Source organism: Dietzia psychralcaliphila, from assembly GCF_003096095.1.
GTDB classification, from domain to species: Bacteria; Actinomycetota; Actinomycetes; order Mycobacteriales; family Mycobacteriaceae; genus Dietzia; species Dietzia psychralcaliphila.
Genome location: NZ_CP015453.1, coordinates 1,262,453 through 1,320,123 on the forward strand (window position 1 = coordinate 1,262,453; position 57,671 = coordinate 1,320,123).

Annotated in this window: 54 protein-coding genes and 1 pseudogene (2 of these 55 running past the window's edge); 40 read left to right on the forward strand and 15 right to left on the reverse strand. The window is 69.5% G+C overall.

From position 1 onward, the window contains the following. Nucleotides 1–89, reverse strand: the 5' end (the start) of a protein-coding gene (locus A6048_RS05675) for a Sir2 family NAD-dependent protein deacetylase (protein ID WP_107748174.1). 790 nt of this gene lie to the left of the window's left edge; 89 of the gene's 879 nt are visible here — the first part of the coding sequence; the start codon lies at nt 87–89; its stop codon lies beyond the left edge, outside the window. After that, entirely contained in the window at nt 86–868 is a 783-nt protein-coding gene (locus tag A6048_RS05680; protein ID WP_107748441.1) for an MBL fold metallo-hydrolase, read from the reverse strand. Before A6048_RS05680 ends, A6048_RS05675 begins: the two co-directional genes overlap by 4 nt. Nucleotides 869–891: 23 nt before the next feature. On the opposite strand from A6048_RS05680, the gene A6048_RS05685 reads away from it, so the two are divergent. After that, a complete protein-coding gene (locus A6048_RS05685; RefSeq protein ID WP_235027414.1) occupies nt 892–1,623 on the forward strand; it encodes an AAA family ATPase in 732 nt (243 codons plus the stop codon). Nucleotides 1,624–1,640: 17 nt separating this feature from the next. Next, entirely contained in the window at nt 1,641–3,461 is a 1,821-nt protein-coding gene (locus A6048_RS05690) for an FAD-binding dehydrogenase (protein WP_235027413.1), read from the forward strand. 24 nt (nt 3,462–3,485) lie between these two features. Here A6048_RS05690 and A6048_RS18205 read toward each other — a convergent pair whose 3' ends face one another. Further along, complete coding sequence (locus A6048_RS18205; RefSeq protein WP_146166361.1) at nt 3,486–4,154, reverse strand: hypothetical protein; 669 nt, start codon at nt 4,152–4,154, stop codon at nt 3,486–3,488. Then, complete coding sequence (locus A6048_RS05695) at nt 4,151–5,791, reverse strand: RNA-directed DNA polymerase (RefSeq protein WP_146166362.1); 1,641 nt, start codon at nt 5,789–5,791, stop codon at nt 4,151–4,153. Before A6048_RS05695 ends, A6048_RS18205 begins: the two co-directional genes overlap by 4 nt. A 52-nt stretch (nt 5,792–5,843) precedes the next feature. Between A6048_RS05695 and A6048_RS05700 the strand changes: the two genes are divergently transcribed. From A6048_RS05700 to A6048_RS05715, 4 genes are all read left to right on the forward strand, one after another. Further along, nucleotides 5,844–6,428 carry a hypothetical protein gene (locus tag A6048_RS05700; RefSeq protein ID WP_146166363.1) on the forward strand — a complete coding sequence of 195 codons (585 nt, stop codon included), beginning with the start codon at nt 5,844–5,846 and terminating at the stop codon, nt 6,426–6,428. A gap of 141 nt (nt 6,429–6,569) precedes the next feature. Beyond that, nucleotides 6,570–7,745 carry a cytochrome P450 gene (locus A6048_RS05705; protein WP_107748178.1) on the forward strand — a complete coding sequence of 392 codons (1,176 nt, stop codon included), beginning with the start codon at nt 6,570–6,572 and terminating at the stop codon, nt 7,743–7,745. 178 nt (nt 7,746–7,923) lie between these two features. Next, on the forward strand, nt 7,924–9,231 hold the full coding sequence (locus tag A6048_RS05710) for a TrkH family potassium uptake protein (protein ID WP_200837333.1): 1,308 nt from the start codon (nt 7,924–7,926) through the stop codon (nt 9,229–9,231). After that, nucleotides 9,224–9,889, forward strand: coding sequence for a potassium channel family protein (locus A6048_RS05715; protein WP_107748179.1), 666 nt, complete (start codon nt 9,224–9,226; stop codon nt 9,887–9,889). Before A6048_RS05710 ends, A6048_RS05715 begins: the two co-directional genes overlap by 8 nt. An 84-nt stretch (nt 9,890–9,973) precedes the next feature. On the opposite strand, the gene A6048_RS05720 is transcribed toward A6048_RS05715, so the two are convergent. Together A6048_RS05720 and A6048_RS05725 are read right to left on the reverse strand one after the other, a co-directional pair. Beyond that, nucleotides 9,974–11,179: a calcium/sodium antiporter gene (locus A6048_RS05720; RefSeq protein ID WP_107748180.1), complete on the reverse strand. Its 1,206-nt coding sequence runs from the start codon at nt 11,177–11,179 to the stop codon at nt 9,974–9,976. Nucleotides 11,180–11,302: 123 nt separating this feature from the next. Next, nucleotides 11,303–13,486: a RecQ family ATP-dependent DNA helicase gene (locus A6048_RS05725; protein ID WP_107748181.1), complete on the reverse strand. Its 2,184-nt coding sequence runs from the start codon at nt 13,484–13,486 to the stop codon at nt 11,303–11,305. 188 nt (nt 13,487–13,674) lie between these two features. Here A6048_RS05725 and A6048_RS05730 point away from each other — a divergent pair, with 188 nt between their 5' ends. Next, nucleotides 13,675–14,592, forward strand: a complete 918-nt coding sequence (locus A6048_RS05730; RefSeq protein WP_159110255.1) for a serine hydrolase domain-containing protein — start codon at nt 13,675–13,677, stop codon at nt 14,590–14,592. Nucleotides 14,593–14,660: 68 nt separating this feature from the next. Then, complete coding sequence (locus A6048_RS05735) at nt 14,661–15,272, forward strand: class I SAM-dependent DNA methyltransferase (RefSeq protein WP_107748444.1); 612 nt, start codon at nt 14,661–14,663, stop codon at nt 15,270–15,272. Nucleotides 15,273–15,314: 42 nt separating this feature from the next. Here A6048_RS05735 and gad read toward each other — a convergent pair whose 3' ends face one another. Then, the gene (gene gad, locus A6048_RS05740; RefSeq protein ID WP_107748183.1) at nt 15,315–16,727 is read right to left on the reverse strand and encodes a glutamate decarboxylase; all 1,413 of its coding nucleotides are present in this window, start codon (nt 16,725–16,727) and stop codon (nt 15,315–15,317) included. 174 nt (nt 16,728–16,901) lie between these two features. Between gad and A6048_RS05745 the strand changes: the two genes are divergently transcribed. The 11 genes from A6048_RS05745 to holA all read left to right on the forward strand — a co-directional run bounded on the left by A6048_RS05745 (nt 16,902) and on the right by holA (nt 27,838). Next, complete coding sequence (locus A6048_RS05745) at nt 16,902–17,786, forward strand: SDR family NAD(P)-dependent oxidoreductase (RefSeq protein WP_107748184.1); 885 nt, start codon at nt 16,902–16,904, stop codon at nt 17,784–17,786. Nucleotides 17,787–17,824: 38 nt separating this feature from the next. Beyond that, the gene (locus tag A6048_RS05750; protein ID WP_235027411.1) at nt 17,825–19,135 is read left to right on the forward strand and encodes a glutamate-5-semialdehyde dehydrogenase; all 1,311 of its coding nucleotides are present in this window, start codon (nt 17,825–17,827) and stop codon (nt 19,133–19,135) included. A 61-nt stretch (nt 19,136–19,196) separates the two neighbouring features. Next, nucleotides 19,197–20,078, forward strand: coding sequence for an AAA family ATPase (locus tag A6048_RS05755; protein WP_107748186.1), 882 nt, complete (start codon nt 19,197–19,199; stop codon nt 20,076–20,078). Nucleotides 20,079–20,105: 27 nt separating this feature from the next. Beyond that, nucleotides 20,106–21,536 (forward strand): vWA domain-containing protein, encoded by a 1,431-nt coding sequence (locus tag A6048_RS05760; protein WP_107748187.1) that lies wholly within the window; start codon nt 20,106–20,108, stop codon nt 21,534–21,536. 56 nt (nt 21,537–21,592) lie between these two features. Beyond that, complete coding sequence (gene nadD / locus A6048_RS05765; protein ID WP_182641283.1) at nt 21,593–22,309, forward strand: nicotinate-nucleotide adenylyltransferase; 717 nt, start codon at nt 21,593–21,595, stop codon at nt 22,307–22,309. Beyond that, the gene (gene rsfS, locus A6048_RS05770; RefSeq protein ID WP_107748188.1) at nt 22,306–22,749 is read left to right on the forward strand and encodes a ribosome silencing factor; all 444 of its coding nucleotides are present in this window, start codon (nt 22,306–22,308) and stop codon (nt 22,747–22,749) included. The genes nadD and rsfS overlap by 4 nt, the downstream gene beginning before the upstream one ends. A 7-nt stretch (nt 22,750–22,756) precedes the next feature. After that, complete coding sequence (locus A6048_RS05775; protein WP_107748189.1) at nt 22,757–23,458, forward strand: histidine phosphatase family protein; 702 nt, start codon at nt 22,757–22,759, stop codon at nt 23,456–23,458. Next, nucleotides 23,455–24,285 (forward strand): DegV family protein, encoded by an 831-nt coding sequence (locus A6048_RS05780; protein WP_107748190.1) that lies wholly within the window; start codon nt 23,455–23,457, stop codon nt 24,283–24,285. The genes A6048_RS05775 and A6048_RS05780 overlap by 4 nt, the downstream gene beginning before the upstream one ends. A 50-nt stretch (nt 24,286–24,335) precedes the next feature. Further along, nucleotides 24,336–25,271, forward strand: a complete 936-nt coding sequence (locus A6048_RS05785) for a ComEA family DNA-binding protein (protein ID WP_107748191.1) — start codon at nt 24,336–24,338, stop codon at nt 25,269–25,271. Beyond that, entirely contained in the window at nt 25,268–26,773 is a 1,506-nt protein-coding gene (locus tag A6048_RS05790) for a ComEC/Rec2 family competence protein (RefSeq protein WP_107748192.1), read from the forward strand. Before A6048_RS05785 ends, A6048_RS05790 begins: the two co-directional genes overlap by 4 nt. 87 nt (nt 26,774–26,860) lie before the next feature. Further along, on the forward strand, nt 26,861–27,838 hold the full coding sequence (gene holA / locus A6048_RS05795; protein WP_107748193.1) for a DNA polymerase III subunit delta: 978 nt from the start codon (nt 26,861–26,863) through the stop codon (nt 27,836–27,838). 115 nt (nt 27,839–27,953) lie between these two features. Here the strand turns inward: holA and rpsT are convergent, their stop codons facing one another. Continuing rightward, entirely contained in the window at nt 27,954–28,214 is a 261-nt protein-coding gene (rpsT, locus tag A6048_RS05800) for a 30S ribosomal protein S20 (RefSeq protein WP_107748194.1), read from the reverse strand. 206 nt (nt 28,215–28,420) lie between these two features. After that, nucleotides 28,421–28,969 carry a type II toxin-antitoxin system PemK/MazF family toxin gene (locus tag A6048_RS05805; protein WP_107748195.1) on the reverse strand — a complete coding sequence of 183 codons (549 nt, stop codon included), beginning with the start codon at nt 28,967–28,969 and terminating at the stop codon, nt 28,421–28,423. A gap of 35 nt (nt 28,970–29,004) precedes the next feature. Here A6048_RS05805 and A6048_RS05810 point away from each other — a divergent pair, with 35 nt between their 5' ends. Beyond that, a complete protein-coding gene (locus A6048_RS05810) occupies nt 29,005–29,727 on the forward strand; it encodes an EthD domain-containing protein (RefSeq protein ID WP_107748196.1) in 723 nt (240 codons plus the stop codon). 57 nt (nt 29,728–29,784) lie between these two features. After that, entirely contained in the window at nt 29,785–31,644 is a 1,860-nt protein-coding gene (lepA, locus tag A6048_RS05815; RefSeq protein ID WP_107748197.1) for a translation elongation factor 4, read from the forward strand. A 90-nt stretch (nt 31,645–31,734) separates the two neighbouring features. On the opposite strand, the gene A6048_RS05820 is transcribed toward lepA, so the two are convergent. Then, entirely contained in the window at nt 31,735–32,247 is a 513-nt protein-coding gene (locus A6048_RS05820) for a CGNR zinc finger domain-containing protein (RefSeq protein WP_107748198.1), read from the reverse strand. A 26-nt stretch (nt 32,248–32,273) separates the two neighbouring features. On the opposite strand from A6048_RS05820, the gene A6048_RS05825 reads away from it, so the two are divergent. The 14 genes and pseudogenes from A6048_RS05825 to A6048_RS05890 all read left to right on the forward strand — a co-directional run bounded on the left by A6048_RS05825 (nt 32,274) and on the right by A6048_RS05890 (nt 48,090). Then, nucleotides 32,274–33,095, forward strand: a complete 822-nt coding sequence (locus tag A6048_RS05825; RefSeq protein ID WP_107748199.1) for a TSUP family transporter — start codon at nt 32,274–32,276, stop codon at nt 33,093–33,095. Between the two features lie 33 nt (nt 33,096–33,128). Continuing rightward, entirely contained in the window at nt 33,129–35,237 is a 2,109-nt protein-coding gene (locus A6048_RS05830) for a M3 family metallopeptidase (protein WP_107748200.1), read from the forward strand. Nucleotides 35,238–35,246: 9 nt separating this feature from the next. After that, entirely contained in the window at nt 35,247–35,456 is a 210-nt protein-coding gene (locus tag A6048_RS05835) for a hypothetical protein (protein ID WP_107748201.1), read from the forward strand. 141 nt (nt 35,457–35,597) lie between these two features. Further along, nucleotides 35,598–36,959 (forward strand): annotated as a pseudogene (locus A6048_RS18850) (WS/DGAT/MGAT family O-acyltransferase); the annotation flags it as partial. 1,094 nt (nt 36,960–38,053) lie between these two features. After that, complete coding sequence (hemW, locus tag A6048_RS05845; protein ID WP_107748202.1) at nt 38,054–39,271, forward strand: radical SAM family heme chaperone HemW; 1,218 nt, start codon at nt 38,054–38,056, stop codon at nt 39,269–39,271. A gap of 50 nt (nt 39,272–39,321) precedes the next feature. After that, entirely contained in the window at nt 39,322–40,362 is a 1,041-nt protein-coding gene (hrcA, locus tag A6048_RS05850) for a heat-inducible transcriptional repressor HrcA (protein WP_107748203.1), read from the forward strand. A 65-nt stretch (nt 40,363–40,427) separates the two neighbouring features. Further along, nucleotides 40,428–41,591: a molecular chaperone DnaJ gene (gene dnaJ / locus A6048_RS05855; protein WP_107748204.1), complete on the forward strand. Its 1,164-nt coding sequence runs from the start codon at nt 40,428–40,430 to the stop codon at nt 41,589–41,591. Nucleotides 41,592–41,595: 4 nt separating this feature from the next. Continuing rightward, nucleotides 41,596–42,393: a 16S rRNA (uracil(1498)-N(3))-methyltransferase gene (locus tag A6048_RS05860; RefSeq protein WP_107748205.1), complete on the forward strand. Its 798-nt coding sequence runs from the start codon at nt 41,596–41,598 to the stop codon at nt 42,391–42,393. Between the two features lie 29 nt (nt 42,394–42,422). Beyond that, nucleotides 42,423–43,484, forward strand: a complete 1,062-nt coding sequence (locus A6048_RS05865) for a PhoH family protein (RefSeq protein ID WP_107748206.1) — start codon at nt 42,423–42,425, stop codon at nt 43,482–43,484. Then, the gene (gene ybeY / locus A6048_RS05870; RefSeq protein ID WP_107748207.1) at nt 43,481–43,975 is read left to right on the forward strand and encodes an rRNA maturation RNase YbeY; all 495 of its coding nucleotides are present in this window, start codon (nt 43,481–43,483) and stop codon (nt 43,973–43,975) included. The genes A6048_RS05865 and ybeY overlap by 4 nt, the downstream gene beginning before the upstream one ends. Before the next feature lie 3 nt (nt 43,976–43,978). Next, nucleotides 43,979–45,301: a hemolysin family protein gene (locus A6048_RS05875; protein ID WP_107748208.1), complete on the forward strand. Its 1,323-nt coding sequence runs from the start codon at nt 43,979–43,981 to the stop codon at nt 45,299–45,301. Continuing rightward, the gene (gene era, locus A6048_RS05880) at nt 45,298–46,206 is read left to right on the forward strand and encodes a GTPase Era (protein ID WP_107748209.1); all 909 of its coding nucleotides are present in this window, start codon (nt 45,298–45,300) and stop codon (nt 46,204–46,206) included. The genes A6048_RS05875 and era overlap by 4 nt, the downstream gene beginning before the upstream one ends. Before the next feature lie 206 nt (nt 46,207–46,412). Further along, a complete protein-coding gene (recO, locus tag A6048_RS05885; RefSeq protein ID WP_107748210.1) occupies nt 46,413–47,291 on the forward strand; it encodes a DNA repair protein RecO in 879 nt (292 codons plus the stop codon). Between the two features lie 31 nt (nt 47,292–47,322). Next, nucleotides 47,323–48,090, forward strand: coding sequence for an isoprenyl transferase (locus A6048_RS05890; RefSeq protein WP_107748211.1), 768 nt, complete (start codon nt 47,323–47,325; stop codon nt 48,088–48,090). Nucleotides 48,091–48,305: 215 nt separating this feature from the next. On the opposite strand, the gene A6048_RS05895 is transcribed toward A6048_RS05890, so the two are convergent. Next, complete coding sequence (locus A6048_RS05895) at nt 48,306–48,743, reverse strand: Fur family transcriptional regulator (RefSeq protein ID WP_107748212.1); 438 nt, start codon at nt 48,741–48,743, stop codon at nt 48,306–48,308. 4 nt (nt 48,744–48,747) lie between these two features. Further along, nucleotides 48,748–49,119, reverse strand: a complete 372-nt coding sequence (locus A6048_RS05900; protein WP_107748213.1) for an ArsR/SmtB family transcription factor — start codon at nt 49,117–49,119, stop codon at nt 48,748–48,750. Nucleotides 49,120–49,297: 178 nt separating this feature from the next. Between A6048_RS05900 and A6048_RS05905 the strand changes: the two genes are divergently transcribed. The 3 genes from A6048_RS05905 (at nt 49,298) to A6048_RS05915 (ending at nt 52,699) form a co-directional block, all read left to right on the forward strand. After that, the gene (locus A6048_RS05905) at nt 49,298–50,692 is read left to right on the forward strand and encodes a glycine--tRNA ligase (protein WP_107748446.1); all 1,395 of its coding nucleotides are present in this window, start codon (nt 49,298–49,300) and stop codon (nt 50,690–50,692) included. A gap of 53 nt (nt 50,693–50,745) precedes the next feature. Then, entirely contained in the window at nt 50,746–51,363 is a 618-nt protein-coding gene (locus A6048_RS05910) for a YdcF family protein (protein WP_107748214.1), read from the forward strand. Between the two features lie 73 nt (nt 51,364–51,436). Next, entirely contained in the window at nt 51,437–52,699 is a 1,263-nt protein-coding gene (locus A6048_RS05915; RefSeq protein ID WP_107748215.1) for a deoxyguanosinetriphosphate triphosphohydrolase, read from the forward strand. Nucleotides 52,700–52,819: 120 nt separating this feature from the next. Here A6048_RS05915 and A6048_RS05920 read toward each other — a convergent pair whose 3' ends face one another. After that, entirely contained in the window at nt 52,820–53,233 is a 414-nt protein-coding gene (locus A6048_RS05920) for a MerR family DNA-binding transcriptional regulator (RefSeq protein WP_107748216.1), read from the reverse strand. A gap of 66 nt (nt 53,234–53,299) precedes the next feature. Between A6048_RS05920 and A6048_RS05925 the strand changes: the two genes are divergently transcribed. Both A6048_RS05925 and A6048_RS05930 read left to right on the forward strand, forming a co-directional pair. Beyond that, nucleotides 53,300–53,914 carry an NADPH-dependent FMN reductase gene (locus A6048_RS05925; protein ID WP_107748217.1) on the forward strand — a complete coding sequence of 205 codons (615 nt, stop codon included), beginning with the start codon at nt 53,300–53,302 and terminating at the stop codon, nt 53,912–53,914. Between the two features lie 49 nt (nt 53,915–53,963). Then, entirely contained in the window at nt 53,964–54,305 is a 342-nt protein-coding gene (locus tag A6048_RS05930) for a putative quinol monooxygenase (protein WP_107748218.1), read from the forward strand. Nucleotides 54,306–54,381: 76 nt separating this feature from the next. On the opposite strand, the gene A6048_RS05935 is transcribed toward A6048_RS05930, so the two are convergent. After that, nucleotides 54,382–55,725, reverse strand: coding sequence for a serine hydrolase domain-containing protein (locus tag A6048_RS05935; RefSeq protein ID WP_107748219.1), 1,344 nt, complete (start codon nt 55,723–55,725; stop codon nt 54,382–54,384). A gap of 5 nt (nt 55,726–55,730) precedes the next feature. Beyond that, nucleotides 55,731–57,671, reverse strand: partial view of a TPM domain-containing protein gene (locus A6048_RS18770; RefSeq protein ID WP_107748220.1) — the 3' portion only. It continues 120 nt past the right edge of the window; the window shows 1,941 of its 2,061 coding nt (coding positions 121–2,061); its start codon lies off the right edge, out of view; it ends in the stop codon at nt 55,731–55,733.

A 57,671-nucleotide genomic window follows, 5' to 3' on the forward strand; every position in this document is an offset into this window, starting at 1 on the left:
AGGTCGGCCAACGCGGCCGCCCGGGCGGGCAGGTCCGGGTCCGGGTCGGTGCGGGCGGCGGGCGTCCAGGCGGTGTCCCGGATCCTCATCCCGGGACGCCTCCCGGGCCCGTCGGGTCGTGGGCGCACACCACCCGGAGGTCCCCGCGGCGGCGCTCGGCCAGCGCCGCGAGGCGGGCGTGGGTCAGTTCCACAGCCGACGGGACCAGTGACAGGACGCGTTCCACGACCCCGATCGCCCTCGGGTGGCCGACCGACGGGTCGATCTGGCCGCGCAGGTAGAACGCGTCCCCGGCGTGCAGGACGTCTGTCTCGTCGGGATCCCCGGGGTCCCCCGGGACCAGGACCCCGGCATGCCCCACGGTGTGGCCGGGCAGATCCACCAGTGCCATCCCCTCGACCACGTGGTCCAGGGGATGCACCCGGAAGCCCTCCCACCTGTCGGTTCCGTACACGTACTCGGTGAACTCCGGTCCGTGCGACCACTGGGCGCGCCGGTAGCGACGCCGCTCGATCCAGCGCGGGGTGCGCACCGCCCACGTGAGTGCCTCGGCGGCCACGTGTACCTCCGCCCCGGGGAAGTCGGCGAGCCCGCCGATGTGGTCGAAGTCCATGTGGGTGAGCACGATGTGGCGCACCTCGCGGGGGTCGAACCCCATGGCCTCGATGCGCCGGTACGCGGTCTCGGAGGGGTCCAGGCGCGGGCGCATCGCGTGCCGCAACGGGCCCAGCCGGGCGGCGGGGTCGGCGATGTCCCGGAGCCCGATGCCGGTGTCCACCAGCACCAGCCCGGCCGGGGCCTCCACCAGCAGCACTCGGGTGGGGAGGCGTCCGGCGAACGTCCCGCAGTTCATCTGGTGGATCCGCATGTCGGCCACGGTACCGTGGCCGCGTGAGTCGAGATGGAGTGCTGGACCCGCGACCACTGGTTCGTGTCGCGGTGGACCCGGGCCTCGCCGGGGCCGCCGATACCTGGCCGTACTCGGTGCCCGCGGTGGGCGATCTGGTGCGCGACGGGTTCGAGCTGGACGACCTCACCGTCCTGGTGGGGGAGAACGGCTCCGGCAAGTCCACGATCGTCGAGGCCGTGGCCATGGCGTTCGGGTTGAACGCCGAGGGCGGGTCCACGGGCGCCCGGAACGCGACGTGGGCGTCGGAGTCCCCGTTGCACGAGGCGCTGCGCCTGGTGCGCGGGGGTGGGGCGCCGCGGTGGGGCTACTTCGTGCGGGCCGAGACCATGCACGGCCTGTTCACCTACCTGCAGTCCTCCGGGCCGGGGCAGAACTTCCACGCGCGCAGTCACGGCGAGGCGTTCTGGGACCTGGTGGACTCCTCCCGGTTCTCCGGCGGCGGGCTGTTCGTGTTGGACGAGCCCGAGGCGGGACTGTCCTTCGACGCCCAGCTCCGTCTGGTCGCGCTGCTGCTCGAGCTGGCCGATCGCCGGGGTGCGCAGGTCCTCATGGCCACCCACTCGCCGATCCTGGCCTCCGTGCCGGGGGCTGTGGTGTACGAGCTGTCGGACGACGGGATGCACCGCAGCCGCTGGGAGAATCTGGCGATGGTGGACCACCACCGCCGGTATCTCGCGGCCCCCGAGCTGTATCTGCGCCATCTGCTGGAGTGACCCGGCACACTGGACCCATGACCGATTCCGCGTCCCGTTCCGCCCGCACGTCCGGGGAGGCCCGGCCCGTCCACCCCGACTACCCGTCGTACGCCCCGCCGTCCACCTCGACCGCGGCCAATGCCGGGCCGCTCCCGGCACCCGAGCCCGGGTTCACGCCCGACGTCATCGTGGTGGGCCACGGCCTCGCGGGGCTGGTCGCCACCTACGAGGCGAGCCGGGCGGGCAAGAAGGTCCTGGTGGTGGACCAGGAGAACGAGAAGAACCTCGGCGGTCAGGCCTATTGGTCGCTCGGCGGCCTGTTCATGGTGGACACCCCCGAGCAGCGGCGCATCGGCGTCCATGACTCGCTGGACCTGGCGTGGCGGGACTGGCTCGGTTCGGCTGCGTTCGACCGACCCGAGGACCACTGGCCCCGGCGGTGGGCGCGGGCCTACGTGGAGTTCGCGGCGGGGGAGAAGCGCACGTATCTCAACGGGCTCGGGCTGAAGATCATCCCCACCGTCGGCTGGGCGGAGCGTGGCGGTGGGGACGTGGAGGGCCACGGCAACTCGGTCCCGCGGTTCCACGTCACGTGGGGCACCGGGCCCGAGGTCGTGCGCGTCTTCGAGGAGCCGGTGCGCACAGCGGCAGCCGAGGGGAGGGTGCGCTTCGCGGTGCGTCACCGCGTCGACGAGATCGTGGTCGAGGACGGCCGGGCGGTCGGCGTGCGAGGTGCCACCCTCGTCCCGTGCGATCTGGACCGGGGAGTGTCCTCCCCCCGCGAGGAGACGGGCCGGTTCGAGTTCCGGGGCGGCGCGGTGCTCGTGTCCTCTGGCGGGATCGGCGGCAACCCGGACCTCGTGCGCCAGTACTGGCCGTCGGACCGGCTCGGCGAAGCGCCCAGGGATCTCATCCTGGGGGTCCCTGAACACGTCGACGGTCGCATGCTCGAGATCTCGGGGACAGCCGGGGCGAACCTCATCAACCGCGACCGGATGTGGCACTACACCGAAGGAGTCGCCAACTTCGCGCCCATCTGGCCATCGCACGCCATCCGCATCATCCCGGGCCCGTCGACGCTCTGGTTGGACGCCACCGGCGCGCGGATGCCGGTGCCGCTGTTCCCGGGCTTCCACACCACCGCGTCCGTCGAGGCCATCCGCCGGACCGGGCACGACCACTCCTGGTTCATCCTGGACTCGGCCATCGCGGAGAAGGAGTTCGTGCTCTCGGGCTCCGAACAGAATCCGGAGATGACCGACAAGGTGGTCAAGAAGTTCCTGTCCCGCGCCAAGAAGGGACTGCCGCCGTCGGTCGGCGAGTTCGCCGAGAAGGGCGTGGACTGGGTGGTGGCCGACTCCCTGGAGGAGTTGGTGACGGGGATGAACGAGTTGGTCCGCGAGGGCGAACCCGAGCTCGATCTGGAGAAGGTGCGCGAGTTCGTCCTGGCGATGGATGGCCAGATGGACAACCCCTTCGCCAAGGACGCGCAGGTGCAGGCCATCCACAACTCACGCCGGGTGCTCACCGACAAGCTCACCCGCATCGCCAAGCCGCACAAGCTCCTCGCGGACTCCGGCGCGGGCAATGGCTCCGCCGCCGGCTCCGGTGGCCCGCTGATCGCGGTCAAGGTGCACCTCATGACCCGCAAGACCCTGGGCGGGATCGAGACCACGCTGGACTCCCAGTGTCTGCGCCCCGACGGCGAACCCTTCCCCGGCCTGTACGCGGCCGGTGAGGTCGCCGGCTTCGGTGGTGGAGGGGTCCACGGGTACAACTCCCTCGAGGGCACCTTCCTCGGCGGCTGCATCTTCTCGGGGATGAAGGCGGGCCGGGCGATGGCGAGGGAGGTCTGACCCACGCGAACTGCAGGAGCGCTCTCATCGCGACAATTCGGCAGACGTCATCTCCTCGACTAAGTCTTCTAGGAGACTAACTGCTGGTTTTCCGGCGCATGCGAAAGCGATTTTGGAAAGGGAGCCGCTGAAGTAGTAACCCGCGCGGGGATTGAATATGGTCAGAACTTTGGTTGAACCTCCAACAGAGTATACAAGCGCGGCGTAGGCGAGTGCCTGGCGGAAATCGATACTGCGGAATAGGCGGCGTACCGACTTGACTTCAATAATTTCCGACTGGCGAATGATGTCGATGTGGCCGGACCTCACCACTCCGCAACCCGGGACTTGATGCAGGAAGTCCACCGGGGATCCCGAACCCAGAAAATTCTGGACTCCGGTACACAGCGCAAGCACCTCCTTCCCCTCTTGTTCGGAGAGCGGTGCTCTTGCGCTTTCTCCTCCCGGAAGCGCAGTAACAAATTTTCGGGCTGCGTCCTCCGCTCGCGGTAGCTCCAACGGTTGTCCGCCAAGACTAGCGAGACGAAAAGCTGCTTCTGCCACCAGCGCTGCGCGTTCAGGTTCGCAATGCTGTTCAACAGAGTTCCCAGAGAAGCGCAGATTTCGATTCGCCCAACGAGAAAACTCTGGAAGGGTCGGTGTGCATTTGTGCCACGTTGAATCCAAGTTTACAAATTGACCGATGCTTATCATAGTGGCACGTCCCAATTCGGGCGGGATACACGACCAGAGAACCAGTCCCTGAAAATGAGCTCGGGTTTCGGGAGTTTGCGGACGGTTGGCCTGCGCCAATGATCGCCTTCGTCTCCCAGGCGATATGACGAGATAAGAAATGCCCTCTTAACCCAAGGCCTATAGCCCGCATAGTAGTTCTTCTGATCGCTTAGCCAGTAGGTTGCTCCCCAGTTGGCCATAATTAGGATAATGTCTCTTTGGATTGTTGGCGAAGGCGATCCAGCATAGCCGTGAGCAGAATTGAACAGGGAGACGAGGAGCTCTTCGTTCTCAACTGAGTGGCGGGTGGCGAGTGTGCGAATCATGTATTGTAGGTTGAGGTCGACCTGCGCCGAATGATGCCTGTTCTGAATCAGCCCCCGAATGCTCTCGTGAATCCTCTCAACTGCGGAATCATCTTGGAAGTTTTCTAACGCTGATCTTGTGGCGATTAAGACTTGTGGGACCACCGGCCAGAGGTTTCCGATGTTCTCAATCATTGACTCGATGGCAGTAATTCGTGGAGCCTTATCCATGAATTTCACCGCTTGCACCAAACGTTTAGTCGTCGCTGTGTGTATACGGTCTTTATTGAACTCTGCATGGAGGAGGCTCAAGACATCAAATTTTGCAATTTGTTCCTTGGTTGTCTCAAAATCGTGTTCGGCAGTATCGGAATAGGGGTCATAGTTTATTTGTATTCCCAGGAAGGCTTCTGCGCTTCCGGGGATAGGGTCGGCAGGGTCGAGAGTTGACAGGTACTCGGCGGATTTCTGCACTCGGGTCTTGTTCTTCTGAAGCGACAGTCCCTCGTTACGAAGGAGCTTCTCGGATAGGAACCCTATGGTTTGATATGCGGATTCTAGGTCGTCGACAAAAAATCTGTAGTCGTCGACGTAGCGGCAGAATTCTCCTATGCTCGGATTTCTCGCTAGTAGTAGATCGGTCCTTGATAAAACCAGTTCGGCGAGTACTCGTGCGGCTGCCCCACCGACGGGCAAGCCGTACGAGGTGCCATTGGACAGGTTTCCCAAGATGGCCATTATCTGTTTTGTTCGAACCCCGTCGGGGTCTGCAACTCGGAGAGCGTTCTCTATTCGATGATGATAAATCCTCGAGTAGAAATCGGCGATGTCGACAGACACGACATACTTGTGGTCTTCCGAAAGGTTGCGGCATTGTTCTTGGAACTGCCTCCATCCGCCTTCGGCGAAAATTCTGTCGTCAGTAGTTGTGAGTCGATAGGAGAAGACCCGCTTTGCGTCAACAGGCAATCGCATTTGCTCAATGGTGGGACTTAGTTCAAGAACGCAGGCCAGAAAATATGCGTTCCAAACTGGATCGATTTGTGTGGCCCAACGGAATCCTGCATAGCCTGTTGGGGATAGCGTCGAGAAGTGCTCAACCGGGTAGTCGGTTATAGTTTGTTCGAAATCAACGGACATTTCGACCAGTAACTCAGCAAAGCCTTCGGGATCCTCTCGGATGGCGTTCAATTCGAAAGGGAATGGAAATATGTCGGTGTCTCCGAAAATGACGACGTTCTGTAAAGCGCGTTCAGCTGCATGCTTGGAGAGTTTCACTTGCTCAACTTTCTTGCCGGATGCGGTCGGCACGGGGTTTCCTAGAGGTTAGCCCTCGGGTGCGATGGCAGGGACAAGACGGCTATTGCTCCCGCTAATCGCAAGTGGCGAGCAGACTCTGGAGCCGTTCAGCTACTCGGTCGTGTACTTCGCCGTCGTTGTCATCTATTTCACCTACGCCGCGGACGTCCTCGGCGGCACCGACCTGCCGGCGATCGCGGTCTCGGTGGTCTACGTCCTGATCGGCGCCTGCGGTCTGGTGGCGCTGGCCACCGGCGCCATGGCGGGGCGGTGGGGCAGCAGTCGGGTCGCCGCGATGTGCCTGGTGATCGTGGCCCTGGCGTTGGCGCTGCTGGGCGTAGCCGGCGACTCCATTGTCACAACTGTGATCTCGGCAGGCGTCTTCGGCGTGGGGTACATGGCGGGCTCGGCGGTGTTGGCGGTGTGGACCGCCGAGCTGGTCCCCGATCGCGCGGGAGCGGCATTCACGGCGTGCCTGGTGGTCGGAGCGGTGAGTTCAGTCATCGCGCCGGCCCTCGCCGGGGCCGTGATCCCGGCCCTGGGCCTCGGTGCGCTGCTCCTGACGAGCGCCGCGGTCTCACTGGTCATCGGAGTGGGGCTGGTACTGCTCGGCGGAACCCGGGGGAGCGCCACCGCTCTCGTCGCCTGAGCACGTCGTCCCCGAATCCTCGGCCCCGGTGGAACCACGGCCGCGGTGGAACAACGGCGTCCCCGAATCCACTGTGTCTCTGAAAACGCCGTGTCCCTGAAACCACCGTGCGGCACGAGCTCGTGCGCGAGGGTGGCAGGTATGCAGAGCGCGGGCGACGTCATGGACCTCCTCGACCCGTCACGTGTGTCGCCGGGGATCGAACGGATCGGGGACTCGTCGTTCTTCGCCGTCCGGTCCTGGGACCTCATGGTGGAGGCGACGGGCCGGGTCGAGGACTTCTCGTCCAACCTCACCGCGACGATGGTCGTGGGGCCGGACGGGGAGGTGACCGAATTCCCCGTCGCCGAACTGGGCTCCCCAGTGCACGTGTTGGCCACCGCGGACGGGGAGGTCCACCGGGCCCACCGGAAGTTGGTCATGCCGTCGATCTCCCCGCGCAAGCTCCGGGCCTGGCGGCCCTTCATCGACGATCGGCTACGTGAACTCTGGTCGGAGCGCTGCCGGGACGGGGGCATCGACTGGGTCAAGGACATCGCCGAACGCCTCCCGGCCTCGGTCGTCGCGAAGCTCATGGGGCTGCCCCAGCAGGACGGGGACCGGCTGTGTGAATGGGCGTTCGCCAGTACGCGGATGCTGGACGGGATGGTCTCGGCCGACGAGCTCGACGACTCGGTCCGATCGGCCGGGGAGCTGATCGAGTACCTCTCCGGCACGCTCACAGAAGCGCGGGCCACTCGACCGGCCTCGGTGCTCGGAGACCTCGCGCGTCTGGTCGACGACGCCGACTTGACCCACGAGGTCGCGGTGCAGGTCCTGGTCCAGCTGGTGGCGGCCGGGATCGAGTCGACTGTAGGACATCTGGGTTCGCTGGTCTGGCGCCTGGGGCAGCACCCGGAATGCCTGGACACACTGCGGTCGGACCCCGCCGCCCGCCCGCTCTTCATCGAGGAGACCCTGAGGCTGGAGGCGCCGTTCCGTGGGCACTACCGACACGTCACCAGGGACACCGAACTCGGCGGGGTCGGACTCGCGGCGGGCACGCGTCTGTTCCTGCTCTGGGGTAGCGCCAACCGGGATGACCGACAGTTCAGCCGACCGGGTCAGTTCATGCCTGACCGGGGGGAGGGGTCGCACCTGTCGTTCGGGCGCGGGATCCACTTCTGCGTGGGGGCGGCGCTCGCGCGGCTGGAGTCGCTCGCCGCACTCGACTTCCTCCTGGGCCTCGACGCGGTCCCCGGGATCGACGCCTCCCGGGCCGAGTGGCACCAGAGTCTGCTGGTCCGTCGGCTCCAGTCACTGCGCATCACCGTGTGAGACGGCGGCCGGTGAGGGACGCCTCTCGGTTGCCGGTCGTGGTGGGTCTGTGGAATGGCAGTTCCCGGCTGTAGGTCTACAGTCTGTGTTCGTGACTGGTGGGTACAGACTGGTGTCGCCGTCGGGGCTGAGGCGGTTGTCCGGCTGGGCGGTACTGAGCCCGGTCAGGGTCGTGGCGATGAGTTTCGCCGCGGCGATCGTGGTGGGTACCGCGTTGTTGCTGCTCCCCGGGGCGGTCGAGCCCGGTAGCAGCACGAGCGTGACGGAGGCGCTGTTCACCTCCACTTCAGCTGTGTGTCTGACCGGGTTGATCGTCGTGGACACCCCTGTGCACTGGTCGGGGTTCGGGCAGGGGGTCATCCTCGCGTTGATCCAGGCCGGCGGCCTGGGGATCATGACCCTGGCCTCGATGGTCGGTCTGATGCTGGCCGATCAGATCGGGCTCAAGGCCCGGATGAACACCGCAGCCGAGGCCCGGGCCTCGGAGCTCGGCGACGTCCGCGGCGTCGTCATCGGCGTGATCCGGTGGAGCGTGTTGATCGAGCTGGTCACCGCGGCCGCGCTGACGCTCCGCTTCGCACTGGGCTACGACGAACCCGCGCTGCGGGCACTGTGGCTCGGGGTGTTCCACTCGATCTCGGCGTTCAACAACGCCGGGTTCGCCCTCTACAGCGACAACATGATCGGGTTCGCCACCGACCCGTGGATCTGCGTACCGCTGATGGGCGCGGTGATCCTGGGCGGCCTCGGGTTCCCGGTTCTGTTCGAGGTGGGGCGGCGGTTACGACGGGCGGCACCGGGGAGCCGGTCGCGGGCGGGCTGGACCCTGCACACGCGACTGACCGTCTCGGTCACGGCGGTACTGCTGGTGTTCGGCTTCGCCGCGGTCCTGGCGCTCGAGTGGGCCCGCACCCTGCAGACCTACAGTGCGTCACAGAAAGTCCTGGTTGCCGCGTTCCAGGGCGTGATGCCCCGGACAGCCGGGTTCAACAGCGTCGACTACGCAGATTTGGACGACGCGACGCTGTTGGTCACCGATGTGCTGATGTTCATCGGCGGGGGCAGCGGTGGCACCGCCGGCGGAATCAAGGTCACCACCTTCGCCCTGTTGCTGTTCATCATCATCGCCGAGGTCAGGGGCGAGAGGTCGGTGACCATTCTCGATCGCCGAGTCGACACCCGGGTGCAGCGTCAGGCGCTGGCGGTGGCGTTGATCGGAATCGGGCTCGTGATGACCTCGACGATCGTGTTGCTGGCCGGGACTCCCTTCGGGCTCAACGAGCTGCTGTTCGAGGTCACCTCGGCGTTCGCCACGGTGGGGTTGTCCACGGGGATCACCGCCGAACTTCCACACTGGGGACAGTGGATACTGATACTGCTGATGTACCTCGGTCGCATCGGCCCTATCACCATGGTCAGCGCCCTGGCCGCGCGCCAGCGTGGCCGCAGATACGACCTTCCCGCAGAGAGGCCCCTCATTGGCTAGACGACGAGCTCCCGATGCTGTCGTAGTGCTCGGACTTGGCCGGTTCGGCAAGTCCCTGGCCCTGGAGTTGATGGCACAGGGCGCAGAAGTGCTGGGAGTGGACTCCAGCGATGCCGTGGTGCAGAAGGTCTCCCACCGTCTGACCCACGCGGTGGTGGCGGATACCACCGACGAGGAATCGTTGCGCCAGTTGTCCGTGCACCAATTCGACCGGGCGGTCGTGGGCATGGGCTCCGATCTCGAGGCCAGTCTGCTCACCGCGTCGGTGCTCATCAACCTGGGCGTGCCCAACATCTGGGCCAAGGCCACCAGTAACTCCCACGCCAAGATCCTGACCCAGATCGGCGTCCACCACGTCGTGCGACCCGAGCACGACATGGGTAAGCGGGTCGCCCACCTGGTGCGGGGCCGGATGATCGACTACATCGAGTTCGACGACGGCTTCGCCATGGTCAAGACGTCCGCGCCGGCCTTTGCTCTCGGCCACCCCCTCGGACAGACCAACATCCGCACCGACTTCGGAGTCACGGTGGTCGCCATCAAGCGCCCGGGGGAGGGCTTCACCTACGCCACCGCCGAGACGGTCCTCACCTCCGGAGACACCATCATCGTCTCCGGAAGGGTCCGCGACACCGAGCGATTCGCCGAACTGTCCTGACTCCCGAGGTCGGGGTCGTTCCGGGTTGTCCGGTTTCTGCGACCACAGCGCTCCACTGATACAGCCCGCTACTGATACAAAGCTCTACTGATCCGGGACGAGGTGCCGTCGAGCCTGTCTCCGCCCCCGGAGCACACCGAGTTCGTAGGTGGCCAGCACGATCAGCCACAGAGCGGTGAAGGGGATGACAAACCAGAGCATCGCGGTACTGAACGGCTCCAACGCATCGTGGTCGGACGCCTGGAGCACCACGTACAGGATGTAGGCCGCATAGAACCCGGAGAAGAGGAGACCCTCCCAGCGTGTGATCGCCATACCGGTGAACGCGATGGGAAGAAGGGCCAGCGCAACTGCCACCATGATCGGCAGGTCGAAGCGGATGGCCCCCGCAGCGACCTCGATGGGGGTGATGAGCGAGGTGATGCCCAGAACGGCGCCGATGTTGAACATGTTGCTGCCGACGATGTTCCCCACGGCGAGGTCGCGCTCCCCCCGGTAGGCGGCAACGAGGCTGGTCGCGAGTTCCGGGAGGGACGTGCCGATCGCCACCACGGTGAGACCGATGACCAGATCGCTCATGCCCCATGCCGCAGCGAGGTCGCTCGCTGCGGTGACGAGCAGACGTGCGCCCACGACGAGCATGAGAACGCCGAGGGCCACCAGTGCGCTGCTCTTGAGCACCGAGTGCGACGACCCGACGTCCGCCGAATGTTCGCCGCCGGTGCCCACTCCGACTCCAGCGCCCTCGTCGACCGGGTGCTCGCCGCCGGTGTCGGCTCCGGCGCCTGCGCCCTCGTCGGCCGATCCGACCTCTGCCGTGTCGGTCGGGTCGGCGCCGTTCCTACGCGAGATGACCACGGTCGCCACCACGTACGCCACCATGCCGGCGAGCAACAGCAGTCCGTCGAGCAGACTGATCACTCCGTCGAGAGCGACCAGCAACAGCACGATCGAGAATCCCACCATGATGGGGATGTCGACGCGCACGATTCGGGACTTCGCGACGAGCGGCGCGATCAACGCCGTGAGCCCCAGGATGAGCAGGATGTTCGCGATGTTGCTGCCCACCACGTTGCCGACCGCCAGGCCCGGGTAGCCGCTCAGGGCGGCGTCGACGCTCACCGCGAGTTCCGGGGTCGAGGTGGCGAAGGCGACGACTGTCAGCCCCACCACCAGCGGAGAGATCCCCAGGGTGCCGGCCAGTCTGCTCGCGCCGCGAACCAGTAGTTCTCCGCCCGCGACCAGCAGGACGAATCCGACCGCGAGCGCGGCCACCGTCAGGATGCTCATGTCAGATCCCGCGGGCGGGAGGTGGTGAACACCGGCCCGAGGTGCCGTGTCAGAACCGTTGAGGAGTCCATGGCCGCGATTATCCCGTGTCGTGGGCTCCGCCGCTGCTGCCCACCCGTTGATTCAGCCCGCGGTGGCCACCGCCAGGGGCAGGACGGCAGGGGCCCCGGTGGATCGCAGGTGCCTGGCGGCTTCCGTGGCTGTCCAGCCCGTTCCGAACAGATCGGTGACCAGCAGGACGGGCCCGTCGGGAACGGTGGCCGGGCCCGTGAACGTGCCCCACAGCTGAGCTACCCGATAGGCCGAGTTCTGGGCGGTCACCGGTGGGAGCGCGGCGTCGCGGGTCAGCTCCCCGAGGTGGTCCATGCGGCCCATCTGGGCGAGCGCCCTGGCCAGACTCCCCACGAGGATCGGCCGCTCGCCGGTGAGCAGGGCCGCCACGCCGGTGGGGCGCTCGTCCCACCCCCAGTCGCGCAGAACCGGGACGCAGGCGCGGACCACCCAGTCGGGCGCCTCCTGGTCGGGCTCGGCGAGCAACCCTCGTAGCTTCTGGCCCAGCCCGAGGTCGGTCAGGCGCGCCAGCGCCCGGCCCTCGGCGGGGCCGTCGGTGATCTTGCCCTTGAGAGGTACGTCGAGCCGCGCGAGCCCGGTGGGCCACTGCCGGCGTGGGGGCAGGACCACCCCGGGACGCTCCAGCGCCTCGCGGGCCCGGGTCAGTGCGCTGGCGTCGACGGCGGTGGTCCTGCGTTCGCCGGTGCAGTTGTCGCAGCGCCCGCACCCGTCGGAGGCCGGGTCGAGGGTGGGGTCGTCGAGCTGGGAGCGCAGGAACTCCATTCGGCACGAGTCGGTCCGCTCGTACTCGATCATCGCCGCCTGCTCGGCCTTCCTCGCCTCGGCCAGACCCGCGTAGCGCTCTGCGTCGTAGTGCCACTGCCGCCCGGTGGAGATCCAACCGCCACGGACCCGCTGGACCGCGCCGTCCACGTCGAGGACCTTGAGCACCATCTCCAGGCGGGTCCGGCCCAGATCCACCGCGGGTTCCAGGGCCTGGGTGGACTGCGGGCGGTCGGGTTCGAGTGCGTCGAGGACCCTCCGGACCACGTCCTCGGCCGGGAAGGCCAGGGAGGCGAAGTGGTTCCAGATGGCCCGGTCCTCGGGGCCGGGGAGCAGGACCACCTCGGCCCGGTCGGCCGCGCGGCCGGCGCGGCCGATCTGCTGGTAGTACGAGATGGGGGAGGGAGGGGCGCCCAGGTGCACGACGAATCCCAGGTCCGGCTTGTCGAACCCCATGCCCAACGCGGACGTGGCGACCAGCGCCTTGACCTCGTTGTCGAGCAGGGCGCGCTCGAGCTCCTCGCGCTCGGCGGCGTCCGTCCGGCCGGTGTACGCGCTCACGCGGTGCCCGGCGGAGGTGAGTAGCTCGGCCATGTCCTCGGCTGCCGCGACGGTCAGGCTGTAGACGATCCCGCTACCCGGCAGGGACTCCAGGTTCTCCACCAACCAGGCCGCGCGCCGCTCCGAGTCGTCGATCGCCACCACCGACAACCGCAGCGACTCTCGGTCAAGCCCGCCGCGCAGCACGAGAGTGTCGGACTCCGCGGGGTCGCCCGCATCCGTGCCCGGGTGACCGGACCCAACCGGTCGCTCGCCCACGCCGAGCTGCTGCGCCACGTCGCGCACCACACGGTCATTGGCCGTGGCCGTGGTGGCCAGTACCGGGACACCCTCGGGCAGGTCGGCCAGGAGCGTACGGATCCGGCGGTAGTCGGGTCGGAAATCGTGCCCCCAGTCGGAGACGCAGTGGGCCTCGTCCACCACCACCAGTCCGGCGTCTGCGGCCAGGGCGGGCAGAACGGTGTCGCGGAAGTCGGGGTTGTTGAGCCGCTCCGGGCTGACCAGCAGCACGTCCACCTCGCCGGCGCGCACCGAGGCGCGCACGTCGTCCCACTCGGTCATGTTGGAGGAGTTGATGGTGGCCGCCCGCACCCCGGCCCGGGCGGCCGCCTCGACCTGGTTTCGCATGAGCGCCAGCAGGGGCGAGACGATCACCGTGGGCCCCGAACCGAGTTCCCTCAGCAGGCGGGCGGCGATGAAGTACACCGCCGACTTGCCCCAGCCGGTGCGCTGGACCACCAGGGCACGCCGGCGGTCGGCCACGAGCGCTTCGATCGCCGTCCACTGGTCCTCGCGAAGGGCCGCACCCTGCCCGGCGAGCGCGGTCAGCAGTTCGTCAGCGCGCGAGCGGAGAGCGTGGCGATCGGGTCCGGTGGTGGAGACGGCGCTGGGAAGAGAGGACATGTAGCCCATCGTGCACCACTGTTCAGACAGGGTTGATGCGGCGGATGGCTCGATGCAGTTGACTCGAGGTCATGGGTGGCGAGGATCTCGGGTCGGAACCCCGGACGAGCGAACGCGAGGGACTCGTCGAGAGGGCGGCAGAACGGCTGGCGCGCCGCCGGGTCGGACTGGTGGTCGGAGGAGGACCGGCCGGCGACATGTCTTTCGCCTACCGAGGTGACGACGGTCGCGGGGAGGTCCCGGACGCGGATACCTTGTTCGAGATCGGGTCGATCACCAAGACCTTCACCGCGCTCCTGCTCGCCGACGGCGTGATCCGAGGGGACTGGCGGCTCGACACCCCGGTTCGTGAACTCCTCCCGGCCGGTGTGGAGGTTCCGAGCCGGGACGGGGTGGGGATCACCCTGCAACACCTCGCGACCCACACCTCCGGGCTCCCGCGGTCACCGGTGCATCTCGGGCTCCGGGAGAATGCCGCCTACCTGCGCAAGGGTGCCGACCCGTACGCGGAACTGACCGAGGACGGTGTGCTGCAGGGTCTGCGCGACGCACGGCTGAAGCGGGTGCCCGGACACGGCAGACCGAAGTACTCGAACCTGGGTTTCGGCCTCCTGGGTACCGCGATGACCACGGCGACCGGAGTGACCTACGGCACGCTGGTCCGAGACCGGGTCTGCGGCCCGCTCGGGATGATGGACACCGTCGTCGACGCCCAGATGACCACCGATCAGCGTCGACGGACGGCGGTGGGATTCCGGAGTCGTCGTCGCACCGCCGAGCCCTGGCCCCTGGCCGGTCTCGCAGGCGCGGGTGCACTGCGGTCCACGGCCTCGGACATGGTCCGGTTCCTCGCGGCGCAGGTTAACCCGGCGAGTGCCGAGCTCGGTGACGCCATCCGCCTCACCCACGCCACACCACCGGGTGGGCCGGAGCAGATGGGGCTCGGGTGGCACCGTGCGGGGGATCGGACCCTGTGGCACAACGGCGGGACCGGCGGATTCCGGTCCATCGCGATCATGGGTCAGGACTCCGGCACCGTGGTTCTCGCGCTGGTCAACCAGAACCGGGGCGCGGACCTGACGGCGTTCCGACTGATGCGCCAGCTGGACGGCTGACGTCGAGGCGCCCGCTGGGCGGGTGACGTCGACACTGGGCGGGGCACAGCGTGGTCATACTGGGAACCATGACACAGACGTGGAAGAAGATCCTGGAAGCCGACCCCGGGCACTCGCATCGGTACGCCAGGCGGTGGGACGACATGGTGGCCGAGGGCGTCGACATCGACGGCGAGGCGCGGTTGATCGATGCGATGGCACCGCGTGGCGCCCGAATCCTCGACGTGGGGTGCGGTCAGGGCCGCACGGGTGCGTACCTGCACGAGCGCGGACACCGGGTCACCGGCGTGGACCTCGACCCGCACCTGATCGAACGGGCGCGGGAGCTGTGCCCTGAGGCCACCTGGGAGGTGGCGGACCTGGCCGCCGACGGGTGGGCGGCCGGACCCTTCGACCTGGCGGTCTCCGCCGGCAACGTCCTGGCGTTCGTCGACCCCGCCGACCGCGGAGCCGTGCTGGCCAACCTCGCCGCGCGACTGGTGACGGCGTCCGACGACGACGAGGGACGGCCCGGGCGGCTCGTGGTGGGATTCGGTCTCGACCGCGGGTGGTCGAGCGAGGAGTTCGACGCCGACGCCCGCGAGGCCGGGTTGGAGCTGGAGCAGCGTTGGGCGACGTGGGACCTCCTGCCGTTCAGCGAGGACAGCGGCTTCATGGTCGCCGTACTCGTGCGCCCGTAGCTCAGATCACTCGACCTCGGGCCACGGTGTCCCCCGGGCCTCTCAGTGGTGGAAGTGCGATCCGGCGCCCCGGCGCGGCATCGGAGAGTCGAGCTCGTCGAGGAACGACACCTCGCCGGCGATGTCCTTGATCAACGCCGAGGCCAGGTCGCGGCTGAGGCCGACGCGGACCACGATGCGCAGCACGGTCAGGTGCGCCAGGTCGTCGGCGAGGGGATAGGCGGGCACGAGCCAGCCCTTCATCCTGAGTCGATCCGACAGGTCGTAGAGGGTCCACGTGTCCGTGTATCCCTCCTTGAGCCGCCACGCGAAGACCGGAATCGTGTCGCCTCGGCTCACCAACTCGAACGGGGCGAGCTTCCCGATCTCGGTGGACAGGAACTGTGCGACGTCGAGGGATCCCTGTTGGACCTGGCGGTATCCCTCCCAGCCGAGCCGGAGGAACATGTAGTACTGCAGCAGGACCTGCGCCCCGGGGCGCGAGAAATTCAGCGCGAGGGTCGGCATGTCACCGCCGAGGTAGCTGCAGTGGAAGATCATGCTCTCCGGGAGAGCCTCCGTATCGCGCCACACGATCCAGCCCACACCGGGATAGACGAGTCCGTACTTGTGGCCGGAGGTGTTGATGGACACGACGCGCTCGACGCGGAAGTCCCACTCCAGATCGGGTTGGCAGAACGGCGCGACCATCCCGCCGGACGCGCCGTCGACGTGGATCCTCACGTCGAGGCCGGTGGCCTCCTCGATCTGGTCGAGCTTCCCGGCTATCTCCGCGACCGGCTCGTAGGCACCGGTGTAGGTGACGCCCATGATGGCGACGACCCCGATCGTGTTCTCGTCCACGTACTTCTCGAGATCGTGGCCGTCGAGCATCGGGTGCTCCGCAGAGATCGGCACCCAGCGGGGCTCCACCTCGAAGTAGTTGCAGAACTTCTCCCAGCAGACCTGCACGGCGGTGGACAGGACGATGTTGGGGCTCTCCGTGGATTCGCCCCGGGCCCTGCGCCTGGCCTGCCAGTGCCGCTTCAGTGCGAGCCCACCCAACATGCAGGCCTCGGAGGAACCGATGGTGGAGGTGCCGATGGAGTCCTGCACGTCCGGCACGTTCCAGAGATCGGCGATCATCCGCCAGCACCGTTCCTCGATCGCGGCGGTCTGGGGGTACTCGTCCTTGTCGATCATGTTCTTGTCGACGGTCTCCGCGTACAGGCGCCTGGCCTCGTCGTCCATCCACGTGGAGACGAACGTGGCCAGGTTGAGCCGCGCGTTGCCATCGAGCATCGCCTCGTCGTGCACGATCTGATAGGCCGTCTCGGGCAGGGCCTGGCCCCTCGGAAGTTCGAAGCGGGGCAACTCGGTGGCCTCGCCCGGACGGACGAACACGGAATTGAAGTCCAGCGACGCACCACCCTCGTTGGTGGTGTGGCGTGCGGAGGTGTGAGGGACGTCGGCCACTGTCTCTCCTCGGATCGGAGGTGGTTCCGTGGTGACCCATCGGATTTCAGAGTGTGCCATCGATCACAGCGGACCGTCGCCGTCTTCGCGAGGAGACGGTTCAGAGCAGCGACAGGACGCCTCACGGTCCGGTAGACCCACCGCACAGACAGCTGCCCCAGCACACTGGGCTTCATGAGCGCACAGAAGTGGACCGTGGACTGCATGCCGGACCTGACCGGCAAGACCGTCATGGTGACGGGTGGCACGAGTGGTATCGGCAAGGAGGCGGCACGCGAGTCGGCGCGTCGCGGCGCCCACGTGGTGCTCCCGTCCATCACCCGCGCCGAGGGGGAGTCGGCGGCGGCCGAGATCGGTGGTTCGACGGAGGTCCGGGAGCTCGACCTGAGCCGTCTCGGCGACGTGCGCGAGTTCGCGGCGGGGTACACGGACCCGATCGACGTGCTGCTGGACAACGCCGGCCTCATGAGCAGGACCCGCAGGGAGACCGCCGACGGTGTCGAACTGCACCTGGGGGTCAACGTCCTCGGGCCGTTCCTCCTCACGGAACTGTTGCTGCCGCGGATCCGGGAGCGGGTCGTGATCACGGCCTCGATGGCCCACGCCAAGGGCCGGATCGACCTCGATGACCCGCATTTCCGCCGGCGGCCCTACTCGATGGCGGCCGCGTACGCCCAGTCCAAACTCGCGTGCATGCTCTGGGGCCTGGATCTGCAGAACCGGCTCACCGCCGCCGGATCAGCAGTCGACGTCCAGCTGGCGCACCCCGGGTTCGCCGCCACCTCGATCCTCGACCCGACCCCGTTCCCGCCGGTCAACGCGATACTCACCCTGCTCGGTCGACGGATCGTGCCCACCGCGGCCGACGGGGCCCGACCGCTCCTGTACGCAGCGACGGAGGTGCTCCCCCCGGCCTCCTACATCGGCCCGTCGGGTTTCCGCCAGATCGCCGGGGCTCCGGGCCCGTGCGAGCGATCCGCCCCGGCCGGTGATCCGGACCTCGCCCGTCGCTTCCGCGAGTTCGCCGTGCGCGAGACCGGGGCCGTCCCCGCCGTCTGACTGGTACCGGTGGCCTCGTCGGTCGCATCGGTAAGCTGGTGGTCATGACCACCAGCCAACTCGACGCCCCCGACCTCTCCGGCCAGACGGACGCCGATCGGCCCGCCATCGACCCGACACGCGAGGCCGTCCACGACGCGGCACGCCGCGCGCGGGCCGCCTCGCGTCAACTGGCGCTGCTGACCGCGGATCGCAAGAACGCGCTCCTGCTGGCAGCGGCCGACGCGCTGGTGTCCTCGCAGGCGGAGATCCTCTCGGCCAACTCCCGCGACATAGCGGAACAGGAGGCGGAGGGCACCGGCGAGGCCATGCTCGACCGGCTGCGCCTGACCGCTGACCGGATCGAGGGCATCGCCGGTGGTCTGAGGCAGGTGGCGGGGCTGGCCGACCCGATCGGCACCGTCATCCGTGGCTCCACCCGCCCCAACGGATTGCAGCTGCGTCAGGTCCGCGTTCCCCTGGGCGTGATCGGCATGATCTACGAGGGTCGCCCCAACGTCACCGTCGACGCGTTCGGCCTGGCGTTCAAGTCGGGCAACGCGGCGCTGCTGCGCGGGTCGCGTTCGGCCCGGCACTCCAACGAGGCGCTCGTGACCGTTCTGCGCGAGGTCCTGGCCCGCCACGAGCTGCCGGTGGACGCCGCGCAGTTGCTGCCGTCGGCGGACCGGTCGTCGGTGACGCACCTGATCCAGGCGCGCGGTCTGGTCGACGTGGTGATCCCCCGTGGCGGTGCGGGTCTCATCCAGACCGTGGTGGAAAACGCCAAGGTCCCGGCCATCGAGACCGGCACCGGCAACTGCCACCTCTACATCCACGGGGACGCCGATCTCGACGAGGCCATCAAGTTGCTGCTCAACGGCAAGACCCGGCGCTGCAGCGTGTGCAACGCCACGGAGACGGTGCTGCTCGACGAGGCCCTCGGTGACGCCGCCGTGGACCGCGTGGTGGGTGCGCTGCAGTCCGCCGGCGTCACCGTCCACGGCGACCGTGAGGGTCTGGTCCCCGCGGACGACGTGGACTGGGGTGAGGAGTACCTGAGCATGGACATCGCGCTCAAGGTGGTCGACGGTGTGGACGCCGCCATCGAGCACATCGCCCGCTGGTCCTCGGGGCACACCGAGGCCGTGGCCACCCGGAGCATCGAGGTGGCCGACAGGTTCTGCGCGCAGGTCGACGCCGCCGCGGTCATGGTCAACGCCTCCACCGCGTGGACAGACGGCGAGATGTTCGGCTTCGGCGCCGAGATCGGCATCTCCACACAGAAGTTGCACGCCCGCGGGCCCATGGGCCTCGAGGAACTCACCTCCACCAAGTGGATCGCCCACGGCAAGGGGCACGTGCGTCCCTGACGCCCGGTACCCGGGCCGACGGCCCACCACCAGCGACCTGCAGAACCGAAAGGACCCACCCATGGACCGAGCCAGGACCGCGCAACGACCGGCATTCGATAGCATCGACCACGTCATCGAGAGCCTCGGCGCGCAGGGCTACCTGGCCGACCGCTCGACCGCGACCGTGGTCTACCTGGCGGACCGGTTGGGAAAGCCGCTGCTCATCGAGGGGCCGGCGGGCGTGGGCAAGACCGAACTGGCCAAGGCCGTCGCCGCGGCCACCGAGGCCGAGCTCATCCGTCTGCAGTGTTACGAGGGCGTCGACGAGGCCCGGGCCCTGTACGAGTGGAACCACGCCAAGCAGATCCTGCGGATCCAGGCCGGCCAGGGCGAGGGATGGGACTCCACGCGCGACGACGTGTTCTCCGAGGAGTTCCTGCTGTCGCGGCCGCTGCTCACCGCCATCCGTCGGAGCGAACCCACCGTGCTGCTGGTCGACGAGGTGGACAAGGCCGATATCGAGATCGAGGGCCTGCTGTTGGAGGTGCTGAGCGACTTCGCGGTGACCATCCCCGAGCTCGGCACCATCGAGGCGATCCGCAAGCCGTTCGTGGTGCTGACGTCCAACGCGGCTCGCGAACTCTCCGAGGCGCTCAAGCGTCGCTGCCTCTACCTGCACCTGGACTTCCCGACCCCCGAACTCGAGCGCAAGATCCTCGGCTCGCGGGTGCCGGAGCTCGACGACCGGCTGGCCGAGCAACTGGTCCGGGTGGTCGGGGTACTGCGCGCCATGGCACTCAAGAAGGTGCCGAGCGTGTCCGAGACCATCGACTGGGGCCGCACCCTGGTCGCGCTGGGACTGGACACGATCGACGACGAGACCGTCCTGCAGACCCTCGGCGTGGTCCTCAAGCACCAGTCCGACCAGCTGCGCGCGGCCGCCGAACTGCGGCTCAACTAGCGTGCGGCGATCAGGAGGTCAGGCGAGATGATCACGCGTTCACCCGGCGGGATGTCCGGGCACCTCGTCGACTTCGTCGACGCGCTGCGACGTAAGGGCATCCCCGTCGGTCCGAGCGAGGCGGTCGACGCGGCCGCAGCGATGGTCCACATCGACCTGCTCGACCGCGCGGCGCTCAGAGAGGCGCTCGCCGCGACGATCCTGCACAAGCCCACCCACCGTGGCGTGTTCGACCAGCTCTTCGACCTGTGGTTCCCCGCCGCGATCGGGGCGCACGCCGCCTCGGACGGGGTGGCGCTCGAGGTGGAGATCCCGACGGACGACGACGGCAACGTGGACCCGGAGGCTCTCAACGAGCTCATCGCCTCACTGCTGCTGGAGGACACCGACGAGTCGCGGGCCAAGGCCCGGGCGCTGGCGGAGATGCTGGTCGAGCAACTCGGCTCCTACGACTCCGCCGGCGGCCAGCGGTTCTCCGCCTACCAGGCCCTCAGCCCGCTGGACACCGGCTCGATCATGCAGAAGATCCTCGACGGCCTGATGGGCGCCGACCCCTTCGACCCCGACGGCTCCACTCGGCACGCCGAGAAGTCCGCGGCCGCCAACTCCGCCGCGGACATGGTGCGGGGCTTTCTGCGCGAGGTCGCCGACGAGACCCGGCGCCGCACCGCGGAGACCGTGGGGCGCGACCGGGTGGCTGACTACGCGGTGGGCCCCGCGGCCGAGCAGGTGGACTTCCTGCGCGCCAACGACCAGGACCTGCAGGTGTTGCGACGGCGCGTGGGCCCCCTGGCCCGCCAGCTCGGCAGTCGCCTGGCCGCACGTCGTCGTCGTCACCGTCAGGGCGCGATCGACATGCGCAAGACGATGCGCCGGTCCATGTCCACCGGCGGTGTGCCGGTGGAGCTGGTGCTGCGCAAGCCCCGGCCGGCGCGGCCCGAGCTGGTGGTGCTGTGCGACGTGTCCGGGTCTGTCGCGGGGTTCAGCCACTTCACGCTCCAGCTGGTGCACTCCCTGCGCGAGCAGTTCTCCCGCGTGCGGATCTTCGCCTTCGTCGACACCACCGACGAGGTGACCTCGTTCTTCGAGACCGGTTCGGACCTGGGATCGGCGATGAGCAGGATGGTGCGCGAGGCCGAGATCGTCACCTACGACGGGCACTCCGACTACGGGCACGCGCTCGAGGGGTTCGCCGACCGCTACGCCCACACGCTCACCCGCACGGGCTCGCTGCTCATCCTGGGCGACGGGCGCAACAACTACCGCGACCCGTCCGTGGAGGCGCTGGAGTTCGTGAGCGAGCGCGTCGGGCACACCCACTGGCTCAACCCGGAGCCCAAGCGGCAGTGGGGGACCGGGGACTCGGCGGCCAGGCTGTACTCGCAGTACGTGCCCATGCACGAGTGCCGGAACGTGGAGCAGCTCACGGCGGTCGTCGCGGGCCTGCTGCCCGTGTGAGGGTGCCGACACGCGAGTAAGCGGAACGAGGGGCTTGACCGATAGACTCGGCGACCATGACCACGACGGGGACCGCCGCGGGCGCCGGGCGCCGCATCGGAGTGATGGGCGGGACCTTCGACCCGATCCATCACGGTCACCTGGTGGCGGCCAGCGAGGTGGCCCACCGTTTCGATCTCGACGACGTGGTGTTCGTCCCCACCGGCGAGCCGTGGCAGAAGCAGGGACGGACCGTCTCGCCCGCCGAGGACCGGTATCTCATGACCGTCATCGCGACGGCCTCCAACCCCCGGTTCTCCGTCAGCCGCGTGGACATCGACCGCCGTGGCCCCACCTTCACCGTCGACACCCTCAGGGACCTGCTGCGACAGAACCCGGGCACCGAGCTGTTCTTCATCACCGGTGCCGACGCGCTGGAGAAGATCCTGACCTGGCGCGGGTGGGAGGAGATGTTCGGGCTCGCCACGTTCGTCGGGGTGTCACGCCCGGGCTTCGAGTTGTCCGACACCCACCTCGCGGAGATCGGCGACGGGCGCGTGCACCTGCTCGAGATCCCCGCGCTTGCCATCTCCTCGACCGAGTGCCGACGGCGCGCGGCCGAGGACGTCCCGGTCTGGTACCTCGTACCGGACGGGGTCGTCCAATACATCGCCAAACGCAATCTCTACCGTCCCGAGGGCTCCACCAGGCTCGACGGGACTCCCGCCGCGACAGCTCCGGCACACCGCGAGCTCGTCCCCACCGAACCCCACACCGAGGAGAACCACCAGTGACAGCTAGCCCCGAGGCCCTGGAGATGGCGGGCGTCGCCGCCCGCGCCGCAGACGAGAAGCTGGCCACGGACATCGTCGTGATCGACGTCTCCGGCCAACTCATCATCACCGACTGCTTCGTCCTGGCGTCGGCCGAGACCGAACGCCAGGTCAACGCGGTCGTCGACGAGATCGAGGACAAGCTCCGCGAGGCGGGGCACAAGCCGCTGCGTCGGGAGGGGACGCGTGAGGGGCGCTGGGCGCTGCTCGACTACAACGAGGTGGTGGTCCACGTCCAGCACGTCGACGAGCGCGACTACTACTCGCTCGACCGTCTCTGGAAGGACTGCCCGGTCGTGGAGATCGAGGGTGTCGAGGCCGCGGGTCGGCCCGACGCCGCGACCAGCAGCGCCGACGATTCGCTCGCCCCGGAGGAGCCGCAGCGGGACCAGGGGCTCTGACACACCTGTGACCCGACGTCTCATCCTGCTGCGTCACGGCCAGACGCACTACAACGCCTCGCTGCGGATGCAGGGCCAGTTGGACACCGAGCTCAGTGAGCTCGGTGTCCAGCAGGCCCACGCGGTCGGTCGCGCCCTGGCGTACCGCCGACCGTGGACGATCCTCTCCTCCGATCTGCAGCGGGCACGCGAGACGGCTCGGGCGCTGGCCTCGGAAGTCGGACTCGACGTGCGGACCGATCCGCGCCTGCGGGAGACCGACCTGGGCACCTGGCAGGGGATGAGCCATTCCGAGGTCGACGAGCTGTGGCCCGACGCGAGGATGCGGTGGCGCAGTACACCCCGGTGGTCACCGCCGGAGGGGGAGAGCCGTCTCGACGTGGCCCGGCGTACCCGCCAGGTGGTCGACGAGCTCGTGGACGCCTCGCCCGGGTGGAACGAGCACCCGGCCGTCCTCGTGGCCCACGGGGGAGCGATCGCCGCACTCACCGCGGCTCTGATCGAGCTGCCGGTCGATCAGTACCCGATCTTCAACGGTCTCGGGAACACCTGCTGGGTGCAGCTGTCCGCCCACCCCCGTCCCGGTTCCTCCTGGGGTGGACAGCCCGCGGCGCCGGAGATCGGGCCGACGACCGACGGTGCCCGCGAGGTGCTGTGGCGACTCGACCAGTGGAACGCCGGTCTCACGCCCCCGGTGGTCCCGTCATGACCATCCGCCTGGTCACCGACTCCAGCGCCGACCTCCCCGAGGAGTGGGTTCGCGAGTTCGGCATCACCGTGGTGGGTCTGCACGTGGTCGAGGAGGGGGACCGCGCGGTCTCGACGGCCGCGGTCACCCCCGACGAGCTGACGGCCATCTACCAGGAGCTCCTCGACGACCCGGACTGCACGGGCATCGTCTCCGTCCACCTCTCGCGTGAGCTCTCCCGGACGTGGGAGTCCGCAGCCGACGCCGCTACGAGATTCGGGGGCCGGGTCCTGGTCTCGGACTCCCGGTGCGCCGGGATGGCGTTCGGCGCCGCTGTTGCCCAGTGCGCGTGGGCGGCGAACAACGGGCTCGGCCTGTCCGCCACGTACGAGCTCGCCGAGCGGATCTGCCGTGGGGCGTCCACGTTCGCCGCTCTGGAATCACTGGAGAGCCTGCGCCGAGGGGGCCGGATCAGCGCCGTCGCCGCGATCTTCGGCAGTGCGTTGGCCATGCGCCCGATCATCGTGCTGCGCAACGGTTCGGTCGACCTGGCCGCCAAGGCCCGGACCACGTCCAAGGCGCACGAGAGGTTGCGCGCGCTGCTGCGCGACGAGATCGGCCGCGGCGACGTGCTGGTGGTCGTCCACCATCACGAGGCCCCGGAGCGGGCTCAGGAGATGGCCACCGAGATCCGTAAGGAGACCCCGTTCCCCGAGCGGGTCCTCGTCGTCGAGTTCGACGAGGTCCTGGCCTGGCACCTGGGGCCCGGGACGGTGGGCGTCTCGGTGACCGACCTGGTGGACACCGGATTCCCCATCTCCGCGGTCTCTCCACAGGACGGCGACTGAGAGACCTCCGCGGGGCCGGGGTGGAGCGTCCTCCGGGCTAGCGTCGCCCCATGTTCCCCGACACCCGGACTCGTCCCGCGGATTCCGGTGATCCTGCTCGCGAGGCTGCGCTGCACCGGCTCTCGAGTGTGACCGCGCCGGTGGGTCCGGCCTCCGCTCCCTGGTCCGACGCGGATCCGGACGGCAGGCGACCCGAGCGGGTGCCGCCCGCGGACCCGGATCCGGCGGCGTGGGCCGACCCGCCGTGGTGGCGCCGGATCCGGTGGGCCCCGGACAGGGTCGCCGGCATCGCTCTGGTCGTGCTCGTGTTGGGACTCGGCGGGTTCTCCGTCCATCGCCTCCTGGCCGCGGTGCCCGAGGGATCGCCGGTACCGGATCTCCCGTTGGCCACTCCGGGGGTGACGGTCCCCGCAGACGGTTCGTCCGGCCCGGGGGCTGCGGAGGTCCCGGGCACGCCCGAGGTGGCGGCGCCCGACGAGCCGGTCGTCGTCTCGGTGGTCGGCCTCGTCGGACGTAGCGGGCTGGTCACGGTGACCCCGGGTGCGCGGGTCGCCGACGCCCTGGACAGCGCTGGCGGTGTCCTTGACGGCGGCGACCGCGACGGCCTCAACCTGGCGCGCAAGGTGGTCGACGGCGAGCAGATCCTCGTGGGCCTGGCCCCGGGACCCGACGGTCCCCGCGGTCCACGCAGTGGGATCGTCGGCGCAGACGACGCGCCGGTGGACGGCGGGCCCGCGCCCGGGGCAGGTGTCGGTGCCGGGGAGGGTGCCGCACCCGGGGCGGCGGCGGGCGGGGGTCTGGTCGACCTCAACACCGCGGATGCCACCACCCTCGAGACGTTGCCCGGGGTGGGCCCGGTGACCGCCTCGTCGATCCTTGCGTGGCGGGCCGCCAACGGTGCGTTCGCGAGCATCGATCAGCTGGCGGAGGTGGACGGCATCGGTCCGGTGACGCTGGCCCGACTCCGGCCCCTGGTCACGGTGTGAACGGCACCGGCCCGGCCGGCGGGACCGGCCCGGCCGACGGCGCCGAACCAGACCACGGCACCGGTCGGGCCGACGGCACCGGCCGCGGCCCGACTCCACCGGGGCGGGCCCCCGCCGCGCGGGACCTCCGGTTGGTGGTGCCGACGCTCGCGCTGTTCGTCACGACCGCGGCCACCCTGGGGATGCGGCCGGCGGCGGCCGTGGCACTCGGGGTCGTCCTGCTCGTCGCAGCGGCGATCGCGGTGCTCTGGTCGGGGGCCGTGGGCGCGGATGACCGGGTGGACCGCACGGCGCTGGGGGTCCTCGCGATGGCGTGCGCGCTCGGGGCGGTCGGCGCCGGGGTCCAGGCGGCGCGGACGCATGCCCTCGCCGCACATCCGTTGGTCCCGCTGGTGGACACCCGCACCGGTGTCGAGGGCGTGGTGACGGGATTCGACGGCCCGGTCCGCAGTGGGGGAGTGATGGTCCCGTTCCGTGTCGAGGCCACCGGGTCGGGGGAGTCGGTGCGAGCGGCCGAGCTCGATGTGGTGGTCCTGGCCCGCGAGGGATGGCGTGGGCTACCGCCCGGGACGCGGGTGCGGGCCTCGGTGGTGGTGCTCGAGCCACGATCGCCCGGCGATCCGCCGGCACTGCGCGCTCTGACCCCTCCGCGGGTGACGGGCGAACCGGGCCCGGCCGGCCGGGCCCCGGCCGCGGTGCGCGAGCGGCTACGCGTGGTCTCGGGCCGGGCGCTCGAGGGAGAGGCGGCGGGGTTGCTCCCGTCCTTCGTGCTCGGCGATGAGGGCGGCGTGTCCACGGAGACGCGCGACGAGTTCCGGGCCTCGGGCCTGGCGCACCTCGCGGCGGTATCCGGGGCCAACACCACCTACGTGGTGGGGGCGGTACTCCTGTCCGCCGCGGCTCTGGGCGCCGGACGCCGCGGCCGCATCGTCGCCGCGGGGGCGGCGCTCGCCGGCTTCGTCACGGTGGTGGGGCCGGAGCCCGCGGTGCTCAGGGCGGCCGGCACCGGAGTCATCGGCCTCGCCGCTCTCAGCTCCCACCGGACCGGCCGCCCACTGGCGGCTCTGGCCGGCGTGGTGTTGCTGGTGGCGATGCTCGACCCCGCCACGGCCACCGGGGCAGGGTTCATCCTGTCGGTCACCGCGACCGCGGCGCTCGTCCTGGCCGCCAGACCGGTGGCTGTGCGTCTGCGTCGTCCGTGGATGCCCGCGACCGTCGCGGACGTATTGGCGGTCTGCGTGGTGGCGCACCTGGCCACCCTCCCGGTGCTGGTGGCCACCGGACTGGAGTCGGGACCGTGGGCGCTGCCCGCGAACATCGCGGTGGCCCCGGTGGTGCCGCTGGTGACGGTGCTCGGGACCGCCGCGGCGGCCCTGGGGCCGGTGTGGCAGGACGGGGCCGTCCTGCTCGCGGCGGCGTGCGCCCCGGCGCTGTGGTGGCTCGAGACGGTCGCGGACATCGCCGTGGCCCTGCCGGGTTCGCCGGAGATAGCGCCCGGGTGATCCCGCACCTGTCGTGACGGACCTGCGTGGCACGATGTCGAGTGACGACGACGAGAACGAGATCGAAGACCACGACGAGGAGCGCACATGGCACCAGGCTCTGCACCCGCCACCCTGCATCTCGTCCTGGGCGAGGACGAGTTCCTCACCGAGCGCGCCACCTCCGGGGTCGTGGCGGCCGTGCGGGCCGCGGCACCCGAGGGGGAGGATCCGCCCGTGGTCTCCCGCCTGGGTGGGCCGGAGGTCGGTGCGCCCCAGCTGTTCGAGCTGCTCTCGCCGTCCCTGTTCGGCGAGGCCCGGATCGTGGTGATCACGGGGGCTGCCGAACTGGGCAAGGACGCCCAGGCGGCGGTGATGGGGGCCGCCGTCGACCTGCCGGACCAGACGGTCATGGTGGTCCAGCACACGGGCGGGGGCCGGGCCAAGACGCTCGTGCCGGATCTGCGTAAGGCCGGTGCGCAGGAGCATGCGGCCGGCAAGCTCTCCCGCCACATGGACGTGGTGGGGTTCGTGCGCTCGGAGTTCCGGGGCCTCGATGTCCGGGTGGCCCCGGAGGCGTGTGAGGCCCTGGTCGAGGCGGTGGGCACGGACCTGCGACAGCTGGCGTCGGCGTGCGGCCAGCTGGTGGCCGACACCGGGGGCAAGGTGGATGTCGAAGCGGTGCGCCGCTACCACTCCGGTGTGGTGGGAGTGAGCGGATTCACCGTGGCCGAGCGCGCGGTCACCGGGGATGTGGCCGGCGCCATCGAGGCGCTCGAATGGGCCATGCACACGGGGGTTCCGCACGTCGTTTTGGCGGACGCCCTCGCGGACGCCGTGAACTCGATCGCCATGGTGGGTACGCAGCGGGGCACCCCGCCTGCCGAACTGGCCCGGCAGGGCCTGCCTCCGTGGAAGGTAAAGAAGGTCACCGCGCAGACACGGTACTGGTCCATCGACACCCTCGGGAGCGCCCTCCAGGTGGTCGCCCGCCTGAACGGCGAGGTCAAGGGGCAGGCCGAAGATACCTCCTACGCACTCGAGCGGGCGGTGCGCGAGGTGGGATCACTGGCGGGTGCCACGTAGAACGCGACGAGGGCCCACCACGCGCACTCGAACAGTGCGGGGGTGGGCCCTCGGAGCCTCGTCGCGGCGGTCATGGCCGCGGGGCTGTGCTCCTCGCAGAAAGGAGCGGGTCGCCTCAGAGCGCGTTGACGGCCTTGGCGAGCGACGACTTCTTGTTGGCTGCCTGGTTCTGGTGGATGACACCCTTGGTGGCGGCCTTGTCGAGCTGACGCGAGGTCGCCACGAGGAGGGCACCGGCCTTGGCCTTGTCGCCGGCCTCGGTGGCCTCACGCAGGCTGCGGATGGCGGAGCGCAGAGCCGACTTGGTCGACTGGTTGCGGAGGCGGTTGCGCTCGTTGGTGAGGTTGCGCTTCTTCTGGGACTTGATGTTGGCCACTGGTCACACCTTTGGTCGTGTGTCGACGGTTCCTCAGAGGATCCGGTCGATCTGATGTCATGTCTCTAGTCCGTTCGGACACGCGTCGCGCGATCCGGTGGACACCGACGACCTACTTTACCAGCGGCGGCGGCACCAGCCAAAACGCGTGACGAGGCGGCGCACTCCCGGTCTGCTCCCCGGCCCGCGGCCCGCGACCACCGGCGTCAGCGCCAGCCGTAGTCCGAGCGCAGGCGGTCCGCGACCTGCTCGAACGTCGAGCGGGGGCAGATGGCGCCCTCGCGTCGGATCCCCTTCTCGGGTACGTCCAGCACCCGGTCCAGGCGGACCCAGCTCGGTCGGCCCTCCGGGTCCCACGGTCCGCTGCCGAGCCCCAGCCACCCCTCGTCGTCGTCCCGCTTGTCCTGTGAGGAGAGCTGCAGGCCGAGCAGACGTTCCCCGTCGCGGCCCACCACCAGGACCGGACGGTCCTTCCCGCGTCCGTCGGCCTCCTCGAACTCCACCCAGGTCCACACGATCTCGCCGGGGTCGGCGTGACCGTCGAGGTCGGGCGCGTAGGAGAGGGTCCTCGCGCGGCTCGACGTGGGCACGGTCCCGGACGTGGTGGGCCGGCCCGCGCCGACGGCGTCACGCGGCGCGGCGGGGGAGATCCCCCGATCCTCGAGGCGCCGACGCACCTCGAGAGCCACCGTCGGTCCGTACTTGCGGCTCATCCGAGCCGCGGTGCGACCCATCCGGGCCCAGTTGATCGCCATGTCCGCCAGGGTAACGGCATCTAGGATCCCGGTTCATGGACATGATCTTCGCGGTGGTGTGGTCGGACGACCCGGAACGGGCCGTGCCCGACGGGGCCGCGTTGCGGTCGGAGATCGCCCGGGCGGTCGACGGCCCGCTCGCGGACCTGGAGGTGACCGAGTACGTGGTGAACGTCCGTGACGACGCGGTGGCGGGCGCGATGATCGACGTGCAGGTGACCCCGCTGCCGGTCCTCGCGGCCGTCCGCGCACGGGTGCCGGCGGCCTCGGGCACGGCGTGCGCCGACCTTCTCGACGCCGTGCGCGGACTCGGCCCGGTCTCCGCGTGGTCGGTGACCGAATCGGAGCCGCTACCCGCCCCGGGCCCGGGGGAGGACGGAAGGTGCCCCGGGATGACCAACCTGGCCTTCCTGCGACGGCCCGGGCGGATGGACCGCGACGAGTGGCTGCGCATCTGGCTCGAGGAGCACACGCCGGTGGCGATCGAGACACAGTCCACCACCGGGTACACCCAGCACGTGGTGGTCCGCGCACTGACCGAGGGCGCGCCGGAGATCGCGGGGATCGTCGAGGAGGTGTTCCCGATCGAGGCCACCCGAGACCTCGGGGTGTTCTTCGACTCCCGGGGCAGCGACGAGCGGATGAGTGCCAACATCCAGGCCATGACCGCCTCGACCGCCCGGTTCCTGGACGACGGCGCGGTCGATGCGATCCCCACGGGCCGGTACGTGATGCGTATCCCGGGTCCGCGCGTGTGACAATGGGGTGATCGCCCGGTCGGACCGCACCCCGCCACGCCCGGGCCCGCCCGAGGAGTGATCGAGATTCCCAACTTCGCAGAGACGACGTTCACCGATCCAGCCAGGATCAGGAACTTCTGCATCATCGCGCACATCGACCACGGCAAGTCGACGCTTGCCGACCGGATGCTGCAGCTGACCGGTGTGGTCGAGGAGAGGCTCATGCGAGCCCAGTACCTCGACCGCATGGACATCGAACGCGAACGCGGCATCACCATCAAGGCGCAGAACGTCCGCCTGCCGTGGGTGCCGCGCTCCGGTGCCCACGAGGGCGAGGAGATCGTGCTGCACATGATCGACACCCCGGGCCACGTGGACTTCACCTACGAGGTCTCCCGCGCGCTCGAGGCGTGTGAGGGGGCGATCCTCCTGGTGGACGCCGCGCAGGGCATCGAGGCGCAGACCCTGGCCAACCTGTACCTGGCCATGGAGAACGACCTCGAGATCATCCCGGTGCTCAACAAGATCGACCTGCCGGCGGCGGACCCGGAGCGGTTCGCCGAGGAGATCTCCCACATCATCGGCTGCGAGCCGGACGAGGTCCTGCGGGTCTCCGGCAAGACGGGCGCGGGCGTCGAGGAACTCCTGGACAAGGTGTGTGACGTGATCCCGGCGCCCGTGGGTGACCACGACGCCCCGGCGCGCGCGATGATCTTTGACTCGGTCTACGACACCTACCGCGGTGTCGTCACCTACGTGCGCGTCGTCGACGGTTCGCTCAGGCCGCGCGAGAAGGTCAAGATGATGTCGACGGGCTCCACCCACGAGGCGCTCGAGGTCGGGATCATCTCGCCCGAGCCCAAGGCCACCAAGGGGCTCGGCCCCGGCGAGGTCGGGTACCTCATCACCGGGGTCAAGGACGTCCGTCAGTCCAAGGTCGGCGACACGGTGACGAGTGCCCGGGGTGGCGCGGAGGACCCGCTGGCCGGGTACAAGGAACCCAACCCGATGGTGTTCTCGGGGCTGTACCCGATCGACGGATCCGACTACCCGGTGCTGCGCGACGCCCTGGACAAGCTCCAGCTCAACGACGCCTCGCTGGACTACGAACCGGAGACCTCGGTCGCGCTGGGCTTCGGCTTCCGCTGCGGTTTCCTGGGTCTGCTGCACATGGAGATCACCCGGGACCGGTTGGAGCGCGAGTTCAACCTCGACCTGATCTCCACCGCGCCGAACGTGGTGTACCGAGTGGTCGCGGAGGACGGCACCGAGCACCAGGTCACCAACCCGTCGTACTGGCCCGAGGGCAAGCATCGCGAGATCTTCGAGCCGATCGTCAAGACCACGATCATCGTGCCGAGTGAGTACGTGGGCACGACCATGGAGTTGTGTCAGTCCAAGCGCGGCGAGATGAAGGGCATGGACTACCTGTCCGAGACCCGCGTCGAGCTGCGGTACGTCATGCCTATGGGCGAGATCATCTTCGACTTCTTCGACTCGCTCAAGTCCCGCACCAAGGGCTACGCGTCGATGGACTACGAGGAGGCCGGCGAGCAGGCGTCCGACCTGGTCAAGGTCGACATCCTGTTGCAGGGCGAGGCCGTGGACGCGTTCTCCGCGATCGTGCACCGGGACTACGCGCAGGCCTACGGCAACAAGATGACGGGCAAGCTCAAGGAGCTGATCCCGCGCCAGCAGTACGAGGTGCCCATCCAGGCGGCGATCGGCGCGAAGATCATCTCCCGCGAGAACATCCGCGCCATCCGCAAGGACGTGCTCTCCAAGTGCTACGGCGGCGACATCAGCCGCAAGCGCAAGCTGCTCGAGAAGCAGAAGGAGGGCAAGAAGCGCATGAAGTCGATCGGTCGAGTGGACGTGCCCCAGGAGGCCTTCGTGGCCGCGCTGTCCGCGGACTCGAGCGCGGACAAGAAGTAGGACGCGGTCAAGGAGTAGGACGCGGTCAAGAAGTAGGTCGGGGGCAGGAAGTAGCCGGGCGGGCGCCGGGGTGCCCTCGGTCCCGCGCGCTCAGTTCCTCGCCCTGTGACGCCGTACGGCGGACCGGTTGGTGCAGCGGGTCGAGCAGTACCGCTTGCGCCCGTTTCGGGTGGTGTCGGCGAAGACGTCCTCGCAGTCGTCGGCCGCGCACCTCGCCAGCCGGTCGATGCCGCGCGAGGTCAGGTGAAGTGCGGTGCCCACCGAGAACATGGCGGTGAGCAGGCGGGCGAACGAGACGTCGTCGGCGCGGTAGTGCACGTGCCAGTGGCCGTCGTGGTCGGTGAGTCGCGGCGGAGCCGAGTGTTCGGCGAGCAGGGCGTTGAGCGCGTCGGCCCGCCCGCGGGGGTCGGTGGTGTCGACGACGACGAGCCAGTCGTCGAGGAACGTCAGCACCTCGTCCAGGTCCGCGTCGGAGGCGTCCCGGTCGATGGTCACACCCGACTCCCGGCAGCGGTCCACCAGTTCACGGGTGGTGCGGGGGCGGCGGCCCGCCAGGTCGGCGGCCAGTGTCACCGGATCGGCCCCGTAAGGGTTGATATACACAAACCAATTACAGCACAGTTGTGGGCATGCCTCAGTCGCTCGCGGGTCTGGCCGCGTCCCCGGCCCTCGGAATCTCCCTGTGGGTCCTCGTCTCGCTCGTGCTGGCGGCGTTCGTCGCGGGCTGGGTCGACTCGGTGGTCGGCGGGGGCGGGCTCATCCAGCTCCCGGCGCTCGTCATCGCGCTGCCCGCGGACGCCTCGACCCCCGAGATCCTCGGAACCAACAAGCTCTCCTCGGTCGCGGGGACGCTGGTCGCCTCCCTCACCTACCTCCGCAAGATCAGGGTGCCGGTCGGGATGGTGCTCCCGCTCGTGGTGGCCGCGTTCGCGGGATCAGCCGCGGGCTCCTCGGTGGCCCGGTTCATCCCCAGGGACCTGCTCACGCCCGTCGTGCTGGTGGCGGTGGTCGCCGTCGGTGCCTACACCTGGTTCCGCCCCACCATGGGGCGCACCCACGAGGACCGGTACACGGGCTGGGCGCGGACCTGGCGCTCGGCGCTGATCGGTGTGCTGATCGGGTTCTACGACGGGGTGCTGGGCCCGGGCACCGGGTCCTTCTTCGTGATCGCGATAGTCGCGTTCCTGGGCTTCGGCTTCCTCCAGGGCACCGTGGCGGCCAAGCTCGCCAACCTCACCACCAACGTCGCCTCGATCCTGGTGTTCGGCATCCACGGCGAGGTGCTGTGGATCATCGGTGGCTGTATGGCGGTGGCCAACCTCACCGGTGGCTACATCGGCGCGCGGATGGCGATGCGGCACGGCAACGAGTTCATCCGCGTGGTGTTCCTGGTGGTCATCGGCATCCTGGCGGTCAAGCTGGCGTGGGACACGGTGGTCCAGTGGACGTGAGGCCGGCCGGGGGGCAGACGTAGACTCGCCCCCATGACCCTCCCGACCTCCGAACCCCGCCGCCACCCGCTGCTCGACGAGTCGCCGCTGCCGTACGGACTGCCCGACTTCGCGGCGATCGACGAGGCGGACCTGGAGCCGGCTATCCGGACGGCGATCGACGACCACGCGGCCGAGGTCGCGGCCATCGTGGCCAACCCGGAGTCGCCGACCGTCCACAACACGGTCATCGCCCTCGAACAGTCGGGCCAGGCGCTCCACCGTGTGCTGTCGGTGTTCTACGGACTCCTCGGTCCGGATGCGACCCCCGCCCGGCTCGACGTGGACCGGGTGGTCTCGCCACTGCTGGCCGCGCACGGCTCGGCCGTCATGACCGACCCGGGTCTCTACTCACGTGTCGACGCCGTCCATTCGGCGTTGGAGGCGGGGGAGCTGGAGGTCGACGACGAGACCGACCGTCTGATCCGCCGGCACCACCGCGATCTGATCCGTGCGGGTGCGGCGCTCGACGACTCCGGCCGCGCTCGGCTGACGGCCATCGACACCCGGCTGGCCGAACTGACCACCGCGTTCGGCGAGAACCTGCTCGCCTCCACCGCCGAGCTCGCCGTCCCCGTGACCGAGGAGGCCGAGCTCGCGGGCCTGCCGGCATCCATGCTGTCGACGCTCGCCGCCACCGCTGCGGAGGCGGGCCGGGACGGGTGGCTCATTCCCCTGGGCCTGCCCACGGTTCAGCCGATCTCGGCGTGGCTGGACCACCAGGGCCTCCGGCGGCGCGTCATGGAGGCCTCGCTGCGACGGGGGTCGACCCCGGATCACGACAACTCCCCGATCGTCCTGGAGATAGTCCGGCTCCGCGCCGAGCGTGCGCAACTGCTGGGCCTGGGCTGCCACGCCGAGCACGTCCTCGCCGTGGAGACGGCCGGTTCGCCCGACGCGGCACGAGGTCTGCTGCTCGACGTGGTCGACGCCGCTGTCACCAATGCCCGCAACGAGGCCAAGGACCTGCTCGGCGGAGAGGACCGCGAGTTGAACCCGGCCGACTGGGCCTGGGAGTCCGAGCGGCTGCGCGCCGACCGCTACCAGGTGGACGACGCTCGCGTCCGGCCGTACTTCGAGCTCGAACGGGTGCTCCGTGACGCGGTCATGTACTCGGCCTCCGAGCTCTACGGCCTGCGCTTCGTCGAGCGGCCGGACCTGCGCGGATTCCTGCCGGACGTCCGCGTGATCGAGGTCTTCGACGACCAGCGGAGCCAGCCCGACGCCGGGATCGGTCTACTGCTCCTCGACTACTACGCCCGCCCGACCAAGCGGGGCGGGGCCTGGATGAGCTCGTTCCGCGACCAGTCCCGGCTCCTGGACTCGCGGCCCGTCGTCGTCAACGTCATGAACCTGTCCCGCCCCGCGGCCGGTGAGCCGAAGCTGCTCACCATGGACGAGGTCACCACGATGTTCCACGAGTTCGGGCACGCCCTGCACGGCCTGCTGTCGGATGTGGAGTACCCGGTGTTCTCGGGTACCTCGGTGCCCCGGGACTTCGTCGAGTTCCCCTCGCAGGTCAACGAGATGTGGGCGCGCCGACCGGAGATGCTCGCGCGATACGCCCGCCACGTGGAGTCCGGGGAGACGATCGGTCAGGACCTCGTCGCGCGCATGCGGGAGGCCGAACGCTTCGGCGAGGGGCAGGCGACCGTCGAGTACCTCGCCGCCGCCCTGCTCGACCTGGCCTGGCACTCGCTCACGCTAGAGGAGGCCGAGGCGGTCACCGACGTGGACGAGTTCGAGGCGAGGGTGCTGGCGGACGCGGGGCTCGACGTCCCCGGCGTGGAACCCAGGTACCGATCACGGTACTTCCAGCACATCTTCGCCGGCGGGTACTCGGCCGCCTACTACTCGTACTTCTGGGCGGAGGTCCTCGACGCGGACGCCGCCGAGTGGTTCGCCGAACATGGGGGACTGCAGCGTTCCTCGGGTGAGGCGATGCGTCGTGAGGTGCTGTCGCGGGGCGGAGCGATCGACTTCCTCGACGCCTACCGCGCCATGCGCGGGTCGGACCCGAGTCCGTCGGCTCTGCTCCGTCGCCGAGGCCTCGACAGTTCGGTGGTGGGCGGCCGCGAGGTCGCTGCCGCCGGGCGGTCGTAGGATCGATCCGTGACGGCATTCCTCGAGTTCTGGGACAGGGTCGAACTCTGGCTCGCCACCCTGCCGTTCCCGCTTCAGGTGTTCATCATGCTCGCCGCGGGAGTCCCGCTCTTCTTCCTGGTCGCAGTGGGCGTCGAGCGTGTGGCGGATGTGCTCGTGCACCGGTTCCGGGGGCTGGTCGCCTCCGGGGACGCCGACACCGGGAAGGAGGTCCTCTGATGCCCCGGTCGCGTGTGACTCTCGCCCTGATCCTGCTGATCGCGCTCGTCGTGATCGCGTGGCTCCTCCTCGACGTATTCTGAGGAGAAGCGGTCCGCGGAACCCACTCTGCGGGCCGGACTACGGACGTACACTCCCTCCATGCAGCGCCTGAGTGGACTTGACGCCAGCTTTCTCTACTTCGAGACCAGAGCCCAGCTCCTGCACGTGTGCGGCCTGATAGTGCTCGACGGATCCGAGATGAACGGTGGATATTCGTTCGACGCGCTCCGGGCCGAACTGGCCCGCCGGGTCACCGGGATGCCCGGCTTCCGGCGCAAGCTGCACGACTCGCTGCTGAACATCGACCACCCGGTCTGGGTCGAGGCCGAGGACTTCAACATCGACCACCATCTGCACCGGGTGGGCCTCCCGGAACCGGGCGGGGACGAGGTGCTCGCGGAGCTCTGCGGCCACCTGGCCAGCCAGCCGATCGACCGGTCGATGCCGCTGTGGCAGATGTATGTCATCGAGGGGTTGCCCGACGGTCGGTTCGCCGTCTTCGCCAAGATGCACCACTCGACAGTCGACGGCGTCACGGGTGCCAACATGATGTCTCAGCTGTGCTCGCTCACCCCGGACGATCCATCGCTCGACCAGGAACTGGTGGAGGAGACCGCGGGCGGGTCGGGAGCCCTCGAACTGGCCGTGGGTGGCGCGTTGTCCCGACTGGCCACGCCGTGGCGGCTTGCCTCGCTGCTCCCGGGAACCCTGGGGGTCCTGCCGTCGTGGATCAACAGGGCCCGCAAGGGACTCGCCATGCCGGCGCCGTTCACCGCGCCCCGCACGCCGTTCAACCGCACCATCACGGGGCATCGGTCCATCTCGTACGCGAGTGTGGACCTGGATCAGATCAAGCGGATCAAGAACGCCTTCGGCACCACCGTCAACGACGTCGTGCTGGCCCTCTGCTCGACCGCCCTGCGCACGTACCTCGATGACCTGGACGAACTGCCGCCGAAGCCCCTCATCGCGATGGTCCCGATGTCCGTGCACTCCGCGGAGTCGCGCCCCGGTACCAACCGGGTGTCGGGCATGTTCATGTCGCTGGCCACGGACATCGACGACCCGGTCGAGCGGCTCGAGTCGATCCGGGACGCCAACACCGTGGCCAAGGACCATACCGACGCGCTCGACGCCAATCTCCTGACCGACTGGGCGCAGTTCGCCGCGCCGTCGGTGTTCGGTTCCGCGGTCCGGATGTACTCGCGTCTGAGGCTCTCCGAGCGCCACCCGGTGGTGCACAACCTCATCATCTCCAACGTGCCCGGACCCAACATCCCCCTCTACTTCCTCGGAGCCCGGGTCACGAAGATGCTGCCGATGGGCCCGGTCTTCCACGGCGCCGGACTCAACTGCACGGTGATGTCACTGGACGGGGAGCTGCACTTCGGGTTCATCGCCTGCAAGGACCTCGTTCCCGACCCCTGGCCCCTGGCGAGGGCGGTGGATGAGGCCATGGAGGTGTTCGTCGCCGCCGCCGAGGAACGCGAGGCGAGCGGAGCCCCCACCGCGGAGCGGATGTCCGCGGCCGAGTTGGCGCAGTTGCGGAAGGACTTGAAGAAGGCGGGTCGCCAGTCGTCGGGACGCAAGGGGGCCGCCGCCACAGAGTCTTCTGACGAAGCGGGAACCGCGACGAAGGCTCCGGCGACGAAGGCGCCCGCGAAGAAGGCGCCCGCGAAGAAGGCGCCGGCCAAGAAGGCGCCCGCGAAGAAGGCCCCGGCGAAGAAGGCTCCGGCCATGTCGACCGAGCTGGCGGAGCTCCCGAGCACGTCGACGGAGCTGGCCGAGACCTCCGGAAGCTCGACCGGCGTGGCCGAAGCCGCCGCCACGACGCCGCCGGCTGAGACGACGGCCGCCAAAAAGACCGCGGCCAAGAAGAGCCCCGCCAGGAAGACCGCAGCCACGAAGACCGCAGCCACGAAGACTGCGGCCACGAAGACTGCGGCCGAGACGAAGCCCTCCGCGAAACAGGCTGCGGCCAAGAAGAGCCCCGCCAAGAAGAGCCCCGCCAAGAAGACCGCAGCCACGACGACGTCGAGCGAGACGAAGCCGTCCGCGAAGAAGACCGCCGCCCAGACGAAGCCGTCCGCCGCGAAGCCCCCGGCCCAGAAGAAGCCCCCGGCCCAGAAGAAGCCCCCGGCCCAGAAGAAGGCCACTGCCAAGAAGGCTCCGGCCCGGAAGGCTCCGGCCCGGAAGACCGCGAGCAAGCCGACGGGATCCAAGCCCGTCTCCTCACGTACGCCCACCCCCGGATCCGCCGAGGCACCCACCCCTGCGCCCGACACCGACCCCGACACCGCGCCCGCCACACCGACGTACAGCGCTCCCGTCGCCACCCCCGTCGGAGGCCCCGAAGGCCCGGCATCCGGCACTGTGGGCTCCGTGACCAGACCAGACAACGCGCCCGCGGCCGAGCCTGCACCAGGTACCGAGCCGGCCTCCGACGTCGCCACGCCGACCTACAGTGCGCCGGCCACCTCGGTTCCGGCCTATTCAGCGGCGACCTCCGAGCCGGGGGGCGGTGAGACCGGGAGCGACCGCGCATCCGGTCAGGCGTGACGACCGGGGTCACCGATCCAACCGGCCTCGCCCTCTCCCCGCCGCCGCGCGACCCGCGGGCACCGTTCGGCATCTACCTCCACGTCCCGTTCTGTGCCTCCCGGTGTGGCTACTGCGACTTCAACACCTACACGGCCGGCGAACTCGGGTCCGCGACCTCGCCCGCCGACTGGGAGCGCGCCGCTGCACTGGAGATCGAGCGGGCCGCGTCGGTCCTGGCCGGGTCGGGTACCCCGCCGACGGTCGACACGGTCTTCGTCGGCGGCGGGACACCGTCTCTGGTGGGGGCCGAGGTCCTGGTGGGGATGCTCGAGCGCATCCGGTCGACGTTCGGCCTCACGCCCGGCGCCGAGGTGACCACCGAGAGCAACCCCGAGTCCACCTCGCCGGAGTTCTTCGAACGACTCCGCGAGGGCGGGTTCACCCGGATCTCGCTGGGGATGCAGTCCACAGCGGCGCATGTCCTGCGCGTACTGGACCGTGCCCACACCCCGGGCCGCCCACAGGAGGCGGTGGCCGAGGCGACCCGCGCAGGGTTCGACCACGTCAACCTCGACGTGATCTACGGGACTCCGGGGGAGACCGACGACGACCTCGCCCGCACCCTCGACGCCGTGGTCGACGCAGGTGTGGACCACGTGTCCGCCTATTCGCTCATCGTCGAGGACGGCACCGCCCTGGCCCGGAGGATCCGGCGGGGAGAGCTGCCCGGGACCGTCGACGACGTGCTGGCCGACCGCTACGAGCAGGTGGCGGAGCGACTGTCACGGTCGGGCTTCCACTGGTACGAGGTCTCCAACTTTGCGACCGACGAGGCGGGATACTGCCGCCACAACATGGGGTACTGGCGCGGTGGTGACTGGTGGGGGATCGGGCCCGGCGCACACTCCCACGTCGCCGGTGCCCGGTGGTGGAACCTGCGTCACCCGGCCCGGTACGCCGCGGCCTGCGACTCCGGGGACCTGCCGGTGGAGGGCGGGGAGCGGCTCCACGACGCCGACCGGCACCTCGAGCGGATCATGACCGGCCTGCGGCTGGCCGAGGGGCTCCCCGACGGGGCGTTCACGGCGGAGGAGAGAGAGCGGGCGGACCTCCAGGTGGAGGCGGGTCTGCTGCGGCGCCGGCCCTCGGACGGGGCCGACGGCCCCGGGTACGCGCTGACGGAGTCGGGCAGGTTGCTGGCGGACGGTGTCGTGCGCGACGTCCTCCTGTAGAACCGCTGGCCTAGAATCGTCAGTACCCAGGGCGCGAGGAGGAGGATCCGATGTCGAGCACGGCCGATCGCAGGACCGACGTCCTTCGTGCGATCGTCTCCGACTACATCGCCTCGCACGAGCCGGTCGGCTCCAAGACACTGGTCGACCGCCATTCCCTGGGGGTGTCCAGCGCGACGATCCGCAACGACATGGCGGTGCTCGAGGCGGAGGGCTTCATCGTCCAGCCCCACACCAGTTCCGGCCGGATCCCCACGGAGAAGGGCTACCGCCACTTCGTCGATTCGATCGAGGAGATCACGCCGCTGTCGCGCGCCCAGCGACGCGCTATCCAGGCGTTCCTCGAGGGCGCGGTCGACCTGGACGACGTCCTCCGGCGGGCGGTGAGGTTGCTGTCCCAGCTCACCCGCCAGGTCGCCGTGGTCCAGTACCCGGTCCTGGGCAGTTGCACCGTGCGCCACCTCGAGGTGGTGAGCCTGGCCCCCACCCGACTGTTGTTGGTGTTGATCACGGACACCGGCCGCGTGGACCAGCGGACCGTCGAGCTGGCCGCCCCGCTGACGGACGGCGATCTGTCCGAACTCCGGACCCTCCTCTCGGAGGCGGTGGCGGACAAGCGCCTCAGTGAGGCATCGAAGGCGCTGACCGCCACGCCGGAACGCGCCCGCCCCGACTACCGCGACGCCGCGGAGCGGTGCGTGACGGTACTGGTGGAGACACTGGTGGAGCAGCCGGACGACCGCATCGTCCTGGGAGGAACCGCCAACCTCACCCGTAGTGCGGCCGACTTCGACGGATCCCTCAGGTCGGTCCTCGAGGCGTTGGAGGAGCAGGTCGTGATCCTGCGGTTGCTCTCGGCGGCCCAGTCCGTGGGGATGGGAGGCCCCGGCGGGGTCACCGTCCAGATCGGCGAGGAGACCCGGGCGGCGGAGATCCGCGGCGCGTCGGTGGTGTCCTCCGTGTACGGCTCCGAGCGCCAGATGCTCGGCGGGATGGGGGTGCTCGGGCCCACGAGGATGGACTACCCGGGAACAATCGCCTCGGTCGCCGCTGTTGCCCACTACGTGGGCGAGATCCTGTCCGGGCACTGACGCCCGTAGCCTCACCCGGGACCAGTTCTTCCACTTGACCAATTTCACTTGACGAAAGGCGACACGTGTCACGCGACTACTACGGGACCCTCGGGGTCGATCGGGGTGCCTCGGAGTCCGAGATCAAGCGCGCCTACCGCAAGCTCGCCCGCGAGCTGCACCCCGACGTCAACCCGTCGGACGAGGCGCGTGAGCGGTTCACCGAGATCACCGCGATGTACGAGGTCCTCACGGACCCCGAGAAGCGACGCGTCGTGGACATGGGCGGCGATCCCCTCGACTCGTCGCCCGGAGGCGGATACGGCGGCGGCTTCGGAGGCGGAGGGTTCGGCAGCGGTGGTGGCCTGGGCGACGTGTTCGAGGCGTTCTTCGGCGGCGGCGGGGGCGGTGGCGGACGTGGTCCCCGGAGCCGTGTGCAACCGGGCTCCGACGCGCTGATCCGCGTGAACCTGACCCTGGCGGAGTGCGCCACCGGCGTCACCAAGGAGATCCAGGTCGACACGGCCGTCCTCTGTGAGACCTGCCACGGCAAGGGGTCGAAGAGCGACGCGCCGCCCGCGAAGTGCGGAATGTGTCAGGGGCAGGGTGAGATCCAGTCGGTCCAGCGCTCCCTGTTGGGCAACATCATGACCAGCCGCCCGTGCCCCACCTGCGCGGGCACCGGCGAGATCATCACCGATCCGTGTGGCGACTGCACCGGCCAGGGGCGCGTCCGCAAGCGTCGCACCGTCTCGGCCAAGATCCCCGCCGGCGTAGGCGGCGGGATGCGGATCCGACTGGCCGGTCAGGGCGAGGTCGGCCCCGGTGGTGGTCCCGCCGGTGACCTCTACATCGAGGTCAACGAGCGCACCCACCCGGTGTTCGTCCGGGACGGGGAGGACCTGCACTGCACGGTTCGCGTCCCGGTGGTGGACGCCATCCTCGGTGGCAGGGTGGACCTGGAGACCGTGGTGGGCGACGACCTCGAGATCGACATCCCGGCCGGCATCCAGCCCGGGCACACGGTCACCCTGTCGGGTCGCGGCATGCCCCGCGTCCGCGGCGGCGGTGCCGGCGACCTCACGGTGCACATGGAGGTGGTGATCCCCGAGAAGCTGGACCGCAAGCGTCGTGATCTCGTGGAGCAGCTGCGCCGGCTCGGCGGCGACTCGGCCGAGATCGTCAACGAGGACACCGCCCGCCGAGGCGGGTTGTTCTCGCGTCTGCGCGACGCGGTCGCGGGCCACTGAGCCGGTGACCCCGCCCCTGTTCCGGGTCGACACGGTCCCCGCCGTCGGCGAGACGGCCGTCCTGGACGGCACGGAGGGTAGGCACGCCGGCTCGGCCCTCCGGGTGCGGCCCGGGGAGAACATCCGGGTGGGCGACGGCCGTGGCGCGGTGGCCGACTGCACCGTACTGACGTCGGGACCCGGCCGGGTCGAGGCGGAGGTCCTGGCCCTGGACGTGGTCGCCCGCCCGACGCCCCTGGTGACGATCGTCCAGGCCCTCCCCAAGTCCGAACGCTCCGAGCTCGCCGTGGAGCTGGCCACGGAGGCCGGGGCGGACCGGATCGTGCCGTGGCAGGCGGACCGGTGTGTGAGCCGCTGGGCGGGGCCCAAGCTCGACAAGGGCCGCACGAAGTGGGCCAACGCGGCCCGTGCCGCAGCCAAGCAGTCCCGGCGGGAGTGGGAGCCGGAGATCGGCGGACTCCTCGACTCCACCGCTCTCACGGCGCTCGTGGCCGACGAGGTCGGGGCGGGAGCGGCCGTCCTGGTGCTGCACGAGGACGGAGCCGCCGGATTCGCGGACGCCGTGACCGCGGCGGGGCCCGTGGAGCGGATCCTCCTCGTCGTCGGGCCCGAGGGCGGCGTCTCCGACGCCGAGATCGACTCACTCACCCACGTCGGGGCCCGCGCCGTCGTCCTGGGTCCCGAGGTGCTGCGCACCTCCAGCGCCGCCGCGGTGGCGCTGGGCGCCCTCGGAGTTCTCACGCGGAGATGGGCCCGCGCTGGTACTACACTCGACCCGTCCGCACCACCACCCAGGAAGTGATCCACGTAGGTACCCCAGAGAACGACGCAGTGAGCGACACGGTCGCCGAGACGCAGGGCGACGACCGGCGAGGCCCCGCCGGCTCACCCTCCCGCACGGCGGTCCAGCTCGACCCCGACCTGGCCATGGCGGTGCTCGGCGCCGCGGACGCCAACCTCAGGGCGCTCGAGGAGCTACTCGACGCCGACCTGCACGTCCGGGGCGGCACCATGACCATCTCCGGCGACCCCGGGGCCGTCGACCAGGCCTCACGGGTGGTCTCCGACCTGCTGCGGCAGGCCAGGCGGGGTGTGGAGATCACCCCGGCGTCGGTGCGACGCTCGGTCGAGATCCTCGCCGACTCCGGGCCGTTGACGCCTGAGGAGGTGCTGGGCACGGACGTGCTGTCCCGACGCGGGGGCATGATCCGGCCCAAGACGGTGGGGCAGAAGCGGTACGTCGACGCGATCGACGACCACACGGTGGTGTTCGGGCTCGGTCCCGCCGGGACGGGCAAGACCTACCTCGCGATGGCCAAGGCGGTCGCCGCGCTGAGGGCCAAGGACGTCAGCCGCATCATCCTCACCCGCCCCGCGGTCGAGGCCGGGGAGCGGCTGGGATATCTGCCCGGCACCCTGCACGAGAAGATCGACCCGTACCTGCGGCCGCTGTACGACTCGCTGCACGACATGATGGACCCGGAGGCGATCCCCAAGCTCATGGCGGCCGGGGTCATCGAGGTGGCGCCGCTGGCCTACATGCGCGGTCGCACGCTCAACGACGCGTTCATCATCCTCGACGAGGCACAGAACACCACGCCCGAGCAGATGAAGATGTTCCTGACCCGCCTCGGCTTCGGCTCGAAGATCGTGGTGACGGGGGATATCACCCAGATCGACCTCCCGGGCGGGCAGCGTTCCGGGCTCAAGGTGGTGCGCGACATCCTCAAGGGGGTGCCCGACATCCACTTCTCGGAGCTCACCTCCGCCGACGTCGTCCGGCACGCGCTGGTGGCCCGGATCGTCGACGCCTACGCGAAGCACGAGGAGCGCCTCGACAGGGGCGAGGAACCCACCGCAGTCCACAGGAGCAGGGAGCACCGCCACCGATGAGTATCGAGGTCGCCAACGAGTCGGGCGTGGAGGTCGACGAGGCCGAACTCATCGACGTGGCCGCGTTCGTGATCGCCCGGATGGACGTCCACCCGGCCGCGGAGCTGTCGATCACGCTCGTGGACAAGGACACCATGGCGGATCTCCACGTGACGTGGATGAACCTGCCGGGTCCCACCGACGTCATGAGCTTCCCCATGGACGAGCTCTCCCCGGGGGGTCGGCCCGACCTGCCCGACCCCGGCCCCGCGATGCTCGGGGACATCGTGTTGTGCCCGGCGTTCGCCGCCGACCAGGCCGCCAGCTCTGGGCATCCGCTCGCGCACGAGCTCGCGCTGCTCACCGTGCACGGGTGCCTGCACCTGCTCGGTTACGACCACGCCGAGCCCGCGGAGGAACGTGAGATGTTCGGCCTGCAGAACGAGCTGCTCGGCGAATGGTACGACCACCGCGACGCCCCTCGCGACGACGCCCCGCGTGCGGACGCCTGACCCGTGGACCAGACGATTCTCACAGCCGGTGCGGCTGTACTTCTCATCCTGGTCGCCGGTGTCTTCGCCGCCCTCGACGCCGCGCTGAGCACGGTCTCGGTGGCCCGGGTCGAGGAGATGGCCAAGGAACCCCGCTACGGGGCGAAGAGGCTGTCCCGGATGCTGCTCAACCGTCCGCGCTACATCAACGTCGCGGTGCTACTGCACCTGTTGAGCCTGATCTCCGGTGTCGTGCTCCTGACCGTCGTCTTTGCCGAGGTCATCGAGTCCACGGTCTGGGCGCTGGTCGGGGTGATCGCGGTGACGACCATCGCGGCCTACGTCGTGGCCGGCGTCGGTCCCCGCACGCTGGGGCGTCAACACGCGTATTCGCTGGCACTGGGCGCCTCCACGCCCCTGGCGGTGCTCGGGTTCGTCCTGGGTCCCGTCGCCAGCCTCCTGGTGGGTGTCGGCAACGCCGTCACCCCGGGCCGCGGTTTCCGCAACGGCCCGTTCGCCTCGGAGATCGAGCTGCTCGAGATCGTGGACATGGCGCGTGAGCGCGGGGTCGTGGCCGACGACGAGTCGCGCATGATCCAGTCGGTGTTCGAACTCGGGGGCACCACCGCGCGCGAGGTCATGACCCCGCGGACCGAGATGGTGTGGATCGAGTCGGACAAGACGGTCGGCCAGGCCGCGCGGTTGACGGTCAAGTCCGGTTATTCCCGGATCCCGGTGGTGGCCGGCGACAACTCCGACGACGTGGTGGGCGTGATCTACCTCCGGGACATCGTGGCCCGTCTGGACGATCCGGACGGCCGCGCGGCCCCCGTCGCCGACGTGATGCGACCCGCGGTGTTCGTGCCCGACGCCAAGAGGATCGACGACCTGCTCTCGGAGATGCAGAGGGACCACAACCATCTGGCGATCCTCGTCGACGAGTACGGCGGGACCGCGGGGCTGGTGTCCATCGAGGACATCCTCGAGGAGATCGTCGGCGAGATCGTGGACGAGTACGACACCACTGAGGTACCCCCCGTCGAGGAGATGGAGGACGGGAGGCACCGCCTGTCGGCCAGGCTCGGGCTGGACGAGGTCGCCGAGTTGTTCGACGTGGAGTTCCCGGACGAGGTGACCGAGGAGGTCGAGACCATCGGAGGGCTGATGGCGCTCGAACTCGGTCGCGTCCCGCTACCGGGTGCGCACGTGGTCACGGCAGGGCTGGACCTGCGCGCGGAGGGCGGGCACGACCGCCGCGGCCGGGTCAAGGTGGTCACCGTGGTGGCCGAACGGACCGACTCCGCCGCCGACGGCACACACGAGAACGACGACGAGGAGAACCGATGACCACCCCCGAGGGCTTCCGGAGCGGTTTCGTCAGCTTCGTCGGTCGGCCGAACACCGGCAAGTCCACGCTCACCAATGCGCTGGTGGGTGAGAAGATCGCCATCACCTCCTCGCGTCCCCAGACCACCCGGCACGCGATCCGCGGGCTGGTCCACCGCCCGGACGCCCAGATCATCCTGGTCGACACCCCGGGACTGCACCGACCGCGCACCCTGCTCGGCGAGCGGTTGAACGCGCTGGTGGAGGAGACCTACTCCGACGTCGACCTGATCGGGTTGTGCATCCCGGCGGGGGAGCGGATCGGCCCCGGCGACCGCTGGATCCTCGAGCAGGTGCGCAAACTCTGCCCCACCACCCCGATCCTGGGCCTGGTCACCAAGATCGACACCGTCTTCAAGCCGAGGATGATGGAGCAGTTGGTCGCGGTCTCCACGCTCCTCGGGCCGGACTCGGAGGTCGTCCCGGTGTCGGCCGCGTCCGGCGAACAGGTGGATGTGGTGGCGGACCTCATCGCCTCGCTGCTGCCCGAGGGGCCGCGGTTCTACCCCGACGATGTGATCACCGAGGAGTCCGACGAGTCCCGGATGTCCGAGCTCATCCGCGAGGCCGCCCTCGAGGGCGTGCGGGACGAGCTGCCCCACTCGATCGCCGTGTCGATCGAGGAGGTGCTGCCGCATGAGGGCCGCGACGACATGGTGGACGTCCATGCCACGGTCTACGTGGAGCGGCAGAGCCAGAAGGCGATCGTCCTGGGCAAGGGCGGCTCGCGTATGCGTGAGGTGGGCACCCAGGCCCGGGCGGGTATCGAACAACTCCTGGGAACCAAGGTGTACCTGGACCTCCACGTCAAGGTTCTCAAGGAATGGCAGCGCGACCCGAAGATGCTCGGGCGGCTGGGTTTCTAGAACCGGGATTCCAGAACCGGGATTCCAGAACTGGGATTCTGGACCCGCGTTTCCGGAACAGGTCTTGCCCGGCGGGTTCGCAGGCCCGTGGGTGCAGGATCGCCGTCGGACGCGTCCCGGCGGCCCGCGCCGTCGGGTGGGACAATGGTCGTTCGTCGCATACCAGTTGCGCACACCAGCCCGTCGAGCATCGGGAGGAGGTCCGGATGCACCCGTTCACCGACAGCGGCCTCGTCGTGCGTACCTACGACCTCGGCGAGGCCGACCGGATCGTCACCCTGCTCACCGAACACCACGGGTTGGTCAGGGCAGTCGCCCGCGCAGTCCGCCGTACCCGCTCGCGGATGGGCGCCAGCCTCGAGCCGTTCGCCGTGGTGGAAGTACAGATCGCACCGGGTCGTGGCCGGAGTGGTCTGGGCACCGTGAGGCAGGCGTCGAGCCGGGAGTCACTGGCACGGCCTCTCGTGGCGGACTACCCGGCCTACACCTCCGGGTGCGTGGTGCTGGAGACCGCGGAGCGGCTGGCAGGGGAGGAGGGCGCACCCACGCCGAGACTGCTCGGCCTCGCCGTCGGCGCCCTCCGCTCCCTGGCCGAACACCGTCGCCCGCCGGGACTCGTCGCCGACGCGTTCCTCCTACGTGCCATGGCCGCGTCCGGCTGGGAACCGGTCCTGGACTGCTGTGTGAGCTGCGGAGTGGTGGGTCCGCACCGGGCGTTCCACGTCGCATCCGGGGGGACCGTGTGTGTGCACTGCAGGCCGCAGGGGTGTGCCATGCTCTCCCCCGGTGTCGCCGAGCACCTGTCGGCGCTGTTGGGTGGGGACTGGGACGCCGTGACCGTCTCGTCCCCGGCCGTCGTCCGCCAGGCCTCCGGGATCGCCGCCGCACACCTGCAGTGGCATCTCGAACGCGACCTGCGCAGCCTGCCGCTGGTCGATCGCGGGACGGTCGACCCTGTTCCCGTCGAGCCCCGTCCCGTCGACCCCCGTCCTGTCGACCCAGTTCTCGTCGACTCAGTTCCCGTCGTACCCCGTCCCTCCGAAACCGTTGAGGAGTCCCGTGCCCGGACTACCCAGATTCCGTAAGCGCGCCGCGACGAAGGGCGGCGCCGCGCCGGTGACCGTGCGGCCGCCCACTCCGCACCCGTCGGGTGAGTGCCCGCCCGCGATCCCCTCGGAGTTCGTTCCACGCCACGTCGCACTGGTGATGGACGGCAACGGACGCTGGGCCCAGGAGCAGGGACTGCCCCGCACCGAGGGGCACAAGCGTGGCGAGGCGGTACTCATGGACGTGGTCCAGGGGTGCATCGAGATCGGTGTCCCGTACCTGTCCGCGTACGCGTTCTCCACGGAGAACTGGAAGCGCAGCCCCGAGGAGGTCCGTTTCCTCATGGGCTTCAACCGGGACGTGCTCCGCCGCCGTCGCGACGAGATGCACGAGCTGGGGGTGCGGGTCCGCTGGGCCGGCCGACGCCCCAAGTTGTGGAAGTCGGTCATCTCAGAGCTCGAGGAGGCCGAGGAGCTCACCCGCGACAACACGGTCATGACGTTGGCGATGTGCGTCAACTACGGCGGCCGTGCGGAGATCGTCGACGCGGCGCGCGACTTCGCGCGTCGGGTCGCCGCGGGGGAGGTCTCGGCCGACGACCTCACCGAGGAGAACTTCGCCCGCTACCTCGACGAGCCGGATATGCCGGACGTCGACCTCTTCCTGCGGCCGTCCGGTGAGCTGCGTACCTCCAACTTCCTGCTGTGGCAGAGCGCCTACGCCGAGTTCGTCTTCCAGGACACGCTGTTCCCCGACTTCGACCGACGGGACCTGTGGGCGGCCTGCCTCGAGTACGCGGAGAGGGACAGGCGATTCGGGGGAGTGGCCGGGGCCTGACCCTCCTCCCTGGTTCGCGGCCGAGCCCGCGCCGCGCCGCCCCGCCTCGCCCCTCTCCGCCTCGCGCTGTCGTCGAGTGGTCGTAGTCGAGCCATTCGGCGGCAGATTTCCAGCGGAAATGTGATCAGTAGTGACCGCCCGCTGCGGACACCGCGGCGCGATGCCCAGCGACAGCCTGAGCACCCCGGCCCCACCGCCGACAGCGCACCCTGGGGTCAGTCGGCGATCCCCGCCGACCCGTCCCGCCGGGCGGCGACACACGCCTCGCACAGGCCGAACAACTCGACGGTGTGGGTCACCTCGGTGAAACCGTGGGCCCCGCCGGCGCGGTGCGCCCACGTCTCCACTCCCGGTTCCTCGACCTCCACCGTGAATCCGCACACCCGGCACACCAGGTGATGGTGGTGCGAGTCGGAGCACTTCCGGAAGATCAACTCTCCGGAGTCGGTGCGCAGCACGTCGACCGCTCCGGCGTCGGACATCGACTGCAGGGTCCGGTAGACGGTGGTCAGTCCGATGGCGTCGCCGCGGTCGCGGAGTTCGGCATGGAGATCCTGGGCCGAGCGGAACCCCTTGGATTCGTCGAGCAGCGCGGAGATGGCACTGCGTTGACGGGTCGAGCGCACGCCGATCGCCTTGTCTGGTGTGGACACGTCCCTACTCCTCACCGGCGTGCCCGACGGCCGCCTCGACGATGTGCAACAGGTGGTCGTCGAGCAACTCGTAGCGGATCTCGCGTCCCCGCCGGTGTGCCGAGACGACGTTGGACGACTTGAGGACCCGGAGATGCTGACTCACCAGCGGCTGCGCGACCCCCAGGGCGTCCACCAACTCGTGGACGCAGCGCGGCCCCTCGCGGAGCTGCAGCACTATCGCGATACGCAACGGCGCCGACAGCGCACGGAGCAACTCGCCAGCGGCCGAGACCACGTGCTGCGGTGGCAGCGGCACGGGATCGGCGTGGGGGCCGGGGTCGTGGATGTCCGCGGCAGGCCCGGGGTCGGCCGGGGACTCGGGTCCGGATGCCATTGGCGCAACCTTCCGGGCGCGGTGGGGACCGGCGCCGTGTCGGGTGGGGACCCCAGTATCCCAGACCGCCGGGGTGGACCGGATACCCTGGTGGGAAGTGCCGCGGGCGCCGGCCCGCGCCGAGGTCGTCCACCACGACACCTCCGCCAACCGACTCACCAAAGGGAGAACCCCCGACGTGGCATCCTCAGCGTCCGTCATCGACACCGTCGTCAACCTCTGCAAGCGCCGGGGACTGGTGTACCAGTGTGGCGAGATCTACGGCGGAACCCGTTCGGCGTGGGACTACGGTCCGCTGGGCGTGGAGCTCAAGGACAACATCAAGAAGCAGTGGTGGCGGACCTTCGTCACCGGCCGCGAGGACGTCGTGGGTCTGGACTCGTCGATCATCCTGCCCCGCAAGGTGTGGGAGGCCTCCGGCCACGTCGAGACCTTCACCGACCCGCTCGTCGAGTGCCAGTCCTGCCACACGCGCCTGCGCCAGGACCACCTGCAGGAGGCCTATGCGGCCAAGAAGAAGTTGGACACCCCGACCGATGTGCCGATGGCCGACATCGCCTGCCCGAACTGCGGCAACAAGGGCATGTGGACCGAACCACAGCTGTTCTCGGGTCTGATGAAGACCTTCCTCGGCCCCGTGGACAACGAGACGGGCCTGCACTACCTGCGCCCGGAGACCGCCCAGGGCATCTTCGTCAACTACAAGAACGTCATGACCACCGCCCGGCGCAAGCCGCCGTTCGGCATCGGTCAGATCGGCAAGGCGTTCCGCAACGAGATCACGCCCGGCAACTTCATCTTCCGCACCCGCGAGTTCGAGCAGATGGAGATCGAGTACTTCGTTAAGCCTGATGAGGCGAACGAGCACTTCACGCGCTGGGTCGAGGACTGCTGGGACTGGTTCGTGGACCTGGGGATCGACCCGGCGAACATGCGTCGCTTCGACGTCCCGGACGACGAGCGCGCCCACTACTCGGCCGGCACGATCGACTTCGAGTACAACTTCGGATTCTCCGGTAGCGGCTGGGGCGAGCTCATGGGCATCGCCAACCGTACGGATTACGACCTCACGCAGCACCAGACCCACTCCGGTGAGGACCTGCAGTACTTCGACCAGGCCTCGGGCGAGAAGTACGTTCCGTACGTCATCGAACCGAGCTTCGGCCTGACCCGGTCGCTGATGGCGTTCCTCATCGACGCCTACACCGAGGACGAGGCACCCAACGCCAAGGGCGGAGTCGACACCCGCACCGTCCTCAAGCTGGACCGGCGCCTCGCACCGTTCAAGGCCGCTGTGCTGCCGCTCTCGCGGAACGCCGACCTGTCCCCGAAGGCCCGGGATCTGGCCGCCCAACTGCGGAAGAGTTGGAACGTGGACTTCGACGATGCGCAGGCGATCGGCCGACGTTACCGCCGCCACGACGAGATCGGCACCCCGTTCTGCATCACCGTGGACTTCGACACGCTCGACGACCAGGCAGTCACCATCCGTGAGCGGGACACCATGTCGCAGGAGCGGGTGGCTATCGATCAGGTCGAGGGGTACCTCGCGCAGCGGCTCATCGGCTGCTAAGCCGGCGCTGGCACACTGGTCGGGTGAACAGATCCCGGTCCCCGCTGCGGGCGGTGTCCAGGGCCATCGGGTGGCTCCTGGTCATCGCACTGCTCCTGTGTCTCGTCGTCCCCGGCTTCATCGCGTTCCGTGTGTGGCACGTTGCGCGGGTGGACGACCGCACGACGGCGGACGCGATCGTCGTCCTGGGCGCGGCCCAGTACGACGGTGTCCCCACCCCGGTCTTCCAGTCCCGACTCGAGCACGCCGCCACCCTGTACGAGGAGGGTGTCGCACCCCAGATCATCACGGTCGGCGGTAACCAGCCGGGGGACCGCTTCACGGAGGCCGGTGCGGGTCGCGCGTACCTGACCGAGCTCGGGGTGCCACCCACCGCGATCCTGGCGGTCGAGACCGGCACCAACACGGTCGGCAGTCTGGACGCCGTGGCGCTGACGGTCCGTGACCAGGGAGGTGGGTCCGTGGTGCTGGTCAGCGATCCCACCCATTCGTACCGATCGCGGATGATGGCCCGGGACGCCGGTCTGGACGCGTGGACCTCGCCGACCAGGCAGGGGCCCGCGGTGTGGACCCGGGAGAACCAGATCCTGAGCATCATCAGGGAGACCGGCGCGGTGCTCTGGTACCAGTACCACCGGATCGTCGGCACCGACGTGGACTTCCCCGGCTGATCCGCCGATACCACCGGACCGGCCCGGCCGGGACCGACGACGACGGGGCGCACTCGCCCGACAGGAGACGCGCATGACGGGGTACGCGTACGACGCTGCAGACGCCGAGCGCCGGGTTGGTGAGGGGCCCGGCCGGGCGCAGGGGACGGCGAGTGAGCGCAGCCCGTTCGAACGGGATCGCGCCCGTGTCCTGCACTCGGCGGCCCTGCGGCGTCTCGCCGACAAGACGCAGGTGGTAGGACCCGGGGACGGTGACACCCCACGGACACGCCTCACGCACTCGCTCGAGGTCGCGCAGATCTCCCGCAGCATCGCCGCCGGGCTGGGCTGCGATCCCGACCTCGCCGACCTGGCGGGATTGAGCCACGACATCGGGCATCCGCCCTACGGCCACAACGGTGAGCGTGCCCTGGACGAGGTCGCCAGAGGCTTCGGGGGCTACGAGGGAAACGCCCAGACCGTGCGGATCCTGACGCGACTGGAACCCAAGGTCGTCGACGCGGACGGTCGCGGGGTCGGGCTCAACCTCACCCGTGCCGCGCTGGACGCCGCCACCAAGTACCCGTGGCTGCCGCGAGAGGGCACCACCAAGTTCGGCGCCTACCCCGATGACGCGGAAACACTCGCCTGGATCCGCGAGGGTGCGCCCGGGGACACACGGTGCCTGGAGGCACAGATCATGGACTTCTCCGACGACGTGGCCTACTCGGTCCACGACGTGGAGGACGCGATCGTGGCCGGCAGGCTGGACCTGCGGTCGCTGACCGACCCGTCGGAGGTCTCGGCACTGGCCGAACTGGGCGCGCGGGAGTTCCGCGGGCCCGACGCGGACCAACTGCGCGAGGCGGGCGGACGGCTCGGCGCGCTCGACGCCGTCCGCGCCGTGCAGCCCTTCGAGGACACCTTCGCCGGAGCGGTCGCCCTCAAGGCCCTCACCAGCCAGCTGGTCGGGCGGTTCGTCATGCCCGCCATCCACACCACCCGCGAGGTGCACGGCGAGGTGCCTCACGGGCGGTACAGCGCCGACCTCGAGGTGCCGGTCCACGTGGAGGCCGAGGTGGTGATGCTCAAGACCATGGCCGTGCGGTACGTCATGAGCGACCCGGGGCACCGGGCCCGTCAGGACCGTCAGCGCGATCGCATCCACCGGGTGGCCGAGTACCTGGCCCACTCGGCGCCGGCCGGACTCGACGCGGTACTCCGACCGCTGTGGGACGCGGCGCCGGACGACGCGGCGCGGATGCGCGTGATCGTGGACCAGGTGGCCCTGTACACCGAGAGCCGGCTTGAGCGAATCGACCGGGCGAGCGCCGGGATCCAGGCGGCCTGGGGCTGAGTCCCGCCCGGTTGTCCCGCCTGTTCGCCTGCGCGGAGAACCACGTCCGGACCACCAGCACTTCGATGCTCGCCGTTGACGAGCCGTTGGACTCAATCTGTTGCGTGCCGAGTCAGGCGTTCAGTGCTCCACACGCGCGCCGATCTCGCAGAGCTTGGCGTCCGACCCGAGTGCGTCCAGTTGAGCTCGGAGGTCGGCGACACGCTGCTCAGCCTGGGAGATGAGCATGTCGGCGACACGATTCCAGTCCTCGGGCTCCGGCGTCGCGGGCAGCGGGCCGAGCAGTTCCGCGATTTCCCGGACGGTCAGACCGACGCGCTGGGCCAGCTTGGCGATCTGGATGCGGCAGGCGGCGGACTCGTCGAAGCGACGTTGATTGCTCGCGGTGCGGACCGCGTTGATCACGCCGTGGTTGTCGTAGAACCGCACGGCCGACGGCGCAACTCCGCTACGTGCGGCGACGTCACCAACGGTGATCAAGCCCGTGGCAGACGCTTCAGAACCGGCAGTCGGTTGAGATGCAGTGAACGTCATGGTTCTCACCTTCGGGTACGACCGGGCCTTGACTTCAACATATGTTCAACCCTCAGTGTGGTGGACATGACCACGCAGACACCACCGAACAGCGAGCATTTCGTCAACCCCACGCGCGGCCCGACACGGGTCGCAGTGGTCTCCTCCAGCGTCCGCGACGGACGGGTGGGCCCGACCATCGCCGACTGGGTCGTCACCACCCTCGAGCGCAGCAGTGGCATCGAGGCCGACGTGATCGACCTTGCTCAGATCACCTTGCCCGACGACAGTCAGCTCTACCCCGGCGGCGGGCCCAGGAGCGAGGTAGCCGCGCGCATTGACGCCGCAGAGGCGTTCGTGTTCGTCACCCCCGAGTACAACCACTCGTATCCCGCATCGCTCAAGCGGCTCATCGACTGGCACTACGGCGAATGGAAGCTCAAGCCCGCCACCATCGTGGCCTACGGAGTCCAGGGTGGGTACTCCGCCATCGAGCACCTGCGAGGAGTGCTGGCAGAGCTGAACATGGTCACCACCCGGCGATGCCTGGGCCTGCCGGCCCCGTGGCAACACCTGGACGACGCCAGCCGCTTCGCCCCTGATGAGTCCGTGACCGAGCGGCTGAAGGTCACCCTGGCCGAGCTGGAGTGGTGGGCCGGCGTACTCACCGACGCCCGTTCGGACCGCCCGTTCCCGAACTGATCGCGGCCGCCCGGCCGTGATCCGATCAACCCGAGGAGGAAAGGTCCCCATGACCGGTTCACAGAAGCACAGCCCATTCATTCTGATCAATACGTTCACCCCTGTCGAAGGCGGTATCGACGCGCTTGCTGCCTTTCAGATCGACGAAATGCAGGACATGAGAGCGGAGGCAGCCTCCCACGGCTGGCGTGGCAACGAGGTCTATCGAACCCGGGATGGAGCCAGTCTGATCGTGGTCACACGGTTCCGGTCCGCGGAAGCCAAGGAATCATGGGTGGAGACAGATCGATTCCGGCGACACGTCGAAGGGATAGCACCGCTGATCAAAGGCGTTGTGTCCGTCCCGGTGGCACTCATCGCCACCCATAGCGGAAGCGGCGACGCCGACTGAGCGCGACAGGTCCGTCCGCGAACGCACGGGCACGAGAGGCCACCTGGCGTTGACAGGTCGAGCGACGAGCTCCCGGTCAGCTCACCGCCCGGGTGAGGTCGCCAACCAGGTCCTCGATGCCGAGCGCGCCGATGGACCCGCCGGGGGAGAACCCGGTTCGCACCACCACGAGGTCGGCGGACGGGACCACCACGATGTATTGCCCGTCGTGGCCCGAGGCCCAGTAGGCGTCCGAGCGTATGCCGGGCAGTCGCAGTGGGGAACCGTCGCCGGCATCGTTGAGCCACCACTGCGCGCCGTAGGGTTCGGGCTCTCCGCCGGCCGGGACGACGCTCGTCGCGTACTCCATCCATCCCGCCGGGAGCAGTTGGCGACCGTCCACCTCGCCGTCATCCAGCGTGAACTGTCCGAACCGCGCCCAGTCCCGCGGCGTGGCCCACAGGTAGGAGCTGCACACCGACCGGCCGGAGGCGTCGGCCTCGAGGACCGCACTGGTCATCCCGAGCGGGCCGAACAGCAGGCGGTCGGCCATCTCGGGCCCGAGGCCGGTGCGCTCGTGCAGCAGGTCGCACACGATGTTGGTCGTGCCCGACGAGTACTGGCGGAAGGTCCCGGGTTCGTGTGCGAGCGGTTGGGCAGCGGCGAATGCGGCCATGTCGGGTTCGGCGAAGAGCATCTCGGTGATGGGAGTTCCCAGGTCGTAGTCCTCGTCCCACTCGAGCCCGGAGGTCATGCGCAGCAGGTTGTCGAGGGAGATGCGCGCTCGCTCGTCGGTCCACTCGGGGCGCAGGGCGGTGCTCCCGGGATCGAGGTCGGCATCCGGGAACTCGACCTTCGCCCGGCCCACCAGCGTGGCCGCCACGCTCTTGGCCATGGACCACCCGAGCTGTCGGGTGTCCGGCCCGAAGCCGTCGGCGTACCACTCGTCCAGTACCTCGCCCCGGTGGACCGCGACGAGGCCGCGCGTGCCCTCCTGCCCGGCGGCCTGGTCGAGTGCGGCGCCGACCTCGGCCGGGACATCGCTGGCCTGCGGCAGGCGGATGCCCTCGGCGCCGCCGTCCTCCGCCGGCCGGACGAGCGAGGTGTACTCGGAACCCTCGGCGCGGCCGTCGCCCACCGCGCATCCGTACTCCGAGGCCCAGGCCTGCTGGGCAAAGGCGACCCCGAGGACGGAGGACCGCGCCCATCCCTCGGAGTCGTCGATCTCGGTCCGCAGCAGCGGCACCAGCGGGTTGGGCGGTAGGTCTGACTCCGGGTCGTCGCGGTCGGTGAGGAAGTGGATCGCGCAGGCGTTGTGCGCGGCGTACCCGGTCCCGGTGAGCAGCATCGGCCGGTACCAGGTGCCCACCGCCACCAGCGCCGCGGCCAAGAGGGCCAGGACGATCAGCACGGCCACGGCGAGCTTTCGGCGACGGGTCATGGCGCTCAGAACCGCCCGCCCGCGCCGCCGCCACCGAAGCCGCCGCCGCCACCGAAGCCGCCACCGCCGCCGCCGAAGCCGCCGCCTCCGAATCCGCGGGAGGATCCGAACCCGGAACCGCCTCCGCGGAGCATCCCCTGGATCAGTGCGCCGGCGACCATGCCGCCGACCATCGCGCCGGTGTTGGAGCCGCCCCGGCCTCGACCGCCGTAACCGCCGTAACCGCCGCGGCCTCCGTATCCGCCGGTGTACTGCGGCCGGGAGGCGTCGTTCTGTGCGTGCCTCAGCGCCTCGCGGGCGAGTTTCAGGGCGCGGTCGGCGGCGGGGAACGCGGCCGGCCCGGCGGTGGACTCGGCCGTGGCCAGTGACTCCTTGGCGGCGGCGAGACGCGTCCGTGCGGCCTGGCCGATCACATAGGAGCGACTGCCGATGTAGTCGTCCGCCTCCCGCACCGCGCCGTGCGCCCGGGTGATGGCGGCCTGACGCGCGGCCCGGGCGCGGTGGGCCGTCTCGGCCTCGTGCCCTGCGGCGGCCAGCGCCTCGTCGAGATCACGGTCCACGTCCACCAGATCGGAGAAGCTCCCCAGCGGGTCGTTCTCTCCGACGCGGCGGGCACGGTCGAGGGCGTCGCGTGCGGCGGAGGCCGCCTCGGTCAGTTTCTGGCCGCTCCGGCCGAGGTCGGGGGACCGCAGCAGTCGGGCGGCCATGGTCAGTTCCTCGTCTACCTCTGCGACCAGCGCGTGGAGCTCGCGCCGGGCGGTGGCGATGTCGTCGGCGGCGTGGTCCACGCCGTCGACCAGCTTCTCGGCGCGCGACAGTTCTTCTTCGGCTGAGCCGATCGCGTCCACGGCCTCGGCCTGTTCGCCCACCGGCCGGGCGAGGGCTGTGCGGGCGCGGGAGGTCTCGGATTCGGCGGCGTCCAGCAGCTGGCCGGCGATCGTCAGGTTGTCCTCGATCGAGGCGAGCACGGCCGCGGGGAAGCGCGCTCGCAGGTCCGCCATCGACTCCTCGGCGGCAGGGATGCGGGCGCGCAGGGAGACCGCGCGGCGGGTCAGGGCGTCGACCGAGGCGGCGCCGTTGATCAGCAGGTCCCGCATCTCGGCGAACGCCGTGGACTGGCCCTCGAGTCCGCGTTCGGCGCGCTCGGCCCGGGCGGCCACCTCGAGCAACATCGCCCGCCGCTGGTCCGGGGTCTCCGGGATGTCGTCGTCGAGCCGTTGGATCAGCGAGTGCGCGGCGGCGACCTCGACCCGCGCGGCGTCGAGGGCGGCTCGGAACGGCCGAGTCCGCATCTCGCCGAACTCCCCGGCGGCGGTATCGAGCGCGGTCGTGGAAGTGTCCACGGCCTGGTCGGCCTCGACCAGACCGGCCCTGGCGCGTGCGTCGAGAACGTCCACCGGCAGCGCGGACATCCGGGCCGTGTCATCGCCCGGTATCTCGCGGGCGGACTCGGCCTGCCGGGCGGTACGAGTGGACCGTCGGCGGCGGCTGACCAGCAGGATCACTGCCACCACGGCCACGATCGCGGCGATGATGGCCAGCAGTGCCCCGCCGGAGAGCCCGGAACCGGAGCCCTGTCGTTCGAGCCCGTCGGCGGCAGCGATCGCCGCGCCGGCCCAGTCGCCATCCGCCAACTGCGGTTCGATGTCCCGGTCGGCGATGCGCTGGTCGGATCGCTGGTCATCGGACTCGAACCAGTAAGCCCCGTCCTGGACGGCCACCGCGAGCAACACGTCAGAGGCCCCCAGGTCCGACAGACGTGCGGTCTCCTGCGCCCACTGCTGGACGGGTACGCCGTCGAAGCTGTCGACGAACGTCACCCAGAGCTGGATGTCGTCCGTCGAGCGGAGCTCCGCGAGCCTGCTCTCCACCGCGCCGGTGTCGGCTCCCAGCACTCCGGCGGTGTCGGTGACCTGCTGTTGTAGCCGGGACGGCGGTTCGGCAGA

Coding starts and splice junctions, on each gene's coding strand:
- A6048_RS05680 (WP_107748441.1), bottom strand. CDS start 868: ATGCGGATCCACCAGATGAACTGCGGGACGTTCGCCGGACGCCTCCCC.
- A6048_RS05690 (WP_235027413.1), top strand. CDS start 1,641: ATGACCGATTCCGCGTCCCGTTCCGCCCGCACGTCCGGGGAGGCCCGG.
- A6048_RS18205 (WP_146166361.1), bottom strand. CDS start 4,154: ATGATAAGCATCGGTCAATTTGTAAACTTGGATTCAACGTGGCACAAA.
- A6048_RS05705 (WP_107748178.1), top strand. CDS start 6,570: ATGCAGAGCGCGGGCGACGTCATGGACCTCCTCGACCCGTCACGTGTG.
- A6048_RS05710 (WP_200837333.1), top strand. CDS start 7,924: ATGAGTTTCGCCGCGGCGATCGTGGTGGGTACCGCGTTGTTGCTGCTC.
- A6048_RS05720 (WP_107748180.1), bottom strand. CDS start 11,179: ATGAGCATCCTGACGGTGGCCGCGCTCGCGGTCGGATTCGTCCTGCTG.
- A6048_RS05725 (WP_107748181.1), bottom strand. CDS start 13,486: ATGGGCTACATGTCCTCTCTTCCCAGCGCCGTCTCCACCACCGGACCC.
- A6048_RS05730 (WP_159110255.1), top strand. CDS start 13,675: ATGTCTTTCGCCTACCGAGGTGACGACGGTCGCGGGGAGGTCCCGGAC.
- A6048_RS05735 (WP_107748444.1), top strand. CDS start 14,661: ATGACACAGACGTGGAAGAAGATCCTGGAAGCCGACCCCGGGCACTCG.
- A6048_RS05745 (WP_107748184.1), top strand. CDS start 16,902: ATGAGCGCACAGAAGTGGACCGTGGACTGCATGCCGGACCTGACCGGC.
- A6048_RS05755 (WP_107748186.1), top strand. CDS start 19,197: ATGGACCGAGCCAGGACCGCGCAACGACCGGCATTCGATAGCATCGAC.
- A6048_RS05760 (WP_107748187.1), top strand. CDS start 20,106: ATGATCACGCGTTCACCCGGCGGGATGTCCGGGCACCTCGTCGACTTC.
- nadD (WP_182641283.1), top strand. CDS start 21,593: ATGACCACGACGGGGACCGCCGCGGGCGCCGGGCGCCGCATCGGAGTG.
- A6048_RS05780 (WP_107748190.1), top strand. CDS start 23,455: ATGACCATCCGCCTGGTCACCGACTCCAGCGCCGACCTCCCCGAGGAG.
- A6048_RS05785 (WP_107748191.1), top strand. CDS start 24,336: ATGTTCCCCGACACCCGGACTCGTCCCGCGGATTCCGGTGATCCTGCT.
- holA (WP_107748193.1), top strand. CDS start 26,861: ATGGCACCAGGCTCTGCACCCGCCACCCTGCATCTCGTCCTGGGCGAG.
- A6048_RS05805 (WP_107748195.1), bottom strand. CDS start 28,969: ATGGCGATCAACTGGGCCCGGATGGGTCGCACCGCGGCTCGGATGAGC.
- A6048_RS05810 (WP_107748196.1), top strand. CDS start 29,005: ATGGACATGATCTTCGCGGTGGTGTGGTCGGACGACCCGGAACGGGCC.
- A6048_RS05825 (WP_107748199.1), top strand. CDS start 32,274: ATGCCTCAGTCGCTCGCGGGTCTGGCCGCGTCCCCGGCCCTCGGAATC.
- A6048_RS05830 (WP_107748200.1), top strand. CDS start 33,129: ATGACCCTCCCGACCTCCGAACCCCGCCGCCACCCGCTGCTCGACGAG.
- hrcA (WP_107748203.1), top strand. CDS start 39,322: ATGTCGAGCACGGCCGATCGCAGGACCGACGTCCTTCGTGCGATCGTC.
- ybeY (WP_107748207.1), top strand. CDS start 43,481: ATGAGTATCGAGGTCGCCAACGAGTCGGGCGTGGAGGTCGACGAGGCC.
- era (WP_107748209.1), top strand. CDS start 45,298: ATGACCACCCCCGAGGGCTTCCGGAGCGGTTTCGTCAGCTTCGTCGGT.
- recO (WP_107748210.1), top strand. CDS start 46,413: ATGCACCCGTTCACCGACAGCGGCCTCGTCGTGCGTACCTACGACCTC.
- A6048_RS05900 (WP_107748213.1), bottom strand. CDS start 49,119: ATGGCATCCGGACCCGAGTCCCCGGCCGACCCCGGGCCTGCCGCGGAC.
- A6048_RS05915 (WP_107748215.1), top strand. CDS start 51,437: ATGACGGGGTACGCGTACGACGCTGCAGACGCCGAGCGCCGGGTTGGT.
- A6048_RS05920 (WP_107748216.1), bottom strand. CDS start 53,233: ATGACGTTCACTGCATCTCAACCGACTGCCGGTTCTGAAGCGTCTGCC.
- A6048_RS05925 (WP_107748217.1), top strand. CDS start 53,300: ATGACCACGCAGACACCACCGAACAGCGAGCATTTCGTCAACCCCACG.
- A6048_RS05930 (WP_107748218.1), top strand. CDS start 53,964: ATGACCGGTTCACAGAAGCACAGCCCATTCATTCTGATCAATACGTTC.
- A6048_RS05935 (WP_107748219.1), bottom strand. CDS start 55,725: ATGACCCGTCGCCGAAAGCTCGCCGTGGCCGTGCTGATCGTCCTGGCC.